The sequence below is a fragment of the uncultured Ellagibacter sp. genome, assembly GCF_934636505.1.
In the GTDB taxonomy this organism is placed as follows: domain Bacteria; phylum Actinomycetota; class Coriobacteriia; order Coriobacteriales; family Eggerthellaceae; genus Ellagibacter.
This window is the reverse complement of record NZ_CAKUAL010000003.1, coordinates 1-57671: the sequence shown is the minus strand read 5'-3', so window position 1 is coordinate 57671 and position 57671 is coordinate 1. Positions and strand designations below refer to the sequence as shown.

Genomic DNA, 57671 nt, shown 5'->3' with positions numbered 1-57671 from the left:
GGTGAAAAAGCTCGAGGGCGACCTTGCGAAGAACGGCGACGAGCTCGAGCGTATGTACGTGGGCTCGCTGCGCCGCGCTGTAGAGGGCGATGTGGACAACGGCACTATCATGTCCGGCCAGATCGCAGTCGTGGTGCATGAGCGCAAGAGCGCGAAAGAAGTCATTTCCGAGCTTATGAGCGAGGCGGAAGCGCTCGGCGGGTGCACCCTCCAGCAGATGGCGGACGCGAATGCCGAGCGCCATCGCTTGGGCTTGTAGTCACGGTGGAGGAAGGTATCGATCGCATGAACCCCGTATTCCTATTCTCCGGCCAAGGGTCGCAAAAGCCCGGCATGGGCGTCGACCTGATGAGCGTCCCCGAGGTGGCTTCGTCGTTCGAGTGCGCTTCTGACGTGCTCGGTTACGACCTCGCCGACCTGGTGGCAACGGCTTCCCCCGAAAAGCTCAACGACACGCGCTACGCGCAGCCTGCGCTTTGCGTGCTCTCGGTCGGCATAGCTCGCGCCCTCATGGCTCGCGGCGTGGTGCCGGCAGCCGTGCTCGGCTTCTCGCTCGGTCAGGTGTCCGCGCTCGCCGTCTCCGGCATGCTCTCCGAAGAGGAAACCTACCGCTTCGTGAAGGCGCGTGCCGAATTCATGGCCGAGGCCGCAAGCGCCCATATGGGCGCCATGAGCGCGCTGCTCAAGGCCGACGACGAAGCCGTCCGCGCCGTGTGCGAGTCGTGCGCTCAGGGCGACGTGCTCGTGCCTGCGAACTATAACAGCCCAGGTCAGATTGTCATCTCGGGCACGCCTGATGCCGTTGCGCGCGCAGAAGAGGCGTGGGCCGCCGAGGGCAGACGTTTCGCGCGTCTTGCCACATCGGGCGCCTTCCACAGCCCGCTTATGGCCGACGCGGCCGAAAAGCTCGCCGAGTACCTGGCGGGAGTCGAGTTCAGCGAGCCTGCCATCCCTCTTATCTGCAATGTCGATGCGTCGCCGCTTTCCGCCGCCTGTGCCCGCGAGCATCTCGCGGAGCACCTTACGCACCCGGTCCGCTTCCAGCAAAGCGTCGAGGCGCTTGAGGAGCAGGGCCACACAACGTTTTGGGAAGTCGGTTTCGGCGGCGTTCTCGAGAACCTCGTCAAGCGAATCGACCGCAAGGCATCTCGGACCTGCGTGCAGGATCTGGCGAGCTTTGACGCAGCGCTCGAATCGCTTGAGTCCGACGCAAGCTAAAACACCCGTCCATTAGTTGGGAAGTGAGCAAAACCCATGACTGAACAGGTTAAACCCGAGCGCAAAGGAGCGCTCGTCACCGGATCGAGCCGCGGCATCGGCCGCGCGATCGCGCTTTCGCTCGCCGAGGCGGGCATGAACGTGTGCGTGAACTGCTCGAGCGAGAGAAGTCTTCCTGCCGCGCAGGAGCTCGCCGCGCAGATTTCGGCCACCTACGGCGTGAAGTCGCTCGCCCTTGTGGCGAACGTCGCGTCGGCCGAAGAGGCGCAGACGCTCGTGGAATCCGCGCACGCCGCTTTCGGGCGGCTCGACGTCCTCGTGAACAACGCGGGCATCACGCGTGACGGGCTCGTGGCGCGCATGAAGGAAGAAGACTTCGACGCGGTGATCGACGTGAACCTGAAGGGCACGTTCAACTGCTGCAAGGCCGTCGCGAAGATCATGATGAAACAACGCTCGGGCCGCATCGTCAACATGTCGAGCGTCGTGGGCGTGGCGGGCAACGCCGGGCAGGCGAACTACGCGGCGTCGAAGGCGGGCGTTATCGGTATCACGAAGTCACTTTCCCGCGAGCTTGCGGCGCGCAACGTCACGGTGAACGCCGTGGCGCCCGGGTTCATCGAGACCGACATGACCGACGCGCTTTCCGACAAGCAGCGCGAGGCGATTTCCTCGCGCATCGCATGCGGGCGCCTCGGCAGGCCCGAGGACGTGGCGAGTCTAGTGAAATTCCTGGCCAGTGACGAGGCTGGCTACATTACCGGTCAGGTTATCTGCATCGACGGAGGTATGGCGCTATGAGCGAGGCAACCGTGAACACCAAGCGACCCGACGGATCGAACCGCGTCGTGATTACCGGCATGGGCGCGATCACGCCCGCGGGCGTCGGCGTGGAGGCGCTGTGGAAGGCGGTCATGGGCCGCGAGTGCTGTATCCGCCCCATCGAGCGCTTCGACACGACCGACTACGAGGTCCACAATGCCGGCGAGATCCGCGGCTTCGACGCCACCGAGCACGGCCTCACGAAGAAGGAGTCGCGCCGCTTCGAGCGCTTCGTGCAGTACGCGATCGTTGCCTCCGACGAAGCTATCGCGCAGGCAGGCCTTTCCATGGAGGACGAGGACCCCTCGCGCGTGTCCGTCGTCTTCGGTAGCGGCATCGGCGGGATCGACGAGCTCGAGAGCGGCTTCAAGACGCTGTTCGAGAAGGGGCCTAAGCGTGTGAGCCCGCTGTTCGTGCCCACGATGATCGGCAATATCGCCGCAGGCAACCTGGCGATTCGCTACGGTATGAAGGGCGAGTGCATCAACGTCGTCACCGCGTGCGCGACGGGCGCCCACTGCATCGGGCAGGCCGTGCGCGACATCCGCCACGGCTACACCGACGTGGCGCTTGCGGGCGGCGCGGAGGAAAGCGTGAACCCCATCTGCATCGCGGGCTTCGCGAACCTCGGCGCTCTTTCGCGCGAGGAGGACCCCCTGCGCGCTTCCCGTCCGTTCGACCTCAACCGCGAGGGCTTCGTCGCCGGCGAGGGCGCGGGCGCGGTTATCCTGGAGTCGCTCGAGCACGCCCTGGCGCGCGGCGCGAAGCCCTTAGCGGAAATCACCGGCTTCGGCTCGACGGGCGACGCCTACCACATGACAGCCCCCGATCCAGAGGGGGAAGGTGTGGTCCGCGCGATGCGCATCGCGCTTGAGGAAGGCGGGTTTACCGCTGCTGACCTGGGACATTTCAACGCGCACGGCACAGGCACGCATGCCAACGAACTCACCGAGTCCAAGGCGCTGCGCGCGCTGTGCGGCGAAGAGGCGGGCACGAAGGTTCCCGTGTGCTCGGTCAAGGGCACGACGGGCCATACGCTCGGCGCGGCAGGCGCGGTCGAGGCGATCGTCACGGCGCTTTCCGTCGCGAACGATTGCGTGCCGCCGACGGCCGGCTTCGAAACGTCCGACCCGGAGGCTCCCGCCAACGTGCTTACCGAGCCCCTTGAGAACTACAAGCAGAAGGTGGCGCTGTCGAACTCGCTCGGCTTCGGCGGGCACAATGCCTGCCTGGCGATCTCGCCGTACGAGGTTGCGGCGGAATAGGGGCGCTCGCTGCTCGCGCATTTGCGAACCGCGAGCAGCGCTGCCTCGAGCTTGCGGCCCGCGCTTGCGAAAGAGAAAGGTTCTTCTTGATGGATATTCAGTTCCCTTGCGGTCGCGAGGACATCGAGCGGGTGCTCCCGCATCGCGACCCCTTCGTGTGGATGACGCGCGTGGTGGAATGCACGCCGGGCACCTCGATCACGGCCGAGCTCGACGTCGACCCCGACCTGCCGCTGTTTCGCGGCCACTTCCCGACGCACCCGGTGCTGCCGGGCGTCATCATCATGGAGGCGCTCGCGCAAGCCGCCTCGTTCTGCGCGCTCGTCGATCGCGCGGACGAAGGCGTGCTCGGCTTCTTCGCGGGCATCGACAAGGCGAAGTTTCGCAACCAGGTGCTGCCGGGCGACGTGCTCACCCTTTCGGCGACGATCGTGAAGTCTTCGAGCCGCATGGTCGTGGCCGACGTCGAGGCGCGCGTCGGGGATAAGGTGTGCGCCACGGCGACGCAGAAGTACGTGCTCGCACGTTCCGAGGAATAGCTCGATTTCCAGGGAAAACAGGTAGTCAAAGAGGGTTGGCATGAAGATCGCAAAGCAAGGGTATGTGACGTTTAACGCAGACGGGGCGTTCGCTCCCACAGCCTTGACGTCGGAGCAGGGGAAGGCGGCGGCGCCTGAGGCGGGCGTGGCGTATCGCCTCTCGCGGATTGCCGAGGAGGCGGCGGCCGAGGGCGCGCTCGCTCCGAACGCCGTCGACGCGGCCGATTCGTCGGGGTACAACGTCGTTCCCTCGGGCGACGCGAGTGCGTACTCCCCGGTCGACGCTAAGGAAGACGAAGATGCCCGCCCTCGCGTGCTGCTCATGTCGCGCGGCCGCATGGCCAGGCAATATGTGCAGGCTGCCATCGACGCTGGCTTCTCGGTGTGGCTGCCTTATACCACCGACAAGCGCTTCGAGCCTTATCTGCGCCAGGCGGCGGGCACGGTGTGCCTGGGCGAGAAGTACTCCGACGCCCTGTTCTGCAACGCCCATGCCGTGCTCGATGCGGCCAAGGAATGCGGCGCGGGCACGTTGCTCCTGTGCGATGAGTCGCAGCCGCTCGGCGAGGTCGACGGCTTCCTTTCGCGTGCTATCTCGCGCGGCGTGAACGTCTTCCGCCCGCTGAAGAACGACACCCCGGCGCTCGGCTGGGTGCTGTGCACCACGGAGAAGGCGGCGCCTGCGGTCGACAAGTGGCGCGCGTGCCCCCATTGCGGGCTGAAATTCGCCGAGGAAAGCCTCGCCGCCTCGCACTACGTGTGCCCGACGTGCGGCGGCTATTTCCGCATGACCTCCGACGAGCGCATCGCCGACCTGCTCGACTCCGGCAGCTTCGAGGAATGGGACGCCCATATGCCCGAACCCGACCCGCTCGAGTTCCCGGGTTACACCGAGAAGCTGGCGGCGCTGCGTGAGAAAACGGGCCTTGACGAGGGCATCCGCACCGGTGCAGGCCGTATTGCCGGCATCCGCACGGCGTTCGCGGTCATGGAATCCACCTTCCTCATGGGGTCGATGGGCACGGCCGTCGGCGAGAAGATGGCGCGCCTTGTGCGCCGTGCGGCCGACGAGGGACTGCCCGTTGTGGCGTTCACCGCCTCGGGCGGCGCGCGCATGCAGGAGGGCTTGGCGTCGCTCATGCAGATGGCGAAGGTATCCTGCGCGCTTTCGCGTCTGGCCGAGCGCGGCCTGCCCTACATCTCGGTCATCACCGACCCGACGACGGGCGGCGTCACCGCGTCGTTCGCCATGCAGGGCGACATCATCCTCGCGGAGCCCCATGCGCTCATTGGCTTCGCGGGTCAGCGCGTGATTCGCGACACCATCAAGCAAGAGCTTCCCAAAGGCTTCCAGACCGCCGAGTTCGCGCTCGCGCACGGGCTCATCGACGCCGTCGTGTCGCGCTCTGATCTGCGTGCGACGCTCGCGCAGCTGCTCGCGCTCCATTACGCGACGCACGTGCAGGGCGAGCCGGTCGCGGGCGAGGAGCGCATGATCGTCACGTACGATTCGGTGAAGTCGAACCTCGAGCACGGCACCGACACCTACAACAAGGTGACGTACGGTCTGCTCCCCGTCGACGAGGGGCTGCTGCGCGACGATGGGGAAGACGACTCGCTTTCCCTGTCGCTCGCCGAGACCGTCTTCGGGTGGTTCGGGGGCAAGACGAAGCAGCTCGAGCGCGAGGCCGACCGCCGCCGCGCCGCCGCCGACGCGCATGCGGGCAACATCTCGGACGAGAAGATCGCCACGTGCGCGCCCACCGCGGGAGCGCCTGCCGCCGAGCCCGCTGCCGATGCGCAGGCCGCTTCGGGCGCGCAAACCTCGAGCGCATGGGAAAGCGTGCAGCTCGCGCGCAATGTGCACAGGCCCACGTCGCGCTACTACATCGATCGTATCGTCGACGGGTTCATCGAGCTCCACGGCGATCGCGGGTTCGGCGACGACGGTGCGATCGTCGCGGGCGTCGGCTGGATCGGCAACCAGGCGGTCACGGTGATCGCCGAGGAAAAGGGCTGCGACTTGAAGGATCGCATCAAGCGCAATTTCGGTTGCCCGCAGCCGGAGGGGTACCGCAAGAGCCTGCGCCTCATGCGCGAGGCCGAGAAGTTCGGGCGCCCCATCGTGTGCTTCGTCGACACGCAGGGCGCGTTCTGCGGCATGGAGGCCGAGGAGCGCGGGCAGGGAAACGCCATCGCCGACAACCTGCTCGCCATGGCGGGCATGAAGGTTCCTATCGTAAGCGTGCTTCTGGGCGAGGGCGGCTCGGGCGGTGCGCTCGCGCTCGCCGTTGCGAACCGCGTCGCCATGCAGGAGCATGCGGTGTACTCCGTGCTGTCGCCCGAGGGCTTCGCGTCCATCTTGTGGAAGGACCGCACGCGTGCCCCCGAGGCCGCTGCCGTCATGAAGATGAGCGCCGCCGAGGCGCACGGCATGGGCATCGTCGACGACGTGCTCTCCGAAGGGCCCGCCCCTGCGCACGAGAACCCTGATGCGGCAGTCGACGTGGTGCGCGACTACGTGCGCCGCGAGCTTGCCGAGCTGGCAACCGTTCCTGCCGATGACCTGGTAGAACAACGCCGCGCTCGCTTCGAGGCGTTCTAAGGCGCGTAAAGACTCGCCGGCGTCGCGCTAGCTCCACTCCGCGATGTTGACCATTCTGTCGACCCTCCATTCGAGCGCGGCTTCGATGGAGGGAAGCCTCGATGCAAGCGCTTCGTTTTTTGACAGGATGCCGAGGGCCTCATCAACGAACCCTTCTAGCTTGCTTCTGCTGAACCAGCTCATGTCTTGAACGAGAAGCATCTGCTTCGCGGGGCTTGCGTAGAACTGCTTGCTTTCGAAACTGTGCTCGCCGGCGACAAGCTGCGACGTTGGGATATTGCACCAAAGAGACGAGCCGGAGTCGAATATCGGCGCCGGGCGGCATTCGAGGGTCTCCACGTTCCTGATGATTCCAAAATTGCGATGATGCCGGTCGTGATTGGCGATAACGTCGTCGCACACGATCATGCGGTCGAGAGAGCTCACCGCCCCGGAGGCCCCAAGCGCTTCGCAGCACGCGAGGTAGTGCTCGTAATCGTTTAAACGAGCATCGCGTTCGAGGTGTCGTTCAACGTAAAGAGCGGGGACGAACTCTTCCTCGTCGGTTAGGAAGTTCGCGCAGCGGCTCAACGCGGTCGCTCCCTCTCCCTCGATACCGTATGGGACGTAGTCGCCGCGTTTGAGGAGGCGCCTGTGCAGCGCGGTCGCCACCACTTCATTGTATGGCTCCTGACCATATTGCGTGCCGCCCTTCAGAAGGAGTCGCTTTCCGTTGCGGCAAACCCAGCGTTTTTCCAGATTTCCATCGGAAGTGTTGTCGGGCTTTGCTGCGGTGGTCTTGCCATCGACGACGAACTCGGCTGTGATGAGCGAAACCTGGTTGAAGTCATTGTTGAAGAAGTTGACGTCTTCCCATGCAAGTGCCGAGCCGATTGGGCGAATCCAATAGTGATCGGACAAGGAAAGCCCGAGGTTTCGTTGGATGAGCTCTTGGGGGAGCGCGACCCCTGCCTCGTTAAGGAGCGCGTCCAGCCGATGCCTCGTTTGGGGAATTCCCCTTCCTCGCCACCAGGAATTGAAGTTAGCGAGCATGTTGCCGGTGTCGTTGAGCAGACCGATTGGAGCGCGCGCCTCGTCGACGTCGGAGCTCATATAGGTGAACTCTTTGCGTCGACTGTCGTAAATGACCTGCGCGATCTCGTGCCCCCTGTTCATGAGCGCGAATTCGGTTTCGCTTTTCCCTCGGCCTCGCGCCGGCCGGCCGCCTTTTTTGCTGACGGTGCCGATTCTCTCCTTGATGGAATCTTCGCTGATGAGCCAAACACCTGACACCTTTTGCGCTTCGATGGCGCCATCGCGGACGAGCGCTTGAACCCTTCGATTGCTAACGCCGAGCAGTTGTGCGGCTTGATGCGTCGTGAGCATGGCGCCTCCTTGAATCCAGCTTTGAATTTGGGAACATTCTAACAAAACTGTTCGCTAAAACGAATAGTTAAAACAATTTTCAAACATTAAAAACCATACGCTCAAACGAATAGGTTTTTTGTTCCAATTTTGAAGGGGGACCTTTTCGCCGATGGATAGCTCTCCGTTCAGTCGGTTATCATGACGCGATTTGTTCCTGAAGCGGGAAAGCGTGTTGTGGTCGCCTTCCTCGCACTTGTAAATGCGGCACAGAACAGTCTTGTAGTTCGAACCGAAGCCCGACAAAGTTTGCGCATTCTTCGGCATGCCTGGATTGAAAAGCCATGCGGGTGGTCCCACGCCTGCTCAACCATTGCGCCGTCAACCGACCGCGCATCTTTCCTTTTTGGAAACGGCGCTTCCATATGCGAAACGCCGTTTCGCGCTCTGCTGAATAAACTGAGAAACGCGTTTACGGTGCCGTGCAGCAAGAGGGGCTGCTGATTGCACCGTGAAGACGGGGCTTGAAGCGAGTGCGCGGATTTCGACATACTGCACGCGCATCTGAACGGGGGAAAGATGGACTCTTCTATTGCGACGTATCTTGTGGTTGCGGCGTTCGTTGTGATTCTCAGCATCAGCTACATCCGCTTCAAAAAACGCGAAGAGGACGGCATTTTACAGCAGCCGAATACCGATATCAAGCAAACCATGTCCGAAGTGAGGGATTATTTCGGGCTCGATCCCAAACAGGGGAAGAAAAGCGCAATCGATGCGTTTGACCTGGCTCCGATGCAGATTCTCACTGAGATGTCGGGCCAGTCAGGCAATAGGAAGCCAGCTAGATCAAAAAGGGGGAGGAAAAGGTGATGGGATCGAGCATTCTCTAGTAAGGAAATCAAAACTCATAATCGATTACGAAAGGGGAGAAGAATGAGCAACGAAAAAGCCGCCAAGAAACCGGCGGCGAAAAAAGGGTTTACCAAGCGCCTTATCGGCCTGATCCTCGGCATCATTGCGCTCGCGGTGTGCGCATTCGTGCCGGCTACTGCTGATTTGTCCCATGAGGCGATCATGTCCCTTGGCATTCTTTTGCTTGCGATCATCTTCTGGATTTGCGATACGTTGCCCGCGGGCGTGACTGGCCTTCTAGGTGCTATCCTTCTGTGCGTTTTGGGCGTTGTTCCCAAATTCGCCGATGCGTGGAGCGGTTTCACGTCTGCCACGGTTTGGTTCATCTTCGGCGTGTTCGTGATGACCGCTATCATGATTAAGACGTCCCTTGGACGCCGTTTGGTTACCGCTCTTGTGTCGAAGGCGGGAACGAAGGCGAAGTCGGTCGTCCTGGCGTACATGATCGCGACCGCCATTGTGTCCATGTTCATGACCGACACCGGTGCCGTCGCAGTCGGCATGGCGCTCGCCCTGCCGTTCTTGAAGGCAATCAATGCCAAGGAAAACAAGCCCAACCTCGGCCGCTGCCTTGCCATGGGCATTGCGTTCGCCGCTATTATCGGCGGTTTCATCACTCCGTTTGGTCATTCGCTCAACATCCTGTGCGCTGGCCTTCTGACCTCCACTTACGGTTTGAGCATCGGGTTCTTCGAGTGGTTCGTCCCCGGCCTTATCATCGCGGTCGTCATGATTCCGGTGCTGTGGATTATCCTGTGCAAGGTGTTTCCGCCTGAGTCGCTGACCGAAGAAGAGGCGGCTCTCATCGCGAAGAAGGATGACGAGCCCATGAGCGCGCTCGACATCAAGTCGCTTATCTACATGATCGTGCTGGTCGTTGGCTTCATTGCCGGCAACTGGGTGCCGATCCTCACCAACGTCAACGTGATCATCGTCATGCTCGCCATCGCGTTCGTTCCCGGTATCGATATCCTCAATTGGAAGGAATTCGAGTCTGCAGAAGGCTGGGGCGTCATCCTCATGGTCGGCGGCGTTATGTGCATGGCGAACGCCTGTGCATCGACTGGTGTTGCAGCTTACCTGGTGAACCTCTTCCTTTCCAGCGGAATCCTTGGCATGAACACGCTGGTCGCGCTCATCATCATCATGGCCGTCGCGTACGTCATCCATACCTTCGTGCCGGCAGCGCCTGCACTGTGCGCGCTGTTCGTGCCGCCGGTCATGGGCTTCTGCGTTGCGGCAGGCGTCTCGCCCGCAATCTTTGCGATGCTCATGGCTTCGGTCACGGCAGGCAGCTTCCTCATGCCGTTCAGCCCCCCGATGATGGTTTCCTACAGCGAGGGCTACTACACGACGACGGAGCTCACTCGCGCTGGATGGCTTTGCTCGGTCATCTACGTTCTCGTGGAAGTGCTGGTCATCTACTTCATCGGCGGCTTCATGCTCCCGCTTGCAGCTTAGTTAATGGCTCGATTCGATTCGAAAGCTTTTCAATGAGATTGTTGGAGTAGCCCAGCCGAGACGGCCGCAGTCACTGAAACTGCGGCCGTTTTTCTGAAACGTTATGAAAACGGATCGAGGGAGTGTTTTCATGCACTATAAAATCACGAACATCGAATACGGCATCGGCCCTTGGGGAAGCGAATTTATCTACGGTATGGTGGGAAACCCTCGCCCAGGTCAATCCGAGCAGAACGTACATTCGGTGACTCTCGTGCAGGGAGGCGGCCATAACATCCTCGTCGATACCGGCGTCGATACCGAAGACCTGGTGAAGAAGCAGTTGTGGGACGAACTGATCACGACGTGCCATGGGGTGGTGTGGGCTTTGGAGCAAGTGGATCTGACGCCCGAGGATATCGACATCGTCATCTTGACTCATGCCCATATCGACCACATCAGCGGCGTATGCCGGTTCCCGAACGCCCGGATTTACATCCAGCAGAAGGAATTCGAGTCGTGGGAGCGCATGGTCGGCGAACCCGAGTACGCGCAAGCCGTTCTTCCCGCTGCATTCGCGAGCGATTATCCGCCGATGCGGGCGATGGTCGACGAGGGGAGGCTCGTGCTGCTCAACGGGGACGTCGTCAACTTTTTGCCGGGAATCGACTTGCGTGTTTTCAACGACTGCCATTCCGTTGCCGAGCAGGTTGTGGTTGTGAAGGAAAGCCCGCGCGAGGCAGGAACGCAGACGAAGCCCGTTGTCGTCCATAACGAACAGGGCATTCGCGTTGTGTCAGGGGCTCTGGGGGCGGCGACCTCCGATACGTTCAAGAAGTACGTCATTGCGGGCGATATCGCCGTGCGGCCCGCAAATCTTGTGGGAATGGGCGAATGGAAGGGTTATCTTGCCCCGATTCTCGGTCGGTCGGGTTCGATGATCAAGGTTTTCGAGGCTTACGCATGGATTCTCGATCAGATCGAAGGCGATATGACGAGGCTCGTTCTTACTCACGATTGTACAATGAAGGACCGATTCGAAAGCCGCGAGACGGAAGACGGCCTGTTCGTCCATTACGTTTACTAGCGCTTTGGGGATAGTGCAGCGGATGCGTTTTGCTTGAGGGGGCAAAGCAATGAACATCGATTACTTGAAGGAATTTATCGATCTTTCTGAGACGTTCAGTTTCAGCGCGACGGCGCGTCGCTTCTATGTGAGCTCATCGGTTCTGAGCAAGCATATTTCCGCAATGGAAAAAGAACTTGCGGTGAAGCTTTTAAGGCGCGACAGCCATGGCGTTGAGCTGACGGCGTGCGGTGAGGTGTTCCTTGAAGAAGCGAGGGAAATCGTCAACTGCTGGGATCGTGCGGTCACGCGTCTCGAGATGGCTTCGAAGTCGTACAGAAGAGTTGTTCGCGTGGGATATCTTCGCAATGCGGCGCATCCGTTTATCGCCATGTTCTTGAAACGGTTGGCGAGGTGCAATCCCGATATCAAGGCGATTCCGATCTGCATGGAATACGGCGAGCTGTTCGACGCGATAGGCACGCGCAAGGTCGATTTCTCGTTCGGTCTCGATCCGAGTTTCGGCGATACCGCTCGCTGTGGTTCGATGCCGATGTACAAAGATCGGTTCGATGTGATCGTGGGCTCGAAGCATCCTTTGGCGGAGAAGAAGGGCGAGGGAATCCTCGTCGAGGATCTTAAACCCTTTCACTTGCTTCTCCCGAGCTCCGACAGGTATCCGGGGATGAGCGAGTATATTGCCAGCCTGCTTCCAGCGGACCATGAGGGAGAAATCGGACATTACGGAGACGTCGACTCGCTTTACTTGGGTGTCGAGCTTCAAAATGCCGTCGGTTTCTCTTCGGAGCACAATATGCCGATGTTCGGCGAACGCATCGATTTCATTCGAATCAATGACGAGAACACGGAATATTACGTAAGCGCGATTTGGAATAGGGATACCGAAGCTGAAGTCGTCGATCCGTGCATCGATGCTGCCCGGTACTGCACCGAGCGGCTGCAGGAGAAGGGCTATGTCATTTAGGCGTTCGAGGTAAGCGGGAATTCTTACCGATCGCATATGCGCGGGCGTCGTTTCCATTTTGGAAAGTACCTTTCCTTTAACGACGAACGCGCGCTTCGTGCGGTATCTATACTGATTACCAGGGACGGTGAAGCAGCGGGTATGACCTGCCGCTTCGATGGAGGATTCGAGAGGAGAATAGCATGGCAGAATTCAAAGACGTGTCCCATGAGCGTCATGCGGGGGAGAAGATCGGCAGGCCCGACAAGTACGAGTACGTCGAACACGAAAAGCCTTGGCGTTACCAAGAAGGCGAGTACACGGTCACACGCGGCAGCGCGTGGTCGGGTCCTGGATGCCATCTTGGGTGTGGTCTGCTTCTGTATACCGACAAGGACGGCAAGCTTGTAAAGGTTGAAGGCGACCCCGAAAACCCGTTCAACAAGGGACGTTTGTGCGTGCGCTGCCTCGACTTGATGGAATCCGCCTACAACGAGAATCGCGTCGTGTACCCCATGAAGCGCGACCCGAAGAATCGCGGCAAGGACAAGTGGGAGCGCATCAGTTGGGACGAAGCGTACGACCTTATCGCAGAGAAGTTTCTCGCATACAAAGAGGAATTCGGTGCTCAGTCCGTGCTCTTCTTCAAGGGCACCGGCCGCGATATCGCTCCGTGGATCAGCCATCTTGCCTGGTCGTTCGGCAGCCCTAACGTCGTGTTCGCGCTTTCCGGCTGCGCGTGCTTCGTACCTCGCATTGCGAGTTCTATGTGCACGTCGGGATCTTTCTGGGTTGGCGACTACTCGCAGCAGTTCACCAAGCGCTATGACGATCCTCGTTGGAAGGTTCCCGAGTGCATCGTGCTTTGGGGCAACAACCCGATCGTTTCCAATTCCGATGGCTTGTACGGACACTGGGTCGTTGACTGTATGAAGCGCGGCTCGAAGATCATTTCCGTCGACCCGAAGATGACATGGCTCGGTACGAAGGCCGAAATTTTCCTGCCGCTGCGTCCCGGCACCGACGCCGCGCTTGCCATGGGCATCCTGCACGTCATGATTGAGGAAGAAATCTACGACAAGGAATTCGTCGATTGCTGGTGCTATGGCTTCGATCAGCTGAAAGAGGCATGCGAGCCCTACACTGCCGAGAAGACCGCCGAGATCTGCTGGGTAAAACCCGAGAAGATCGTCGAGGCGGCTCGCATGATCGCGAACGCAGACGGCGCCATCATGCAGTGGGGCGTTTCGACCGACATGTCGAAGGAAGCTGTTCCGTCCTGCCAGGCACTTTCCGCCATCTTCCAGATCACGGGCAACGTCGACAACCCGGGCGGCATGATCGCTCCTCCGTCGATTCTTCCGTACTATGCCGGTTGGGGTGGCGAGAACCTTTCCGACGAGCAGAAGGAAAAGCGTCTCGGCATCCATAAGTACCCGCTTTACCGTTACGGTTTCAAGAATGCGTCGACCGATGTGACGATTGAATGCTTGGAAACCGGCAAGGACGAGCTCGGTAACGATTACCCGCTGAAGGCTGCCTGGATGCAGACCACCAACCCGCTCGTGAATTCCTCGCCTGACACGCGCCGTACGTACAACGCGCTGAAGAAGCTCGAGTTCATCGTGTCCGTCGACATGTACATGACCCCGACCGTTCAGGCGCTGGCCGATGTCTTCCTGCCGGCTTGCACGTTCGCCGAGCGCAACGGCATCCGCATCGGCGACGGCGTGCAGCGCGGCGAGACCATCAACAAGGCGATCCAGGTCGGCGAAGCGAAATCCGACATGGTGATCAACCTCGAGATCGGCAAGCGCATCTGCCCCGAGTTCTACCCGTGGGACACCGAGGAAGAGATGTTCTCTCACATTCTCGAGGGCATGGACATGTCCTTCGAGGAGCTGCGTGAGGCGGCTCCGACTTACCTCGACTTCGAGTACTACAAGTACAAGAAGGGCTTGCTGCGCTCCGACGGCCAGGTTGGATTCCAGACGGCAACGGGTCGTATCGAGTTGTGGTCGAGCTATTTCAACAAGATCGGCATCCAGTGTGTGCCGTCGTTCGACGAACCGTCGCCCGGCCCGATTGCCGACCCGGAGCTCTACAAGGAATACCCGATTGTGCTCACCACGGGTGCGCGCAACTGGTCGCTGTTCCATTCCGAACATCGTCAGGTCCCGAAGCTGCGCGCTATGCGCCCCGATCCGATCGTCCAGATGAATCCGAAGACCGCTGCCGAATGCGGTGTTCGCGAAGGCGACTGGGTGTGGGTCGAGAACCAGCGCGGCCGCGCGAAGCGTCGCGTCGAGCTCACCGAGGCGCTCGATCCTCGTTACGCATCGACTGACCATGGTTGGTGGATGCCTGAGCAGGAAGGCTGGGAAGACGGAGGTTATTCCGGCATGCTCGATTACAACATCAACCAGCTGTTGGCCTACGATCCGGGTCGTTCGGGCTTCGGTTCGAACTACAAGACTGTTCTGTGCCGCATTTACAAGTGCGAGGAAGGCGACCACAACACGCTTTCCAATCCGCTTGGTTACGAAGAGAAGGCGGGGGAATAAACCATGGCTAAAGGTATTCTGGTCGACTACGAGTGGTGCTCTGGCTGCCATACCTGCGAGATGGCGTGCACGGTGGAGCTTTCGCATAGGGGTTTCCCCGAAGGACATTGCGGTGTAAAGCTGCACGAAGAGGGCGTTTATCAGATCGGTGAGGACAAGTGGACCGACATCAACATGCCGATCTTCACTGACCTGTGCGATCAGTGCGCCGAGCGCATGGCCCAAGGCGAGGCCGAGCCGACGTGCGTGAAGCACTGCCAGGCACATGTGCTGAAGTACGGCGACATCGCGGATTTGGCGAAGGATCTGGCCGAAAAGCCGAAGCAGGTCCTGTACTGCCTGGAAAAGTAACGGTTGATTGACTCGCGGGGCCGCGAGCGCCTATGTGGCGGTCCTGCGGGAAGCCTTGCGCCGTCGTGCGCGTAGGCTCGGCGAAAAGAGAAGGAGATAGGCCATGTGCGCGGTTTGCGTTTCATGCGGAAAATGCGAAGGGAAGCCTATCCCCCTTCTCGTTCGCGGGACGTGTCCTGTTTGCGGGACCAACAACGGCGAGGGGGCGGCCGTCTGCTCGAAGTGCGGTGCGGCGCTTCCTAAGCCGCCCGGCGGCCCGGCTGCGGGCCTTGACGAAAAGCCATCTCGCTGAACAAATCTCGGCGGATGCCGGCATGTCGTGCGACAGCGTTCCCTCCCGTTGTCGCACGGCGCGCGAGAGCACGCCGATCTCCACACGCCCGAGCCCTGTCCCCGGGGCTTGCGGGTTTGCGTAACGCTGTTGTTTACGCCCGGATTCCCCGTACGGCTTTGTCGTGCGGGGGATTGTCGCGTTGGCGCCGGCATCGATCGACTTGTCGCAGGGCGCTGGATTCATGATGCAGGAGCGAACGGCGTGCACCGCTTGCCCTTTTTCGGGGTGCCGCCTTCGGCTCGCTTGCTTGCTACACGAACGCCCTCGCGATGCGCTCGATTCCGCGTTTCACAACAGGATCGTCCAGCTTGTCGATGAGCTTGCGGTAGATGCGCTCGCGGATCCAGGGCTCGGTGGAAAGCGCGATGGCGTCTTCGGTGGGCACCCATTTCACGCCACTGTTCTCATCAGGCTTTATACGGATTGGCTCCTCGGGGGAGGCCACGGCGAGATATGTCACGTTCAAATGCAGATGCGACCCGACGTACTTCCCGCGCTTCTCGTGTCCGTCGACGGTGAGCACTTCAAGAGAGTAGATGTTCCCCGCCGGGAGCGTCACCATGCGCGCGTGCGACACGCCCGTTTCCTCCTGAAGCTCGCGCAGCGCGACAGCAGCAAGGTCGCGCTCGCCGTCGGCGTGGCCCCCAATCCACGACCACGAGCCGTAGATGTTGTGGAATACGAGCAGCGTTTGCGCGCAATCGGGGCTCACGACCCAGATCGAACACGCCATATGCGCGAGCGCCTCGCGGGAAAACGCGTTCTCGCACGTGCCGAGCACTGAGAGAATCACCTGCTTGTCGACTTCTTCCTGCTCGTTTGCAGGCTCGTATGCCGCGATGTCGTCTTCGATCGCCATGTTGTCCCTGCCTTTCCCTCCGCCTGATTGTAGCGCCGCTGTGCCCCTTCGCGCGCCTGACTTTTCCCTCGCGCCCGCGCGCTGCCTGAGTGCGCTCGTCTTCGCGGGGCGCCGCTGCCCATTCGCCAGCGCTCGCCGTCCTTCTCTGCTAGGGCCACCAGCTCCGCTCGTGCGCCCGTCGCCTCAAACGGCGGGGGCGTGCGTTTACGCTTGCATCGCCGTGCTACACTAGCGTTTACGAAAAAAGGAGTCATGTGATTTCGGAACGCGAAATAGCTGCCAATTGCAATTCACGCACGTTTGCCCGCGCCGAGCGGATAGCCGCGAACGATCGCAACATCTTGACGAAGCGCGTGCGCTATGAGGTGGGGGAGACAGTACTGTCTGCCCAGGTCGCAAGCTCAAGCGGATGGGACGACCACTATCGTGCGTCCGTCTATCTGTCGCCTGACGAGGAAACGGTCGAGGATTGGTCGTGCACCTGCCCCGCGGTGGTGGAATACGACGGGCTGTGCAAACACTGCGCAGCGCTCGCGCTCTCCTTCTCCCGCGCGCCTGAGAAGTTCATGGGTTACACGCCGAAGCGCCACGTGGCGACATCGGCCTGCATCACCGAGCTCATGCGCCGTGGCGAGCAGTTCGCCGACGACAGCGACATGGAAGGCTCGATCGACCTCGAGTGCACGCTCACGTACGGCTACCGTCTGTGGTCGGCAAGCTTCAAGGTGGCAAGCCCCACGTCCTCCTACGTTATGAAGAGCATCTCCGACTTCGTGTCGCGCATGCGTGCAGGCGAGCGATTCTCCTATGGGAAGAAGCTCGCTTTCACGCACGCACCGGCGCTCCTTACCGAGCGCGGCCGTCGCGTGGCGGAGTTCCTCGACCGCGCCGTCTCCCTGCGCGAACGGAGCGCGCAGACCACCCGCTGGGGCATCGCCTTGGCGCCCGATGTCGGTCGCGATATCAGCCTCTCGGAAGCGGAGGTCGTCGAGCTGCTCGACGCGCTCGACGGGGGGCCGTTCACCATTCGCGGCACCGATATCGGCACGCGCTCGGTCACTGAGGCACACATCGTTCACGCAGATCCCGAGGTCAGGGTGTCGCTCGAGAAATCCAACGAGGACGGTTACTGCATCGAGCGCGGCTCCGACGTTGTGCTTGCCGCGCAGGGCCGCCGTATGTACCTGTGGATGGGCAACGTCGTGTACCGCTGCTCGCCGGAGCTTGCTCGCTGCGCCGACTTCTTGCGCATGGTCTACGAGGGCTCCGATGTGCGCCTGTTCATCTCGAAGGAGGACATGCCTCTTTTCTGCTCCGCCGTGTTACCCCAGGTGGAGAAGGCGCTGCACATGGACATACCGCCTGAGGTGGAGCGCTTCCGCCCCGTGCCCGGCGAAATCTCCTTCTACTTCGACAAGGTCCGCGCGGGCGTTCGCGTGGAGGCGGTTGCGACCTACGGCGACTTCCGCTACGTTTTGGCGGGCGAAGACGCCCATCTCGTCGATGCTTCGCGCGCGCCCGCGCCCGTCGCGCGCGCCCGCGCTGCCGCAGCCGCGCGCGGGATTGCCCTTCACCGCGACGGCTCGGTGCACGAAGATCCGGGTCCCCTGCGCGATGCCCGCCTCGAGGCGCGGGCGACGACGCTTGTCGAGCGCTACTTCGGCCTGGGGGACCCGATCATCCCGAACGCCGACGACGATGCGGTGGGCAACTTGCTCTTCGGCGGCCTGCCCGAGTTCCGTGCGCTCGGCGAGGTCTTCACCACGCCCGCCTTCGACCGCCTCATCCGCGACGGCAAGCCGCGCATCTCCATGGGGGTGTCGCTTGCGGGCAACCTGATCGACCTGACGGTGAGCGCGGACGATTTGGAATCCGAAGAGCTCGCCGCGCTGCTGTCGAGCTACCGCAAGCGCAAGCACTACCACAAGCTCAAGGGCGGCGCGTACCTTTCGCTTGAGGACATGGACTTGGCCGAGCTCGATCGCATTGCGTCTGACCTGGGAATCTCTTTGAAGGAACTCGCGAGCGGCAAGGTCGAGCTGCCGAGCTATCGCGCGTTTTACCTCGACGAGGAGAAAGACCTCGACCGCGACCGCTCCTTTAAAAGCTACGTGGACAATTTCCGCTCGGTCGACGAGCAAAGCTACACGCCGCCCGCCCAGCTCTCAAGCGTGCTGCGCCCCTATCAGGAAGAAGGCTTCCGCTGGCTTTCCGCTCGCTGCGATGCGGGGTTCGGCGGCATCCTCGCCGATGAGATGGGCCTGGGCAAGTCGCTGCAGCTCATCTCGCTTCTGCTCGCCCGCTGCGACGAGGCGCGCCGCGTGGGGCCGAGCCTTATCGTGTGTCCGGCGTCGCTCGTGTACAACTGGCTGCAGGAATTCGCCCGCTTCGCGCCCGAGCTCACGGTTCGCGCCGTCGCGGGCCCGAAAGCCGAGCGCCGCCGTATCAGGGCGCTCTCGCTTCCCGCGCCCGACGGCTCTGCCGCCACCGACCCGTGCGACGTGCTTGTGACCTCCTACGACTTGCTTCGCATCGACATCCATGACTGGGTGGGGGAGCGCTTCTTCCTGTGCGCGCTCGACGAGGCGCAATACGTGAAGAACCCGGCGGCGCTCGTCACGCGCGCGGTGAAGCGCGTCGAGGCGGAGCATCGTTTCGCGCTCACGGGCACTCCGATGGAGAACCGTCTCTCGGAGCTCTGGAGCATCTTCGATTTCCTGATGCCGGGGCTGCTTGGCCCCTATGCGCGCTTCCGCGAGCGCTTCGAGTTGCCGATCGTCGGCGGCGACGAGGACGTCGCGCGCAGGTTGCAGGCGCTCGTGGGTCCGTTCATGCTGCGACGCCTGAAGACGCAGGTGCTCTCCGACTTGCCCGAGAAGCTCGAAAGCGTAGTGTACGCGCCCATGACCGGCGAGCAGCTGAAGCTGTATTCCGCACATGAGCAGCGCCTTCGTGAGGAACTTACGCGCCAGAAGAACGACAAGGCTGCCAAGGACGGCGGGCGCAAGAGCGGCATGTCGGATGCGGAGTTCAACAAGAGCAAGGTGCAGATCTTGGCCGAGCTCACGCGCCTGCGCCAGCTGTGCTGCGACCCGCGCCTGCTCTACGAGAACTACAAGGGACCTGCGGCGAAGCTCGACGCGATTTGCGATCTGGTAGATTCAGCGATGGGCGGCGGCGAGAAGGCGCTCGTGTTCTCCCAGTTCACAAGCTTCTTGTCTCTTATTGCCGACAAGCTCGACGCGGCGGGCGTGCGCTACTTCATGATCACGGGCGCCACGCCTAAAGAGGAGCGGCTTGAGCTGGTGAACCGCTTCAACGCCGACGACACGCCCGTGTTCCTGATTTCACTCAAGGCGGGCGGCACGGGGCTCAACCTCACGGGCGCGTCGGTCGTCATCCACGCCGACCCCTGGTGGAACGCGGCGGCGCAGGATCAGGCGACCGACCGCGCGCACCGCATCGGGCAGACGCACGTGGTGAGCGTCGAGCGCGTAATCGCGAAGGGGACGATCGAGGAGCGCATCCTCGCACTTCAGGAGGCGAAAAGCGACTTGGCCGACCAGGTCGTCGGCGCGTCTGGTGTGTCGCTCGCCTCGCTTTCCCGCGACGATTTGGTCGACCTGCTGAGCCCGGTGGAATAGAAGTGGCCGAGGGGCGCTGGCCTCGCTAATCCCGCCAGCCGGGCTACATTCGGGATAGGCGGCTGAAGTCGGCGGTCTCGTCGATTACGGTGATGCCCGCGTCGCGGAATGTGGCCGCGGCGATGCCCCATCCAGGCACGAGCGTGCCCGAAAACGTGCCGTCGTAGACTTCCCCCGATCCGCATGAGGGACTCTTCGCCTTGAGGATGGCCAGCTCACAGCCTGCTTCCTTTGCGCGCGCAAGCTCGGTCTGCGCGCCGAGGGCGTAGGTGGCCGTGCGATCGGCTCCGCTCGCGTCGAGAATTGTCCAAGAATCCTCGTCCGCCGTGCTTGCTTCGCGTTCGCACGAGGTAAAGCTCCCGTACCCGCGTCCCGCCTCGCCCAGGCATTCCTTCTTCTCGCGATTGGTTTCGCTTACGAGGAAGCTCGGCGTGCTGCTGTCCGCCGTGCGCGCTTTCCCGCTCTTCATCCATGGAGCCCGTACTATTTCGCAGGGGGTGCGCGGCGTGGGAAGGCCGCCCGCCACTTCGGGGCAGACGGGCACAAGCTCGTGCCCGAGTGTGGTGAGCTCAGACACGCGCGCGCACGGTTTCGAGCATCCGTCGTAACGGCACGCCTCGCCCAAAAGGCACGCGCTCACAGCGATTCTCATGCAAACCTCCCCACGTACAGAAACACGGGCCGCCGAGCCCGAGGGATCCCGAAGAGCCCCAGGGTCTCAGGTACGCCGAGGGCCCAGGGTCCCAGGGCCCCGATGGCCACCAAGACCCCAAGACCCCAAGCGACCCGCCGCCCCACTTCTTCTCGAAGCCAAGTATATCCCTTCAACCGCCAGCCCCCTCGCGCCCTTTACGCGTTAACGGGAAAGAGCTTGCCGTTCACCATGACATACACGTTTTCGTCCGTCGCGAAGTGCGAGGGAATCGCATAAGCGAACGTGCAGGTTACATGGCTTCTCGCTGGCGCGGTGTAGAGCGTGCCAACGTAATCGTCGGCTCGTGACGGCGCCGCTACCTCTTCGACGAGCTCGTATGACGTGCGCGAGATGCGAGACACGTTGCCCTCATCGTCGATCACTACGAGGGTTGCAAGGTTTTCGCATCCTCCGACGAAGTCTTCGTCGGCGTCGCCGGTGTTCTCGACATCGATTGTGATCGTTGCGAAGGTGAACCCGTCCGTGGCAAGTGATCCGTCTTCGTTAAAGGCTATGCCGAACCGCGATTGGAGCCATTTGTCCGCATAGGCAGAGTCGCCGCCGAATCCTTGCAGGTAGAAGAACTCGTTTTTCGTGCGTCCGAGCGGCGGTGTGTCGCCGAACGTCACCTCAGGTGCGTGAATCACGGTCGAACCGCAATCGATAAGGTTAGCCTGATAATTGCCGTGTTCATCGGTCGAAGTCGCGATATTCTGGGCGGCAACGGTGTCATCGGGTCCCAGCACATCCAGCTCACTCGCGTTTATGCCTAAAGGCTCGGTTTCATCGACGATGTCTTCGTTCTCGTCAACGCCGTTTGGCATAAGTGCGCTTGCGAACTCGTTTGCTTGCGTGCTGGCGTTGGGGAACGAATCGTTCGTATCCGAAACGACCTCTCCGAACACCGATGCGATCGAGTACGTTCCATCGCCGTTGGCAAGTGGGGTGACCATGCGCGTCTCGGGATCTGCGTCCTTGACTTCGCGGCTTGTCATCTCGGACGTCATGTTGAAATAGGTCGGGTTGTCGGCATAGCGAGGTTCTACGCGAAACATCGCTTCGTGCAAGGTGATGACCTGGGTTGATGTGCTTCCGTCTTCGAAAGTGGCCGTTACGGTGAGCGTGGCGCCGTCGAAAAGCGATAAGGGGTCACCCTCGGCATCCGGGTTGAACAGGCCAAAGCACGTCGTGCCGTCTTCGATGCCGGGCGCGTCTGCAAGTGCGAGGTCGATTACCGATCCGTAACGCTTTAATAGGGCGGCTTGGATTTCCTGGTCGCTTCGCGGCTCCTCGCCGTTCAGGTCTCCGCCTTCCTCGGCGTCCCACTTCACGACGACAGCCGAGTCGCAGCTCGAAAGCGTGCTGTCGAGCCCTCGAAAGCGGTCGCTCCAATCGACGGCGCGATTGAAGGCGATTGGGTCGCTGGTCTGGGAAATCGTCGTGACGTCTTGTCGGTACAGCTCGCCCGCCGATATGCTCGCCTGCACACGGGAGATGCCCTCGCCTTCTACGGTGAACGTGCATCCGGTGAAGTACCCTTCGGCTTCGCCGGCTTGCGTCCATTGGGAGTGCGTGCGGTCGAAGACAATCCGCCCGTCTTCGGAAGGGAGAATGGTTTCGCCATCGCTCGCCCAGGCGCGAACGGTGAAGCCGTGAGCGGCTGTCTGCGTTGCTGACTGCGGCGAAGGGACGGCTCCTCCCGCTGCCGCGACAGCGTATCCGACGCCGCCGACGATTAACGCTCCTGCCACGAAGCAGGCGGCAATTGCATATGGCTTGTATGGCTTGTGGAATCGTGTCTTGCGTGTCGAGTGCGTGGTCTGCTCCTTCGCGCGGGCGAGCGTCGCGGCGACGAGTTCCTCGCTGGGCTCTATGCTTTTCATGAGTTCGGCGTAGCGGGTGAAAAAGTCGTGTTCGTTCATTGCGTGTCCTCCAGTTCGATGCGCAGTGCTTTGCGGGCACGATGTAGGTGGGAGCGTACGGTGGCGGGTGCGTCCCCGATGATTCCGGCGATCTCGGTTGTTGAGTATCCCTCGTAGTAGAACAAGTGCACCACGGCTCGTTGTTTCGGCGACAGCGCCGCAAGTGCACATTCGAGCATTACGTCTTGCGCTGCCGTTCCGCTTTCCGATTCAAATTGCTGCAGCGAGTCTGATGCTGCCTTGGCTTCTGCAGCGGGGCTTTCGAGCGGTTCAGCCAAACGATTTTCTCGTTGTCGCAGGATGTCGTTCGAGCAGTTGATTGCCACGCGAATGAGCCATGCCTTTTCGTGATCGGCGTCGGTGAAGGTGCCGCTGTGAAGGTGTCGTTTTAAGAATGTGTTCTGGAAAACATCGCTTGCGTCGTGCGCGTTGCCGCAATACGCGAGCGCAATGCGGTAGACCATGGCACCCCAAGCCTCGATCGTCTGCTCAAGGGTATTGTTCACTGTCCTTTTCAATCGTCTCCTTCCCCTGCTTCCTTGATGATAGCTGCATAGGGTCCACGGCTTTATATTGTTTCGCTTGCGACCGGTCTCACCTCTAACACGTTTCGGGCCAGCGATATGTTGCACTGGGAAAGAATCTTGCTTGAACTCTCCATATCTCCCGTATTCCCCAAAGGCTACAATGGAGGGCGACACAAAACGGCGCCTGAGCGAGGCGCCCTGTAGAAAGGCAGAGCATGTTCGACGGAATGAAGAGCCCTGGCCGCAACGACGAGTGCTGGTGCGGCAGCGGGAAGAAATACAAAAAATGCCACCTCAACCTGGACGAGCGTTTGCAGGAGCTCTATGAGCAGGGCGAAGAGGTGCCCCATCGTTCGCTTCTGAAGACCGCCGCCGACATCGAGGGCATCAAGAAGTCGGCAGCCATCAACATCGGCGTGCTCGATTACGTGGCCGAGCACATCAAAGCAGGCGTCAGCACCGCCGAAATCGACAAGTGGATCTACGACTACACCGTCGAGCACGGTGGTACGCCGGCAGACCTCAACTTCGAGGGGTACCCCAACAGCGTGTGCACATCCATCAACGAGGTGGTCTGCCACGGCATTCCCTCCGAGGAAGACGTGCTCAAAGAGGGAGACATCGTGAACGTGGACTGCTCCACGATTCTCGATGGCTACTTCTCCGACTCCTCGCGCATGTTCATGATCGGCGAGGTCGATGAGGAAAAGCAGAAGCTCGTTCGCGTTACGAAGGAGGCGCTCGAGGCGGGTCTGGCCGCGGTAAAGCCGTGGGGGCACCTGGGCGATGTGGGCGCCGCGGTCTCCGCGCATGCGCATGCGAACGGCTTCTCGGTTGTCGAGGAGTTCGGCGGGCACGGCATCGGGCTTGAGTTCCACGAGGACCCGTTCGTGAGCCACGTTGCCGAAGCGGGGACGGGCCCGGTGCTCGTGCCAGGCATGTGCTTCACCATTGAGCCGATGATCAACGCGGGGGAGCACGAGATCGACATGTCCGACCCTAACGGCTGGACGATCCGCACGGCAGACGGCAAGCCTTCGGCGCAGTGGGAAGTGCAGCTTGTGGTGACCGACGACGGCTACGAGCTTCTGTCGTGGTAAAACGCCAGGTAGCAACCGTTATTTTGTGAAAGGCAAAATATTTAGAAATTTATCTTGCACTGCAGGTAGTTTTGCCCTAATATATCAACTTGCGCCACGGTGGGTGTGGCCTAGTTGGTTAGGGCGCCAGATTGTGGCTCTGGAGGTCGAGGGTTCGAATCCCTTCACCCACCCCAGCGCGCGCAGTATCTTTGACATATGCACTTTTGGACCGTTAGCTTAGTTGGTAGAGCAGGGGACTCTTAATCCCAAGGTCCGGGGTTCGAGTCCCCGACGGTCCACCATCTCGAAATCAAGCCCCAGCAATGGGGCTTTTTCTTTGCCGTTATGTCGCGGCTCTTGAAGGGAACGTTGGTTGCGGCGGGTGGAGCAATCGGGGTCTTTCTTCCGCCTCCCTTTCCTTCTCTCCATCGCCATCCTTCGAACCTTTCTTCCCCTGCGCGCGGATGGGCGAAGGGCGACGACAGGCATCGCCACCCCTCCGCTCCTCTCTTCCCGGGAGCTTGTACAAAAATGACGATAAGTTGCGAAGAAACTGTGTGCAATTACCCAAATAGTATAAAAATGAGGAATTACTCGGTTCGAATCTCGCTTGCATGCGACAAATTCGGGACAGATTAGCCGAATTACTAGCTAACTTCACCATTCCTTCACAACTTATCGTCGATTTTGTACACGACCTTGCTCGGGGCCCTTTTGCGCGTCGCCGTGTATAAGGAATCGAGCGAAATGGGGGACTGAAGGGCGGCACGAGAATGGACTGGAACTCGCCGGGCGGCAAAAAGGCGCGCGCCCGGGACTTGCCGCCACACCAGCGGGCATACGGGCGGGAAGGGAAACCCCTTCCCAGTTGCCCGGGACTCGCCGAGCAATCTTGCCTTTGCTATATCGCTCATTCCTGCGAGCACAGAAACCAGGTACCATGAAATCCGTACGCGCAAGCAAGAAGGAGGAGCCCATGGAAGCCGGCGAAAAGCGCTATCTCGAATTGCTTTCCCGATCGTTTCCCACCATTGCTGAGGCATCTGCTGAGGTCATCAACTTGTCGGCGATCTTGAATCTCCCTAAATCGACGGAATTCTTCGCCTCTGACATCCATGGCGAGTTCGAAGCCTTCTCGCATATCCTGCGCAACGGCTCAGGCTCGATTCGCCTGAAAGTCGACGACGTGTTCGGCGACACGCTCACCGACGCCGAGAAGCGCGCGCTCGCCACGCTTATCTATTACCCGCGCGAGAAAGCGAAGCTTGCACTATCGCAGGTGGAAGACGAGTACGCATGGTACGCCGTCACGGTACCGCGCCTCGTCGCGGTCTGCAAGCGCGCCGCGCGCAAGTACACGCACTCCAAAATCCGCCGCGCCGTGCCAAGCGAGTTCGCCTACATCGTCGAAGAGCTTCTGACCGAAGATCGCCATGGCGTCGACAAGGAAGCCTACTATAGCGCCATCATCGATGCGGCGGTGCGCACGGGCCGTGGCATCGCGCTCATCGAAGCGCTCTCGACCATGATCCAGCGTCTCGCGGTAGATCAGCTGCACATCATCGGTGACATTTACGACCGCGGCCCTGCGCCGCACACCATCATGGACGCGCTCATGGCGTACCATTCCGTGGACATCCAATGGGGAAACCATGACATCGTGTGGATGGGCGCTTCGCTCGGGCAGCGTGGCTGCATCGCGCATGTGGTGCGCAACTGCGCCCGCTACGGCAACCTCTCCATCTTGGAAGACGCCTACGGCATCAACATCCTGCCGCTCGCCACGTTCGCGCTCGACGCCTACGCCGACGACCCGTGCGTCGGCTTTGCGCTCAAGGGCAATCCCAATCTTCCTCCCTCCGAGCTCGAGATGAACGTGAAGATTCAAAAGGCGATGGCAATCATTCAGTTCAAGGTAGAAGGCCAGCTCATCGACGAGAACCCGGCTTTCGGCCTCGACGACCGCAAGCTTTTGGACAAGATCGACTACGCGCGTGGCACGGTGATGCTCGACGGCACCGAATACGAGCTCACCGACAAGGTGTTCCCGACCATCGACCCGAAGGACCCCTACGCCCTCACGCCCGCCGAGCAAGACGTGATGGAGCGCCTCGTCTCCGCCTTCACCGGATGCGAGAAGCTCCGTCGCCATATGCAGTTCTTCCTGGAGGCGGGAAGCCTGTACAAGGTTCACAACGGCAATCTGCTTTTCCACGCCTGCGTGCCGCTCAATGCTGACGGCTCTCTCAAAGAAGTCGACGTTTGCGGCAAGACGTACAAGGGCCGTGCGCTCTACGACGTGATGGAGCGCCACGTACGCGCTGCGTTCTTCAGCCGTGACGAGGAAGAGCGCCGCCGCGGGCGCGACATGCTGTGGTATCTGTGGCTCGGGCAGGGCAGCCCGTTGTTCGCAAAGAGCAAGATGGCCACCTTCGAGCTTTATCTCATTGCTGACAAGGCCGCCCGCAAGGAAGTAAAGAACCCCTTCTATACCTTGATCGACGACGAGGCCGTGGTCGCGAACATCTTCCGCGATTTCGGGCTTGACCCCGAAACCTCCCACATCATCTGCGGGCATGTTCCCGTGAAGGTGAAGGACGGCGAAGACCCTGTGAAATGCGGCGGCAAGGTCATAATGATCGACGGCGGGTTCTCGAAGGCCTACCAGCCGACCACGGGAATTGCCGGCTATACGCTCATCTCTAACTCTTACGGGTTCATCCTGGCAGCACATGAGCCTTTGGAATCGGCTCAAGCCGCGATAGAGAAGGAGATCGATATCCACTCGTCCCGACATATGGTGGAGCAGGTGAAGAAGCGCACGCTCATGGGGGACACCGACGAGGGGCAGCAGATGAAACGCGAGATCGCAGATCTTGAGCGGCTGCTCAAGGCGTATCGCACGGGAGAGATACCAAGACAAGAGCAAAAAGGTGAATGAAACCGCTATGTGCCATATAACTGAAAGCTACCTCGACAACGCGGCGACCACGCCTACGCGTTCCGAGGTCATCGAGCGCATGAACGAGGTGATGCGCGACGCATGGGGAAACCCCTCGTCGGTTCATGCCGTGGGAATGCGCGCGAAGGAAGTCCTCGAGGAGAGCCGTGCTGTTATTGCAGGTGCGCTCGGGGTCGATTCTGGCGAGGTGTACTTTACTTCGGGGGCTACCGAATCGAACAACCTTGCCGTCCGAGGCGTGTGCTCGGCGCGACGCGACAACCCTGTCAAGATCATCACCTCGACGCTCGAGCATGCGTCGGTCACGCGAAGCGTGCGCGGCATGCGACGCGAAGAGGACTGGCCAGTCACCTACATCGATGCCATCGATGGCAGGCTTGACCTGGGGCAACTGCGCAATGCGCTCACGGAAAGCCCCACGTCGCTCATCACCATCATGAACGTGCAGAACGAAGTGGGCTACCTCTTCCCCTCGGCGGAGATCGGCCGCATGCGGGACGAGCTTGCCCCCGACGCGCTTTACCACGTCGATGCCACCCAAGCGTTCGGCAAGCTCTCCCCGAAACCGCGCGAGTGGCACGCCGAGCTGGCATCCGTCGCCTCGCACAAGATCGGCGGGCCGCGCGGTATCGGTGCGCTGTATGTGCGTGATGGCGTCAAGCTGCACACGAACGCATTCGGCGGCGGGCAGGAGCGCGGGCTTCGCTCAGGTACGGAGCCGGTATTCCTTGCTGCGGGTTTCGCGCGCGCCGTCGAGCTGGCGCAGGCCGAGCATGAGGAAACCCTCGCACATGTGCGCGCACTGAACGCGCAGATCCGCGCCGAGCTCGCGCGCCTTATTCCCACAGCCATCGTGAACTCGCCCGAGGACGCGTCCCCTTTCATCGTGAGCGTGAGCGTGCCCGGGCTGCGCAACGCGAAGTCGGTCGCGTACCTCAGCGATCGCGGCGTTTACGTGTCGCGCGCATCGGCATGCGAGTCGAACCACGAGCACGTGGCTGCCGGTACCTGGCGCAAGAAGCATCCGCTCTCGCTCCAGGCGGCGGGCATCCCGCTTTCGCAGGGTAACACGACGCTGCGCGTGAGCTTCTCGGGCGAGACAACGCCTGACGATGTCGCGCGCTTTGCGGCAATGCTCGCGGAATGCAATGCAGAGCTTGGGAGCCGTAAATAACAGGCGACCCCCTTTGCGTTCGGCGAAAAGCAGACTGCTGTACTTGACGAAAGGCGTGCGGGACTTTTTGCTATAGTATCTCGCAATACGTTCCCGTATTTCCATTTCCACCGATAGGGGAGAGCATGAAGAAGTTCCTGGGAGAGTTCAAAGAGTTCATCAACCGCGGCAACGTGATGGATCTGGCGGTCGCTGTCATCATCGGCGGCGCGTTCACGGCCATCGTGACGGCGCTCACTACCAACATCATTAATCCGTTCATCTCATTTATCGCAGGCGGCACTCCGGGCGAGCTCTCGGGGCTGGTGGTGCCGGGTACCGAAATTGACTTCGGCGCCTTCATCTCGGCGGTCATCAACTTCCTCATCGTGGCGTTCATCGTGTTTTTGCTGGTGAAGGCCGTCAACAAGGCGCAGGAGGCTGCCGATAAGCTCGCGGGCAAGGAAAAGGAAGAAGAAAAGAAGCCGCCCGTGTGCCCCTTCTGCCTGGAGGAAGTGAAGGAGGGCGCGACGCGCTGCCCGCACTGCACCGGCGCCTTCGACGAGCCCGCGAAGGGCAAATAGCCTGATAGCGCGCCCGTAATCGAGGTGACTGTCACTAAAAATGCGGCCGCATCTTCAAAAGAGAAGGTGCGGCCGCGTTCGTTTTGCAAGCCAGTCTACAGGTCAAGCTGCTCGATGACGCCTTTGAGCACCTCGGCGGATGCGCGCAGGCGTGCCTGCTCGTCATCGGAGAAAGGCGCGGGAACCTTGTATTCGATACCTTCGGCTCCAACAACGGCGGGCATCGAAAGCGCGATGTCGGAAATGCCGTATTCGCCTTCCATCAGGTTCGATACGGGAAGAATGGGCTTCTCGTCGCGCACGATGGCCTCACAGATGCGCTTCACGGACATGGCGATGCCGTAATAGGTGGCGTGCTTCTTCTCGATGATCTCGTACGCCGAGTTTTTCACGTCGTTCTCGATTTTTGCCATGGTCTCGGCGCTGTGCTCGCGCCCGCGCAGGCGGCTGAAGACATCAATCGGGATGCCCGAGACGTTCGCAAGGCTCCAGATGGCGATCTCGGAGTCGCCGTGTTCGCCGACGATGCGCGCGTGGACATTGCGCGGGTCGACTCCGAGATGCTCGCCGAGCACATACTTGAAGCGCGCGGTGTCGAGCACCGTTCCCGACCCGATGACACGGTTCGCCGGCAGCCCTGAGAGTTTGAGCGCTACGTAAGTGAGGATATCGACCGGGTTCGACACGACGACAAGGATGCCGTCGAACCCGCTATGCGTGATTTGCGGCACGATCGACTTGAAGATGCTCACGTTCTTGCTGACCAGGTCGAGACGTGTCTCGCCGGGCTTTTGGTTTGCGCCCGCTGTGATGATCACGATGCCGGCGTCGGCGATGTCGGCATAGTCGCCCGCGTAGATGTTCGCCGGCGATGCGAGCGGCATGCCGTGCGCGATGTCGAGCGCCTCGCCCTCGGCGCGGTCGCGGTCGACATCGATCAGCACCATCTCAGAGAACAGCCCGCTTTGCATCAGCGCGAACGCGGATGCGGATCCTACGAACCCGCATCCCACGATGCCAACTTTACGGAAATTGACGGGGCGTGTACCCGTTTCGATGCCGTTTGCCATGAGCCGTTCTCCTTCGTTGATTTTCGTTTTGCTATTGTGCCACAAAACGACTGACTGCCTAGGGTTGCTCGGCGCAAAACCCATCTAGAGTTCGACGGGCACCCATTCCTCATGGTTGCAAATCCAAGCTTGCGGTTCCTCCACGCTGAAGAACGTGAGCGTGGGGTCGTTCGGCCCGTCGTAGGTCTCGCCAAGCCCGCTCAAATGCGCGAAGCCAGCGTAGCGGATGTCGTCGTTGACCGTGTCCTCAAGCCCCGCGCGCCCGCGGAGGATAAGCCAGCCATGCCCCGGCCACCAGGCCGTTGCCTCGAACTTCGGATTAGTGACGAGTTCACCCCACACGTCCTTGGTTGTCGCGGTGCAAAACCAGATCTTGCCGTCTTGCTCGGCGGCGAAGCTGAAGGGACGCACGTGCGGCTGGTCGTCCACGCTCGTGGCGAGATACCACGCGGGCACGGCGCTTAAGTACTGCAGAATCTTTTCGTTTCCGGTCATGGGGTTCCTTTCAAAACGGTAGGGTACGAAATAATCTGCGGGATGGATGCATGTCCTTCCCCGCAGCCTTACAACAGGACGTTCGCCGCGATCACGCACGCTAGAAGGACGACGACGAGCGCGCAGGCAACGCCGTCGCGAGGGGCGAAGCTTAGCGGATGGAGCCTCGTGCGCCCTTCCTTGCCGTGGTAGCAGCGCGCCTCCATGGCCGCTGAAAGTGTCTCGGCGTGACGGAAAACGCTGGTGAACAAGGGGGTCATGAGCGACGAGAGCATCTGCACGCCGCGCAGGGGACTCGTTTTCAGCCCCGCGCCGCGCGCGAGCTGCGCTTCGCGAATGCTCGAGAACTCGGTTGCGAACTGCGGCATGAAGCGCAGGGCGATGCCCATGATCATGCCGATCTCGTGCGCCGGTACGCCGATGCGCGCGAAGGGGGACAGCAGCCGCTCAAAGGCCTCCGTCAAGTCGAGCGTCATCGTGGTCAGCGTGACGAGGCTCATCCCCGCCATCATGAGCAAAAGCCGGCAGGCGATCAAAAGGCAAGTGAAGACACCCTGCTCGCTTACGCGGATGAACGCCCATTCGAAGTAGACAGGGCCGCCCTGCACGACGAACAGGTTCATGATCGACGCGATCACGACGATGAACATGAGCGGCGCGAGCGAGCGCAAAGCCTTCCTTGCGGGAATGCGGGCGAGGGCGTAGGCTCCCACCACGAACAGCGCCACGGGAATAAGCGCAAGAAAGGACCTCGCGTTCAGGGTGATCACGATGAACGCGCACCCGAGCAAAAGCTTCGCGCGCGCGTCGAGCTTGTGAACGGGGCTTGTTCCTGGTACATAGCTTCCGAAAGAGAATCCGCGCATCATATGATACCTCGCAGATAGGCGACGATCGAGTCTTCGGAGGCGAGCCCCTCATGCGGCATAGGGAGTCCTCCCTCGCGCAAAAGGTTCGCGAAATGCTCGGGCGAGGTGGTTGCAAGCCCAACGGCGGTCAGCTCGTCAGCGCGAGAGAATACCTCGGCAGGCGTTCCCTCTATGAGGAGCTTTCCCTCGCTCATGACCGCAACACGGTCGCAGAGATTCGCGAGGTCGTCCATATTGTGGGACACCATAACCACGGTGATCCCCTCTTTGTGCAGGTAAGACACCATGTCAAGGAACGATTTTCGCGCTTTCGGGTCGAGCCCTGCGGCGGGCTCGTCGAGCACGAGCACCTCAGGCTCCATGGCGAGCACGCCCGCGAACGCCACGCGGCGCTGTTGGCCGCCCGAGAGCTCGAAGGGGCTGCGCGCGGCGATTTCCTCGGGGTCAAGCCCTACGGTGCGCAGGGAGCGCTCGACCCGCGCATTGACCTCTTCCTCTGAAAGGCCCAGGTTGCGCGGCCCGAAGGCGACGTCTTCTGCCACAGTTGCCGCGAAAAGCTGGTTTTCCGGGTATTGGAACACCACGCCGACGCGCCCGCGCACGTCGTTGGCGGCGCCCTTTTCCGCAATGTCGCTCCCGAAGGCGACGACGCGGCCGCTTGTGGGGTGCAGAATGCCGTTCATGTGCTGGATGAGGGTGGACTTGCCCGAGCCGGTATGCCCTGCAATGCCTAAGAACTCGCCTTTGCGCACCTTGAGGGAAACGTTGTCGAGCGCCCAGAGCGCCTCGGGGGAGTTTCCCCATTTCGCCTGTTTAGGGGCAGGTTTTTTGCCTGCTTTGCGCTGTCGGCGCGCCTCGGCGGCGTCGTAGGTGAACGATACGTTTTTCAGCCAGATGAGCACATCGCCGTCTGTGGGCTCTGCGGGAGAAGCGGGGAACTTCGCGCAGTCGGTCGCTCCTGCGGCTGCGTCCGCTTTGGGTGCAAAAGGCGATGCGGGCGCCTTCTCAGTGAGCGTTTTTGCTCCCGATGAGTCTTGGGGCGCTGCATTCTCGTGCGCACTGCTTGCGGCAGCTGCGTGCGAGGTGAAAACAGAAAACACGCTTTCTGCGAGAGCCTCTTCGGTTACGGCGGCGGCCACGGGGACGCCAGCTCGACGCAGCGCCTGGGAAAGTTCGGCTGCGAATGGAACCTCCAAGTTGAGGGCGGAAAGTGCATCGACATCGACAAGCACTTCCTGCGGCGTGCTGACGCGCGCCACCTTCCCCCCGTCGAGAACGATGACGCGGTCGGCGAGGGCGGCCTCCTCCATGAAGTGGGTGATCATGACGACGGTCATGCCTTGATCGTTAAGCGAGCGCACGACGCGCATGAGGCCCTTGCGGCCCCGGGGGTCGAGCATCGCGGAGGCCTCGTCCAAGATGAGGATCTCCGGGTTCATCGCAAGGGCACCCGCGATGGCGACGCGCTGCTTCTGCCCGCCGGAAAGCGCGTGCGTCTCGTGCTTCTCAAACCCCGAAAGACCGACGTCTTCGAGGCGTTGGGCCACGCGTTGTCGCAGCTCAGCGGTGGGGACGCCGAGGTTTTCGGGCCCGAAGGCCACGTCGTCTTCCACAAGGGAGGCGACCAGCTGGTCGTCCGGGTTTTGAAAGACCATGCCGGAGCTCTGGCGAATCGCATAGGTGTGCTGGCGCTCGGAGGTGTCCATGCCGCAAACCTCCACCCGCCCCTTATCGGGAACGAGCAGCGCGTTCAGATGCTTCGCAAGCGTCGATTTCCCCGATCCGTTGCCGCCGAGGATGCACACGAACTCGCCGCGCTCGACCTGCGCGCTTGCGCCCGAGAGCGCGAACGCCTTGCCGTCGTAGGTGAACGAGACGTCGCGCACGCAGATGATGGGCGCCTCGGCGGACGCGGGGGCGGAATTTCCGGCGTGGTCTTCGAGCAGAGGCTTCCCAGTCATGGCTTAGCGGCCTTTCACCTGGTTTTTCTTCGGAGTGATGAGGTTCGAGATCGCCTTGTACACGATGAGCGTCAGAAGCGAGTTCAGCACGGTTTTGATGAGGTTGAAGGGCACGACGGCGGGAAGCAAAAGCGGCATGATGACGTCAACACTGCCATACCAGAACGCCACGCCGATCGTGAGGTTCGTGATGATGGCGCCGACGGTCGCGCATACGACGCCCACGATGAGGCCGAGAACGGCGCCTTTCAGGGTGTGCATCTTCTTGTAGATGAGCGCCGCGGGGACGACGAAGAACAGCGTCGCGCAGATGTTCATGAGCGAGCCGACCCATTCGCCCAGGATAAGGCCGTGAATCACCGCCGCGATCGCGCCGACGACAAAGCCTGCGCCCGGGCCGAAGGCGAAGCCGCAGACCATCGCGGGCATAAGCGAGGGGTCGTAGGTGAGGAAGGGCGCGGCCGGCAGAAGGGGAATCTGGATGAAGGAGAACAGCGCGGCGATGGCGCACATGAGCGCCATGGTGACGAGCTGGCGCGTGCTCCAGCGGTTCGTGTTCTTAAGTTCGACCTGCTTGGTTGCTTGTGTGGCTGACATGACAGCCTCCTTTTCGCAAGGTGGGTTTCTGCGGGTCCGCTTCTCACCCTGCACAAAAAAGCGGGCCCGTATGAATTCCTTTGCATACGGGCCCGCGAATACGCATCAACGACACGCCCGGCAATTGCCGCGGCGCGCTGCGATTCTCTGCCTCTTCCATCCGGACTGTAACCGTTGGTCCCGGATTCTCACCGGATCAGCCAAGCGAACGAAGCGCGGTGGGCACCTCATCTGCTCGGGTCGCGGACTTCCAGCTTGACATGCTGCCTTCTGGTTACCGCCAGTGGGGAATCTCACCCCGCCCTGAAACAGAATTCATCTAGCCCGTATTGTATGCGCGAAGGCGACAGGCTTCAACCTCTCTGCGGAAAGTTTTTGGAAGAAGGAGGTGATAGGGTGATTTGAGACTGGCGGCCCGCATGTCCCGTGTCGCGAAAACGGGTCACTCAAGGAAAAGGCGCCCCCTTCCCAACCTTAACTTAGACGAAACGCGCGGGAAACATGCATCGAGTATCTTTGGGGTGTCGACGCGGGAGGCCGCGCGGAAAGCGTCTGCGTGAAGCCTCGTGCTAGCGGCAAGACGCAAGATCATGCAGCCCCGACAAGGCGCAGCGCCGTGCAATTACGGCGAAGCGCAACGCCGCGCGACGATGAACACCCTAAGGCGGCTCTGCGCTACGATGCCCCCAACCCACGTACCGCACCCGCCATTTTCTTTTGCTGTGCAGTTGCTGCACAGAAACGGGGCCTTTTCGCGCATTTTTGATATCGAAGGCTCTCAGCCATACATAAGAGCGTTGCCGCCGTGCTCACTCGCACGGGTCATTTTTACCCCCAAGAACTGCCAGAAAAATGGTGGTTTTCATCAAGTGGTGCCGCAATCTCCGTGCTATTTCGGGAAACAACGTATAGGGTGATAGAATAACCCCAGGTCAAAAAAACATCCATTATTGGAGGTTTTTTGTCAGTGGGACTCTTTAACGCAATAATGATGAAGAGTGCCCAATTCCTGGCATGTCTCCCTGCTCTGAACGTCACAGGCGTGTTGTCGTCGCCGCTCCCGGTGGTTTCTTCGTTGGAAGGCGCAGGCCCCTCCCCGCCGTCGGCAAGTTTTATGCACGTTGCCGATATTGCGACCTTGCGTCCCCAGGCATGCTCTACATTGTTAAGGCTGTGTAAAATGCGGTCTGCATAAGGCGGCGCCTTGTGATTGACACGCACGGGACCAAGACGAACTCCCGAAAGGGCGTTCAACAACATAGACGGGGTTGCACGTGGCGCTTACGTTCGTAGATTTTCTTACCCAGGCGATGGCTCAGCCCATCCTGTTCGTGATTTTGATCCTCGTCATCGGCGTGACCGCCGTTTCCGGCGCCACCGACGCGCCGAACGCCATCGCGACGGTCGTTTCCACGCGCTGCCTCAAGCCGAATACCGCGATCGCCCTCGCTGCTGTGTTCAACTTCGTCGGCCTGGTCGGCATGACGTTTATCTCCACCGCCGTCGCGAAGACGATGTTTGGGATGGTCGACTTCTCGGGAGACACGAACGCCGCGCTTTTAGCCCTGGTCGCAGCTATGATAGGCGCCATCGCGTGGGGCGTCATCTGCTGGATTTTCGGCATCCCGTGCTCGAAGTCGCACTCCCTCATCGCCGGCATCACCGGCGGCGCCATCGCGCTCAACGGCTGGGCGGGCGTGGTTCCCGCCGAGTGGGCGAAGGTCATCTACGGTATGGTGTTTTCCCTGGTTGCAGGCTTTATTTTGGGCTGGTTGTTCACCAAGGTCATCGAAGCGCTCTTCCGCAGCGTGAACCGCATCTACGCGAACCGCCTGTTCGTCATCATCCAGGATTTGTGCGCCATCGCGCTGTCGTTTCTCCACGGCGCGCAAGACGGCCAGAAGTTCATGTCCATCGCCATGCTCGGCGTGGCCTTGTCCTTCGGCAGCTCGACGCCCGATTCAAGCGGCTTCCCGATGTGGATCATGATCGTGTGCTCGGCGGCCATCTCGCTCGGCACCGTCGTCGGCGGCAAGCGCATCATCAAATCCGTCGGTATGGATATGGTGAAGCTCGAGAAGTACCAGGGCGTCGCCGCGAACTTCTCGACCACGTTCACGCTTCTGTTCGCGAGCCTGACGGGCATGCCCGTCTCCACGAGCCACTGCAACACGTCCGCCATCATGGGCGTGGGCGCTTCGAAATCGATCAAGCGCGTGAACTGGAGTATCGCGAAGAACATGCTGCTCGCCTGGATCATCACGTTCCCTGCATGCGGTGTTATCGGCTTCGTTCTGGCGAAGCTTTTCATGATGCTCGCGTAGGCACATGCCCGTCTTGGGCTTGCCTGTGGCATCACGTGTCCCATTTTCGGGTCTAATTTCGATCTCTCTGCATAGTTAAGGGGTCCTGCGCCGAAGCGATATTGTGCTCGCGTGCACTGGCGCTAGGTTCGAGCGGTTGCGTCCCCCCCTTCGGGCGCAACCGCTTTTTCATTATGTGGCGTTAATTTTCCCGTTACACGGCGGCGTTGGAACGCGCCGCCTGCTTCTGCTTGCGCGCGGCGATCTTCGCGCGCTCCTTGGCGTAGGTGCGCTTCCTTGCGAAAAGGTAGAGTGCGATCATCGTGGTGCCGGTGACGATCCAAGTCACAGGGTAGATGTTCAGCAGCGCCTCGAAGCTGCCGAGCAGCGGGAACAGCGTGAACACATAGATGACGCGCAGCACGCACGACCCGATGATGACGACGACTGTCGGAAGGATTGACCATCCCATGCCGCGCAGCGCGCCTGCCGTTATCTCGTAGGTGCTGGGGAGGCATTCGAGTAGCTCGACGTGCCATAGCCTCGTGGTCGCGAAAACGAGGGCACCCGCCTCGGTGGTGAAGATGCTCAGGCCCGTGTTTCCCAGGCTGACGAGCGCAACCGACACCACAAAGGAGAGCCCGAGGGAGAGGCCCATCGACCAGGCGACGATTTTGTCGCAGCGCGAAAGGTTCCCCGCCGCGAAGTTCTGCCCTACGAAGGTGATGGCGGCCTGGGAAAATGCGTTGATGATGAAGTAAGTGTAGTACTCGAAATTGAGCGCAGCGGTCGATCCCGCGATTGCGTCGGTGCCGAAGCTGTTGATCGATGTTTGGATGATGATGTTCGATACCGCGAACACGACGCCCTGCAAACCCGAGGGCACGCCGATGTAGAGAATCTGGTGCAAGGCCCGCTGATCGACGCGAAGCTCCCGCACGTTCAGGCGGAAGTCTTCCTCTTCGTGCATGAGCATCACGATTACGATCGCCGCGGCGAGTGCGTAGGCGGCAACGGTGGCGGCGGCGATTCCCGCGGCGCCCAGGTGAAGGACTGACACGGCGAATATGTCGAGCACGGCGTTCGCCACCGCGGAGATGGCGAGCGCATAGAGCGGACGCCGCGTGTCGCCCTTTGCGCGCAGGATTGCCGAGCCGAAATTGAACACGAGGAAAAAGGCGACGCCGGCGAAATAGATTCGCAGGTAGCTAACCGATTCGGCGCGCGCTTCGTCGGGGATCCCCACGCTGTCTACGAGGAAGCCTGCGATGGCGATGCCGATCACGGTTACCAACACGGCGGAGACAATCGCGATCACCGCGGTGGTGTGCACGGCGGCGCGGATTTTCGAGCGGTCGCCTTGCCCGATCCGTATGGCGATCGTTGCGTTCGTGCCGATCGAGACTCCTACGAAAAAGCTGATGAACAGCGCGACCAAGGGCGATACGCCGCCGATTGCGGCGAGCTCGGTGGAGCCGAGGAGGCGTCCGGCGACGATGGCGTCGGTTGAGTTGAACAGCTGCTGGAAGATGCTCGAGAAGGCCAGCGGAATGGCGAAGAGGAAAAGCTTGCCCACAAGCGGCCCATGCAGCATGTCGATGCTGTTGCGGTTCGCCTTCTTCTCCACAGTGTTTTGCGACGACATTCGAAATCCCCCAGATACCTCAATCGCTTGATAGTGGCGCGCTCGCGCATTCGCATTTTCGCGCCCGCGCGCAGTCGCCGAATTTCCTTTCTACCGCGCTGTGGGAGGTTGCGCAAGGGAGAAGTAGTGTGAAGTTAAGCGAGCGGTACCTTTATGCTCGCGGGGATGATGACGTCGTAGCGCACGGCCTTGCCGGCGAGCGAATGGCTCGGCTTCACGCCCGCGAGATGCGGGCCTTTCGCGGGGCGCTTCACGATCACTTTGCGCGGGGCGGCGGAAATGGCTGCGGCAAGGAGCGCCCCTTCGTTTTGGCAGGGCGCCTCAAGATGGTGGATGAGCTGGAACTTCTTCTTCACGGCGGCGCTCTTGCGGCGCTCGGGGAACATGGGGTCCAGATAGATCACGTCGGGCGTGTCCCCAAGATGGCCCATCGCCTCGATGCTGTCTTCCTCGAAGAGCTCCATGCGCCGCGCGATGTCGGCGAGCTTGGGGTCTGCCTGCGCGCGGGCGAGCGCGTCGCGCACGAGGGCTGCGATGGTGGGGTCCGACTCGTACATGTTCACGCGAAACCCAGCTGCGGCCAGGAGAAACGAGTCCTCGCCAAGCCCCGCTGTGGCATCGATCGCCCACGGCTCGGCGCAGCCGCGAACCTTTGCCGAGCGGACGAGGAGCTCGCCTGCAAGGCGGTCTTTCCGAATGCGGGGAAGCAACTGCGAGAAGTCGCCGCGAAGCTCCATCCCGTCGCCGACGAGGGCGAGCCCGCGCCCGTCGCGCCGAAGCGACGTGGCGCAGGCTTCATCGCTTCCCGTTGATTCGATTTGTTGGTTGAATTTCCTCATGGGATAGCATTCTAGCGTGTTTTTCCCGATATTGCGCTACCCGCGAGCGATGTGGCGGGGGTACCACTTTTGGAACCACGCGGTGAAGACGCCCATCAGCGCGGGGAGGACCGAGTTGATCGCGCCGACGAGGCTGGCCGCGTCCGTCTGCATGATGAAGTACGTCCAGACGGGCGTGATCAGGTAGAGTATTCCCCACGCGGCGGTCAGGATGCGGTTCGTTCTCATGAAGATCGGGTTGCGCAGCGCTGCGTCGCCGTTGTAGCTGTTCTTGGAGTAATGCGCGGTCAGCGGTACCTTCGTGAAGCAGGAGAGCGTCCAGATCAGCCCGAACAGAAGATACGACGCGGGAATCACCAGGATGGGAGGGGCGCCCGCCAAAAGCGCGACGGAACACGCGCCAACCCCTAGGGCCGAGATCTGGTCGTAGAGGGTGACCTTCGTTCGATGCATCAATACGGGCAGCAGCACGCATACCGCCATGCTGACAAGGCTGCCCCAGAAGCTGTCGATGGAGGCTGCGACCCAAAAGACGATCCAGGGGATGAGGAGCAGCATCATGTTGGTTTTCGGCTCGGGCTCGTTCTTGCCGCACGTGCCCGCTCCCGCCGCGCCCGCGCGCGCCGAGTCCGAGCCCGCCATGTCGCCCGAGCCCGCGGCCCCGAAATACTCATCCCAGTGCATCATCAGGTCGAAATCGCCCTCGACCGAGTACAAATGCCTCATGAGCGCCTCGTCGCCGGCAATCTCGCCGCTGGCGATCGAGCGCCAAACGCTCAAGGGGGTGTTGATCTGCGTGGTGCAATCCGCGGCGAAGCCCTCGGCAGGTTTCTCCTCCACATGGCTTCCGCGCTCGCCAAGGACGATGCGGTAGGTCTTGCCGATGTCGGTGTAGTTCATGTCGAGCACGACGTCGCGCCCCGGCCACGCCTGCCTGCGATAGAGGGCTGCCATCTGGCGCGTGAACACCAGGCTGGGATCTTCCTTCTCGCCCGACTTGCCGACTCCCCAGCTCGCGTCCGCCATCGCCTCGAAGACGTCGCGCGGGAACAGGTTCTGGTCAAGCTTGCTGCGGGTCTCCTCGCGTATGCTCCCGCGCGCGAACTCCTCCCCGGCCTTTCTGACCCAGGAAAGGTACTCGTCGGTGCGCTCCGCCAGCTCGTTCACGCGGAATAGCTCGCCCTGCCCGCAGAAGAGCGCGGTGTAGCCGTCTTTCCCGCAAAGCCGGTCGAACAGGTCGGTTACGCCGCCGTAGTTTCCCTTCGCAGTGTAGAAACCGCAGGTCGAGATTACGATCGTGCGCGTGCCGCTCATGTCGTAGCGCGACGGGTGCCCGCCGTTTTCCGCCTCCGCGCTCATGAAGGGGAGCGACATGGGAAGCTGCCGGTCGATCAGGTTCTTCAGCGGACCAGGCAACCCGAAGTAGTACAGCGGAAAACTCCAGATTACGACGTCGGCCCACAAAATCTTCTCGATGACCCCCTGCATGTCGTCGCGGATGCAGCATTTCCCCGGCGTCTTGCTCCAGCAGGAGAAGCATCCCCGGCAGGGCTTGATGTCGAGCGCGGCGACGCTCAGGGTCTCGATTGCGGGTGCCTGCCCGTGGGCATTTTCTTCTTGAGCGGCTATGCCCTGCAGAAAAGCGCTGGTCAGGCGCCAGGTATTGCTTCTCTCGCCCTTGGGGCTGCCGTTGATTGCAAGGATTCTCATTTCGCGCTCCTCAGTTCGGCGGCGCAGTGCTCGGCCCAGTCGATGTGCATTTGCAGGCTTCTTCTGCCGAAGCCGGTGGTCATCTTCCAGTACGGGCTTCGGTCCTCAAGGCCAAGCTCGCCTTCGAAATAGTAGATGATATACCACAAACGGAATATGGGAAGAGGCCGCCAGGTAAATGTTGCGTAAGGTCGAAGCTGGGCCGCGCATTTTCAAAGGGGGGTCCTGCCAGAAATCGGGCAGTTTTCATCATATCGGGGAGGCGGGGCTTGGGGGAAGGGGAGGTCCATCGATGGGCATGTCTCGCTGACCTGGCATTATGCTTCTGCGCCGCCTGCACTCGCTTGCCGCAGGGATCGGACAGCGCTTAGCGAGCGACCTTCGGTGATGAAAACCACCCGATTTCTGGCAGGTCGGGGTCGTTTTCGCGACATGACCCCTGTTTTTGGCGGCCCGAGCCCCATTCCGTGGAAGACGGCGCGGCACGTTAGCGCTAGAATGGAACAATTGACCCGAGGCCCAGGGCAAACCTCCAAGCCTAAGCCTTGGCCCCCAAGCACAACCACAAGCACAAGCCTTGGCGCGACGTCCAAAGCCCCAACCCCAAGTCCCGCCCGAGGCCAAAGGGAAAACGAAACCAGAGGAGAGACGCGTGGCACAGGACTTCTTCGACCTGCTTTACAACGGCTATACCGGCGAGTACCAGCTTATGAGCTCGCTGTACCGCAACGGCCTCGATGCGTTGCGCCCGCCCGCCGACATGGGGATCGATGTGGTGTCGCTCAACCTCAAGCAGCAGCTCGAGCATCCTGGCACGGCTCCCGAGACGTTCTTTTTCCAGGTGAAAACGGCGGTGACGAACGTGAGCGAGGCTGCCGACCGCCCCGGCGCGATCGCGACGGTGGAGTTCAAGCTCAAGCAAAGCGAAGTGGACCTGCTCGCCTGCTCGCGCGACCGCGCACTGTTCTGCTACGTCTACAACTACGAGGCCGATTCGCTCACGGACGCGTTCGAGGCGCCGTTTATCTGCTTCTGGCTCGACGGTACTCTCCTCGAGAAGGTCCGCAGCGGCGGCGCGTTCTTTCGCAAAGAGGGCGAGCCTAAGCTGACGCTCGCCTGCCAGCTGCGCAAACCGAAGCACGAATACGGCCACTGGCACGCCGTGGTGGTGGACGAGAAGGGCAGCAAGGTCGAGGGCGGCTACCTCGGCGTTGTCGGCGGCTCAGGATACCCGGCAGACGACGAGGCGGATCACTACAGCGTGGTCGGCTATCTCAAGTACGCGCGCAGCTGCTCGGATGCCGCCGAGAAGTCGGATTCCCCGATGCAGTAGCAGGGGAAAATTGCCCAGTTCGTGGGCTTCTTGGGCGAAACGGGCCCGTGTGCTGCGCAAGGTGCTAGCATGGTGGGCAGGATTCGACGACGAAGGCGCCCGCGCGGCGCCTTTTTTCAGGAGAGGAGGCCGCAAGGATATGTCGACGGGTGCGATCAAGCGACACTACGAGAAGGTGATCGCGGCATGTTGCTTCCTCATCCTGTTCACGAACGTCGGCCTGCCCTCCACCTCGTTTTCCGTGTTCCAGCCTTATCTGGTCAATCTGCCTGGCGTTGGCAACACCGGCGGCTCGATCATCATCTCGGTGCGCACGTTCATGTCGCTGCTCGGCATGCTCGTGGTCGGGCGCTATTACGACCTTCTCAACTGCCGCGTCGGCGCGTTTCTCGCCTCGCTGTGCGTCTGCGCGGGCTTCTTCCTCTACTCGCAGAACACGGGAAGCTTCATCGGGCTGTGCGCAGGCTCGGTGTTCACGGGGCTCGGCTACGGCTTGGGCGGCATGATCGCCTCGACGATGCTGATCAATCGCTGGTTCCGCTCGAGCGTCGCCACGGTGGCGGGTGTCGCGGCGGTCGGGTCGGGGGTGGCTGCCGTCATCTTGCCGAACGTGGCGGTTGCGCTCATCGGCACGTACTCGCTTTCCGCGGCGTTTCTCTTCGAGTCGGGCCTTGCGCTTGTCCTCGGGGTGCTCGTCTTCCTGTTTCTGCGCAACTATCCGCGCGACCTGGGGCTTGAGCCTTACGAGGCGCCCGAGGGGAAGAAGGCGGGCAAGCCTGGTCGCACCCGTGCCGCTCGCCGCAACCGCAATGTCCCCGCGAAGCTCGCGCCGCTCGTGCTGGTCGCGATGACGTTCGTCGGCTGTATCTCCGTTGGCGGCACAAGCTATCTGGCCGTGCTGTTCACTTCGGAGGGCTTCTCCGCCGAGGGAGCGGCGGCGCTCGTGGCGCTGTGCGGCGGCTGCCTTACGGTCGCTAAGCTCGCAAGCGGGGTCGTGTTCGACCGCGTCGGGACGAAGCGCGGCTCGATGTTCTTCTTCGCCCTGTTCATCGGCGGCACGCTGTTGCTCTGCCTGTCGGATATGGGGAACGTGGGGCTTGCGGGCGTTGGTGTGTTCCTCTACGGGCTCGGGCTTTCCCTCGGCACGGTGGGCATATCCGTCTGGTCGATCGAGCTTGCGCCGCGCGGCCGCGAGGCCAAGACGATCAAGAACTTCCAGCTCTGCTATGCGCTCGGCGGATTCATCTTCACGTTCCTGCCGGGCTTTTTGGCAGAAGCGTTCGGAACCTATCTCATCACGTATGTGATTCTGCTCGCGATGATCGCGTTTGCTGCCATGGTCGTCGTGGGTGTGTACCTTTTGGGAGACCGCCGGGTTTCTGATAGCATACGTTCGTGATACGCAACGATTCCATGGCAAGGAGCGGCAATGACCGACGACCCGATCACCTCATCTGACGCGCAGCAGGCGCCGGCATTCTCTTCGGGCGCGCGGCCTGCACCCATCACCGACGAGCAGCTCCGCGAGATGATGCGCGATGAGGAACCTTCGTTTTTCGAGCGCAACTCGGGGCGCGTGGTGACGCTTGCGCTGATCGCGGTGAACGTGGTGTGTTTCGTGGCGGAGATGCTCATCTCGGGCACGGGCCAGGACATCTCGATCCTCACGTTGGTCCAGATGGGGGCCATGTACGCGCCGATGGTGCAAGGCCCTGCCGACCTGTACCGCTTCGTTGCGCCCATGTTTCTGCACATGGACCTCATGCACCTTCTGTTCAATATGGTCGCGCTCTACAGCGTGGGCGAGCTTTTGGAACGCGTGCTCGGGCGCGGAAACTTCCTTTTGCTCTACTTCGTCGCGGGCATCACGGGCAACGTCGTCTCCTATGCGGTCGACATGGCGCAAGGCGGCGGGCACTCCGTTTCCGCAGGTGCGTCGACGAGCGTGTTCGGCCTGTTCGTAGCCGTGGCGCTTCTGTGCGTCCTCGTTCGCGGCAACCGCGCGGTCTTTCGCGACTTCTCGAAGAGCATGCTCTCGATCATCGCGGTGAACGTTATCTATACGCTGCTCGTGCCGAACATCTCGATCAGCGGCCACCTGGGCGGTGCTATCGGCGGCGCGATCGCGATGCTCCTCCTCCCTGCGGCGAGCCTTCGCACCCCGCGCCCGGTCCGCATCATCGTGGCCGTGTTGTGGGTGGTGGCTGTCGCTGCCGTTCTCGTCTGGGGCGGCGTTTTCTAGAAAGCAATCGATAGGAATGCGGCGTGCCGTGTGGAATGAGCCGCTTTCTGCAGGGTGCGCTCCCGCTGTCGCTTGCGTTGCGCCCACGCTTGCCAAGCGCGACGAATCAGTCTGCTTCGCCGAGTGCTTCGGCGCCGCACACCTCCGCTCTGCCCGATGCGCTATTGCGGCGCGATTTTGAACGCGATCGAGTACTGGTTCGCCAACGGTGCCGTGCGGCTGAAGAACACGCGCCCGTCGATCGGCGAGCGCAACGTGTCGCGCACGCACCCGTCGAACGTGTCGCGCACCTCGGCGAGCGCCTGACCTCGTACGACGCAGTCCCCAGGCCCGACGAGCGGGACGAACAGCCCGCCCGCCCGCTCGCTGCGCACGTTGGAAAGCGAGCTCTCCTCGATGCGCGCTGGTTCGATCGTGTCAGTTTTCGCGCAGGTAAAAGCTTGCGAGCTGGATGCCGTAATCGTAGCTGGAAACCGCTTCGAAGATGCCTGCCGCGATAGAAGGTTACGAATTTGTTTCGGCGTGCGCGCCGACTGGTGGGATAGTTTGGCGCCTACGAGCGAGAGGTTGTGTCGGGGCATGTGATGGTTTGGCGCCTATGAGTTGGGCGTCGTGGCTGCAGGAGCGCTTCGAGAGCTTGCTTGGCGCCTGCGGGTTGTTGCCTTACTGCTATGCGCGAAGGGATTCGAACGCGCCTTCGATGAGGGTTTCGCCTGCGGGGCCCATTGCGTGGGCGAGGGCTGCGAGCTCGTTTAAGGTGAGCGTGCCGGGGTGGCGCTCTACTTGGGCGTATTCCGATATCGGCAAATCGATAGCGTCCGCACATTGCTGTGCCGTTAGCCCTGATGTCTCGCGTGCGCGCGTGAGCCAGTTTTTCACGCCGCCTCCCTTCCCGTGAATATGGCGCTATTAAGTTTAACGGGTAACAAGGCCTCGTCAATCGAGGGAATATGCAGGTTTGGTAGCATTGTCGAGTCAATGGGAGGTGCGCGTGGGCGATACGACGGACAATGCGATCGGCAACAACATCAGGGCGGTGCGCGTTGATGCGGGGTTGACCCAAGTCGAGTTTGCGGAACGCCTTCAGGTTTCCCAAACCACGGTTTCGTCGTGGGAGACGGGCAGTTCGCAACCTCGTCGCAGCAACCTCTTCATCCTGCTCAGCGAATTTCCTGGCCTCACCCTTGAGGATATCAACAGCGAGAAGAACGGTTTTGCTCGCCGGTCTCTTCGCCGCTCGAGCGATTCGCAATCTGAGCAAGCGCCATTGCTCGGGCGCGTGGCTGCGGGAGCTCCGCGCGACGCGTTCCCTATCGAGGAATACGTCGCTGTGCCGCATTCGCTGCACGAGCGTTACCCGAACGCGTTTTTCCTGCGCGTGTCTGGCGAATCGATGAACCGCGTGCTGCCGAATGGCTGCCTGGCGCTCGTTGTGCCCGAGTCCGAGGTGGTCAATGGGCACGTGTATGTGTTCGGGACGGAGAGCGGCGACTTCACGGTGAAGCGTGCAAGCGTCACCGAAGACCGCATAACGCTCATGCCCGATTCCTACCTTCCCGGATACGAGCCGATCGAGTTCACCCGAAGCGGAGAGCGCCCCCTCCCGCGCGCGATCGGGCGGGTGGTGTGGTTCACCATGCCGGAGAGATTCCGCGTCTAGCTTTTGCGGCCGGCGTGTCGGGGTTTGCGCGTTCTTTCCTGTAATCCCAGTTCAAAGGCACACGAAATCAAGCAGCCGAACCACGTGTCGCCGATCATTCCCGCAAAGGTGCGGCGGGTGCGTCTTGGCGGGGCAGGTACGTCTGGACGGGGCAGGCGCGTCTTCGCCGCCGCTGCGAAAACGGCCGCATGGCATCGGTTGTCTGGAAATCGCCCGGTCCCGTTCCTCTCTTGTCTCGAAATCGACTCGTCGTGGACAAAAAATCACCGATATGTGAGGAGTTGCACTAGGGAAACTTTATGTTGAACTTTCTGACCTGGGAAAATGCGTGAGGTGAGTTCGCGTATCCTCTCCTTCGCCTTCGAATGGCTCACATATCGACGATTTCTGTCCACGACTTCGCGAATTCGGGAAAGAAGCTCAGGAATGGGGAATCAAGCTTGATGTGGGGGCGCGGTGGAAGTGGGCGCACTGCGCGGCATCGCGCTTATACTTGGGGCATGGCTAACAACGATCAGGGATACGATCCGTTCGAGCCGGGCCATTCCACGCCCGAGTTCGAGCAGTTCGCGCGAGAAAATCAAAAATATCGGAAGGCGAGTCACGCTCGGGGTGGCGCGGGTGAACAAAAGCGCATGCCATCGTCGGGTGCGCGCTCGCGCTCGGCTGCTGCGGGCGGTGCAGGGTTGCGAGCAGCGGGTTCTCGCAATGCGAACTCGCGTGCGGCCAGCTCCCGAAGCGGCTCGGGCAAGCACGCTTCGCGCGGCGCAGACAAGACGCTATCGCAGGCGCGCGTCGCCGGCGGCCACAAAGCGGCAGGTCGAACGGCTGCCTCCACGCAGAAGGCCCCCTCGCGCTCGTCGCGGTTCGCATCCCCGCAGCCGCCCCAGCAAACACCCGAGCCCCAGCCGGTGTTCGCCCGTGCGCACAGCAAGGCGCACAACGTCGTAGGCGTTCTCGTCTGTGTGCTGCTGGCGATCGCGCTCGAGGTGTTCGGCTACAACTTCCAGTTCTTCTACTCGATGACCTATCCCGATGCGGGGAGCTACCTCGTCAACGGGGCGCAGCCTTCGCAAGTGGGCACGATCACGCTCGATTCCTCGTCGAGCTCCTTTGAGATCACGGGGCTCAACTCCACGGTGCGCTCCATTCATTTCTCACCGGTGCTCTCCGATGCCGCAGGTGCTGCGAAGGCGACCGACAGCAAGATCCAGGTCGTCATCTCGCTCGCCGACGAGGGCAACGCGAACTACTACGCGAACCCGGCCGTGTCGGTCGACCCCGCCGACCCCGCGACTACCTACATCTCGCTCGACCCCGCCGGCAAGTGCCATTCCATCAAGGTGAACATGACGAACCTCGCGGACATCGGCGCAGTTCAGGTGTCGGGCATCTCGCTCAATCAGAAGGTTCCGTTCGACTTCGACCCGCTGCGCGCGGGCTCGGTGCTGGCCATCCTGCTCGTGCTCTTCGCGCTGCGCCCCGCGTCGGGCCTCTACAGCCGCGTTCGCGACTCGCGCCTGACGAGCCACCGTATCCTTATCGTCGCGCTCGTCGCCGTGCAGTGCGTGGTCGTGCTTGCGCTCGTGCTCTCCAACTCGCACTATGTGTCCTTGACGCAGACGCCGTCCTACGAGAACCAGTTCCAGTACCAAAAGCTCGCCGTTGCGCTCACTCAGGGGCATCTGTACTTGAACGACGTGCCCTCCGACGCGCTGCAGGCGATGGCGAACCCCTACGATACGCAGGCACGTGCGGCGCAGGGCGTGCCCTATCTTTGGGACCATGCGTACTTCCACGGGAAGTATTACGTTTACTTCGGCATCCTGCCGTGCCTTGTGTTCTACGTGCCGTGGCTGCTCGTGACGCACACGGGCTTTCCGACGTGGCTCGGCATCGCCATCTGCGACTGCGTCTATGCGGCGGGGCTTATGTACCTGCTCTCGGCGGTGTGCCGTCGTTGGTTCCCGCGCACGTCGATCGGGGTGCTTGTGGTGCTCGATGTGATGCTGTTCGTCGCGGGCGGCGGCATCATCCTCGCGCGCACGCCGTCGATGTACTTCATGCCCGAGGCGATGTCGCTCGCACTCGTCTCGTGGGGCCTGGGGCTGTGGGTCTCGGGCACCTCGCGCGGCTATATCGAGCGGGGGAAGATCGTGCTCGGCGCGCTGCTCATCGCGCTCACCATGGCCTCTCGCCCGCAGATGGTGCTCTCCGCGGTGTTCGGGCTCGTCCTTTTCTGGCCGTTTTTGCGCGACTCGAAGGGCGATCGCGGGGCCAGGCGGGACGTCATGGGCGCCTTCAAGGTGGCGATGGTGCCGTTTGTGCTGGTCGCCGTCGCGGTGTTGGCTTACAACGCCGCGCGATTCGGCTCTCCGTTCGACTTCGGCGCGAACTACAACCTCACCACGAACGATATGACCCATCGAGGGTTCCACCTCGACCGCATTCCGTTCGGGCTCTACGCATACCTCTTCCAGCCGCCCGTGTTCGGTAGCCAGTTCCCGTTCCTGCGGCAGGCCTACCTCGACCCTGCGTACCAGGGCATCACCATCTACGAGCCCATGTTCGGCGGCTACTTCTTCCTGTATCCGATGACGCTTGCCGTTTTGGGCATCGTCATCGGGCGTGTGCGCGCGCAGCTTAAGGAGCAGCGACTTTTGCCGCTGTTCGTGGCGCTTGTGTGCGTGGCCTTCGCGCTGTGCATCTTCGATTTGCAGGGCGCGGGCATCCTCATGCGCTATGTGTGCGATTTCGGGTTGTTCTTCGCGCTGGCAGGCGCGATTGTGTTCCTTGCGCTTCTGCAGGTCAAGAGCGAAAAGCGCCTCACAAAAGACTGGACGACGCAATTCTCTGCCGTAGGCTCGCGCGGGGCTGTTGCGGCGGCGGGCGAGGGCGCCGAAACCGTGTCGGTGTACCGTATCTCGCTGTACTTCATGTTCGCGACGCTTGTGCTCATGGTAATCATGAACGTCATGCTCTGGAATGTTTTCGGCATGTATTAATGCTGGTGCGAGGCGCCGTCTGACGCGGCTGCAGTGTGGGCAGAAGGCCCATCGGCCTGCTTGCGATAGCGCCTCCCGGGCGCTTCGCCGAATCCATTGCGGGCTGCCTTGCGGAAGTTCTGGCGCTCGCAGATCGCGTCGCTCGGCGGCAGGTGACCCGCCCCCGCTCAGTTTCGCCACTTCGCATGTTTTCCCTTGCTATACCCCTAGAGGGTATATAATGCCGACCATAAGATACCTCCAGGGGGTATGTGGAAGGAAGGGAAGGTTGCGATGGCCAAAGCAAACGGCAAGCGCTCGGTAGAGGATGCGGACAAGGTCTCGGCTGATGGCGAGCCCGCTGCCGAGCACATCGACGCTCCGGTTGGCGCCTCGTGCGACCGCGCTCCAGCTGCCGCCAAGTGCGACGATGTTGCCGGCGGCGCTTCTTCGTCCGCGTCTTCTCGTTCGGGCGTCGGGCACGCCGCCTGCGAAAGCAAGGGCGCGCGTGCGCAAAACTGCTGCTGCCACCATAAGGCAACGCCGCGCTCCGAGGAGTTCCAGCGCGACCTGCAAAAGCGCCTCAACCGGGCAATCGGCCAGCTCAACGGCGTGAAAGCCATGATTGACGACAACCGCTACTGCGGGGACGTCCTAACACAGCTCGCCGCCGCGGAGTCCGCCGTGCATTCCATTTCCGCCATCCTTTTGCAAAACCACCTGGAGACCTGCGTCGTCGAGCAAATCGAGGCGGGCAACACCGCCATCATCGACGAGGCGATGCAGCTCATCAAGAAGTTTGCGAGGTAGAAGATGACGCAAAAGCAAACCTTCGACGTTTCGGGCATGACGTGCGCCGCCTGCTCCGCCCGCGTCGAGAAGACGACCTCGGGCGTCGCTGGCGTTGAGCACGCTGTGGTGAACCTGCTGAAGAACTCGATGGAGGTGGAATACGACGGCAATCCCGCCACGCTCACTGCGATCAGCGCGGCGGTCGAGAAGGCGGGCTACGGAGCGGTGCCCCGAGTCGAGGTTGGCGCAGCCGCAGGTGCCTCGAGCAGTCCTGTCGCCCCCTCCGCCGCGCGGGAAAACGCCGCCGCAAAGGAGGCGGCGCACGTGCGCATGCGGCTCATCGTGTCGTTCGTGTTCACCATTCCCTTGTTCTACTTATCCATGGGCCACATGTTCGGCTGGCCCCTGCCCGAGTTCTTCCTGGGTCACGAGAACATGCTCACGTTCGCGTTTACCCAGTTCCTACTCTTGTTGCCCGTGATTTTCGCGAACTTCAAGTTCTTCCGCGTGGGCTTCAAGACGCTCTTCCATGGCTCGCCGAACATGGACTCGCTTATCGCGCTGGGGTCGACGGCCTCGACGGTCTACGGCATTGTAGCGATCTACCGCATCGGCTGGGGGATGGGCCGCGGCGACATCGATTTCGCGCACATGGCCGCGATGGATTTGTACTTCGAGTCGGCGGCGATGATCCTCACGCTGATCACGCTGGGCAAGTACTTCGAGGCGCGCGCGAAGGGGAAGACCACCGACGCGATCGCGCAGCTTATGGATCTCTCTCCGAAAACGGCGATTCGCCGCAACGTCGACGGTGCCGAGGAAGAAGTCCCTGCGGAGCAGGTGCGACCGGGGGATATCCTCATCGTTCGCGCCGGCGCGAGCGTGCCTGTTGACGGAGTGGTGATCGAAGGCGGGGGCACGGTCGACGAATCCGTCATCACTGGCGAGAGCGTACCGGTGGAAAAGGGCGTGGGGTCTGCGGTTACGGGTGCGACGGTGAACCGCACGGGATGGTTTGCCATGCGCGCCGAGCGCGTGGGCGTCGACACCGTGCTCGCAGGGATCGTGCGCATGGTCGATGAGGCAACAAGCTCTAAGGCTCCTATCGAAAAGCTCGCCGACAAGATTTCGGGCGTGTTCGTGCCCGTGGTCATCGCGATCGCGCTTCTCACATTCGTCATCTGGATGTTCGTTGGTGCGGGCGTGGCGACCGCTCTTTCCCACGCGATCAGCGTGCTCGTCATCTCGTGTCCTTGTGCTTTGGGCCTTGCCACCCCGACCGCCATCATGGTGGGGACGGGCCGCGGTGCTGCGAACGGCATCCTCGTGAAGTCGGCAGAGGCGCTGCAGACCGCGCACGGCGTGAAGACGGTCGTGCTCGACAAGACGGGGACCATCACGAAAGGCGCGCCCGAGGTGTGCGAGGTGCTGGTGGCCGAAGGAGGCTTCACCGGAGCCCCGAGCGCTGCAGATGGCTTCGGAGGCGCCCAGTCGCTCAGCAGTCCTGGCTCGCACGAACAGTCCACTGGACTGTTCGGCTCGTGCGGAACTCGCTTTGTGAGCGCAACCGAAGCCATCGACGAGCCGAAATGCAATGATGCGGCAGCCGCATTCCTTTCCCTTGCATACTCCCTCGAGAAGCGTTCGGAGCACCCGCTTGCGCAGGCAATCGTGGCGTACGCCGAGGCTCGCGGCGTCGCAGCTCAGGAAGTCGAGGCTTTCGAGCAAGTCCCTGGCGGCGGACTTCGCGGCCAGGTTGCGGGGCGTGCGTGCCTCGCCGGTAACGCGCGGCTCATGGGGGAGGGCTGCATCGACATCGCAGGGGCGGAAGGAGAGGCGCAGCGCCTTGCCGACGAGGGCAAGACGGTGCTCTTCTTCGCAGTCGACGGTGCGCTCGCAGGCCTTATCGCGCTGGCCGACGAGCCCAAGCCCCGAAGCGCTGCGGCGCTCGCCGAGCTCTCGCGCATGGGCATCCGCACCGTCATGCTCACGGGCGACAACGAGCGCACGGCGCACGCTATCCAGAAGCGCGTCGGTGCCGACGACGTCATCGCCGGCGTGCTGCCTCAGGGCAAGGAAGAAGTTATACGCGACCTGCAGAAACAGGGGACGGTCGCCATGGTAGGCGACGGTGTGAACGACGCTCCCGCCCTCGCGCGCGCCGATGTCGGCATCGCAATCGGCGCGGGCACCGACATCGCCATCGACAGCGCCGACATCGTGCTCATGAAAAGCGACCTGGCAGATGTGCCTGCGGCGATCTCGCTTTCGCGCGCGACCATGCGCAATATCAAGCAGAACCTGTTCTGGGCGCTCATTTACAATGTGATCTGCATCCCCGTGGCGGCGGGCGCGCTCTCGTTTGCGGGCGTAACTTTGAACCCCATGATCGCCGCGGCGGCAATGTCGTGCAGCTCGGTGTGCGTGGTGTCGAACGCGCTTCGCCTGCGCGGATGGATGCCTGTGGCGTTCGGCGGGGCAGCATCGGCGCTGGAACCCGAGGCTGCACCCGATGCCGCGCCCGAGGCTACGCTCGCAAGAGAGGCGGGTGTGCCCACGATGGATGGGCCCTCTGCGGAAGACGGCGATGGTTCGCCTGTTTCCGCTGGTCATAGTGAAGAAGTGCAAACCGTGAAACCGAAGGAGATCGTCATGGAAAAGAAGCTGTCCGTCGAAGGAATGATGTGCCAGCATTGCGTCGCCCACGTGAAGAAGGCGCTTGAGGGCGTCGAGGGTGTGGAAGAGGCCGTGGTCGACCTTGACTCCAACAGCGCGACGGCGAAGCTCTCTGCCGACGTGGCCGACCAGGTGCTTGTCGACGCTATCGTCGATGCGGGATACGAAGCGAAGGTCGTCGAGTAGCAAGACGCCTCCTTCGTGGTCAAAAGAAAGAGTTGTGCGCTGCTGTTGGCTCGCTAAAGTGACATTCACTCTGTAGTTACACCCCACATTACCCAAATCTGGGGTGTAACTTTGCCGAGTAACAGCTTTCTTGCGCTTGAAGGAAACAAGCGGGCGCGCACAACTCGCTCAGTTGACCACAAACTTGCCCTACTGCTCCACAAGACGTCGCGAGCACCTATCCATGGTGCGATTTCGAGGGCAAGCCCCGCCCCCGCCCCCCCCTAATTTGCCGAAGCCCACCGGAAGGAACAAACCCATGGCTAAGACAGCCGAACCGAACACAACCCCCGCACCCGATGGGCGCCCGCTCGTTGCGCGAACGTCCCCTCTCGAGGATCGATGGGGAAGGCTCTCCATCGTCTTCGGCCAGGACGGCGTCGAGCTTCTTGCTGGCAAGAAAGTGCTCCTCTTCGGTTTGGGCGGTGTCGGCTCGAACTGCCTTGAGCCCCTCGCGCGCGGCGGTATCGGATCGTTTGTGCTGGTCGATTGCGACGTTGTGCAGCCCTCGAACGTGAACCGCCAGGCGGTTGCTTGGGAGAGCACTATCGGTCGACGCAAGACTGACGTCGCGCGCGAGATGGTGCGCGCGATCAACCCCGAAGCTCAGGTGGAAACGGTCGACGAATTCGTCCTGACCGAGAACCTGCCTGCCTTCCTCGATGCGCACGGCGACGTCGACTTCGTGATCGACGCAATTGACACGGTCTCCGCGAAAATCGCCCTCGCGAAGCTGTGCGAGGATCGAGGCCTTCCTCTCGTGTGCTCAGCGGGCGCAGCAGATCGCCTCTTCCCCGAGCGCCTTTCGCTTGCGAACATCTACGACACGCACGATTGCGGACTTTGCCGCATCTTGCGCAAAGAGGCACGCAAGCTCGGCATTAAGCGCTGGACCATCCTGTATTCCGATGAGCCTTCGGCGCGCGAGCTTTTGGGCACCCCGCGCCTGCCCGAGCCCGAGCAAGTGCCAGGTGAGCGCCGCCGGAAGCTTCCGCTCGGCACCACCTCGTGGATGCCTCCCATCATGGGGCAGATGATCGCGGGCTACGTTATCTGCTCGCTCCTCGGCTTGGAAAACGGCGGGCGATCGTTGTGATGGAGGGGATCCCGCTCATCGACATGCACTGCCACCTGGACTTTGCAGGTAATGCGGCGGAACTTGCCGCTGCATACGCCGCATGCGGCGGCGCGCTATCGGGAACCTGCGATCCGCGCGATTTCGAGCGCGTGCGCTCCAAACTCGCCCCCTACGCCCCGCGTGTGCGGGTTGGCTTGGGGCTTCATCCGTGGTGGGTCGCTGACGGCACCTGCGGGGAAGGGGAAGTCGCGCTGTTCGAGCGCTTGGCTCCTGGTGCGTCTCTGATCTCGGAGGTGGGGCTCGACTTCCAGCCGCGGCGAGCGGAGACGCGCGATGCGCAGATCGCGGCGTTCGAGCGCGTCTGCGTTGCCTCGGCGCGCCCGCTTGGGGAAGGGGAGGCGGCGGGGCGGCCCGCCGCAGGCTTGTCTCAGCAGTCCGTCGTGAGCTCACGCGGCGAAACGGGGCGGCCTGGTAATGCTCGGCACGCCACGCGCTCATCAGCGGAATTCCCGCGGCGCATCATGTCGATCCACTCCTCGAGGGCAGCGATGTGCACGCTCGATGTGCTCGAACGCACGGGATGCCTCGATGCCTGCACTTGCATTTTCCACTGGTTCTCGGGCTCGCAAGAGGAGCTGACCCGCGCAGTTGCGTCGGGATGCCTCTTCTCGGTGAACGAGCGCATGCTCAAAACGAAACGTGGCCGCGCCTATGCGCGCGCTATTCCCGAGGGTCGCCTGCTCATTGAGACCGACTTCCCGAGCAAGCCTACCCCTATGACGATTCCCCAAGACGTCTCCCCGCGCCTCGAGCGCACGATGTCGTTACTTGCTGAAGCGCGCGGCGCCGACGAGCGCTCGTTGGCTGCAACCATTGCCGCTACAAGCGAACGGCTTCTTCTTTCGTAGAGAGGCAACCGGAGGCTCAAAAGTTTTCCACGGTTGATTTAACGAGGAGGCCATGGTAATTTTCTCATGATTTGTTAGTTATATCGAACAGCAAGTAGGTACAACGTGTGAACGAACAGACTGCCCAAATTGAGCAAAATATCCCAATTGAGCAGGTAAAACAAGTAAAATCACGCTTGCGCTACTGCCTGTGGGCGGCAGGAGGTTTCCTCTTCTTCGTCCTGGGAATGTTGGGTGTGGTGCTGCCTATTCTGCCCACAACGCCGTTCATCCTGGTGGCCGCCTTCTGTTTCGCGCGCAGCTCCAATCGTCTCAACAGCTGGTTTAAAGGTACAAAGGTCTACAAGATGGTGCTCGAGGGCTATATGACCAAGCGCTCCATGACGCTGCAGGCGAAGCTCACCATCCTCGTGCCCGTCACCGCGCTTTTGGCTGTGAGTTTTGCCATGATGAGCAACGTTCCCGTTGGTCGTGCAATTGTTGCCGCCGTGTGGGTGGGGTATATCGTCTATTTCGGTTTCGTCGTGAAAACCGAGCGCTAACCAGGGCGTTTGCACCTGGCAATTGAGGGATTCGCGCTGCGTCGGCCGCTCTCGGGCGCCGCTTCCCGCCCCGCGTTCTCCGTGCTGTGGACGGCTTCGGCGCGGCCCGCGCTCGCCCCTTCTGGTTCGCCCCTTGCGGAGCCTCGGCGCCCCTTACAGCCTCTGTGCTCGGCTCATCACCCGTCGCCTTTTTCCTCCTTCTGCGGGCGTCGCGTCCCATTGCGCCTGCGCTCCTGTACTATAGGGCGGTTTGGTGATTCGATGGGGAAGGGAAGCGGCCGCGTGAGGCGAATGGGCAAAAGCGATCGTTCCACGATGGTGGGCTTTCTTGCGCTCGTGTTCTGGAGCATGATGTTCGGCTTCGTGCGCCTGACCTCGCAGGGTTTCGGCGTTCTGCTTGGCGGTGCGCTCATCTACACGCTTGGCGCGATCTCGCTGTTCATCGTTTTGCGCCCATCGCGGCCGAGCGCTTATCCCTTGAAGTACTTCCTGGTCAGCGGCGGGCTTTTCGTGTTCTACGAGGCCGCCATAAGCGCCTCGATCGGCCTTGCCGCCTCGTCCACGCAAACAGTCGAGCTCAGCATGGTGAACTATTTGTGGCCCTCACTTACCGTTCTTTTGAACTCCACGGCGATGCGCGGCGCGCGCGGATTCGCCCGTGCTCTGCCGGGTGCTGCGGTTGCGACGGTGGGCGTAATGCTCGCTATCGGGGGAGATGCCGGCCTTGACGCGGGTGTCGTCGCGGCGGATATCTCCTCGAATCCGCTTCCGTTCGCCCTGACGCTCGCGGCGGCGCTTGCCTGGGCGTCCTATTCCGTCGTCACGCCGCGCATCACGAACGGCAAGGATGCCACGCCCTATTTCATGATCGGCGTCGCGGCGGTGTTCTGGGCGATGTTCGCCACCTCGGGCGCGCCTGTTCTCCAAAGCATGCCGTCGATCGGGTCGATCCTGGCGCTTCTTGCCGCGACAGGCTCGATCGCCGCAGGGTACGCGTGCTGGAACCACGGACTGCGTTCGGCAACGTGTCGCGCATGGCGCTTGCATCGTATGCGGCGCCCTTCCTCTCGGTGGTGGCAAGCTCGATCATCTTGGGGCTCGCGCTGCCTGGGCTTTTCTGGGCAGGCGTCGCCTTCGTCGTTGCGGGTTCGTTGTTGAACCTGCTCATGGGCAAACGCACAGAGAGCCGCGGAGATAATTAAATCGGGAAGGGAAGGCTTGAGGAGCTCGCCCGATAGAAGGGCGTCTCCAAGCCTTCCGACTCAACTAACAGAAGCGCGCTGCCTAGCCCGCTCGCCCGCCTGGCAGATGCGCGCCGCTGAGTCTTCTGCGTCCTTACAGCTCGTTTTCTCACCGTTTGTCCGCTTTAATTCTGGTTTCGCGCGATTTTGCCGCTTTGCGCTGGTCTTTCGCTCGTTCTTCCCATACCATCAAGGTCGATTTGACTTTATCTTTACGGAGGAATCCCCATGCATCCTTGCGCCGATGTCGAAGCGCTTGCCTTCGCCCAATCCGAACCTGCAGGAACCCGCACCGCCGCGCTCGTTCGTGATGCCGCCGCGTCCGCCGAGTGCGCCATCATCGAGTGGCGCCGGCTGTTTCATCAGCATCCTGAGGTTTCGGGGCAGGAATCGCATACGCAGGAGATGCTCTGCGGCGAGCTCGATCGCCTGGGGGTGGAATATCGTCGCCTCGATAACAACGGTATCATCGCGACGGTTCGCGGGGAGGCCCCCGGGGCCTACGATGCCGCCGGCATTCCTGCGCGCCGCGTGGCCCTTCGCGCCGACATCGATGCGCTTCCTGTGACCGAGGACACGGGCGTGCCGTTCGCTTCCAAGAACGAGGGCGTCATGCATGCGTGCGGCCACGATGCGCACATGGCCATGATGCTCGGTGCGATCCGCATTCTTCTCGAGACGAAATCGCAGCTCAAAGGCGAGGTTCGTATCTTGTTCCAGCCTGCTGAGGAAATCTCGATAGGCGCGCTCTCCATGATCGACGCCGGCGCGCTCGACGGTGTCGACGCCATCTACGGCGCACACATCTGGAGCGAGGTCGACGCGGGCACGGTGTCGTGCGCGCCGGGGCAGCGCATGGCCAACACCGACTGGTTCCACATCGACATCGAGGGTGTCTCCGCGCACGGTTCCATGCCGCACAAGGGCGTCGACGCCGTCGTCGTGGGGGCGGAGATGGTGAACGGGCTGCAGGTGCTCGTCAGCCGCGACGTGTCGCCGTTCGACCCGGTCGTGGTAACTGTGGGCGAGTTCCACGGTGGCGAGGCGCGCAACATCATGGCTGGCCACGCCTATCTTTCGGGAACGGTGCGCACCTGGACCGACAAGCTGCGCCGCGAGGTCCCCGATCGTCTTGAGCGTATCGTGAGCAAGATAGGGCACGCTTTCGGGGCCAAGGTGAAGTTCACGTTCGAGGAGGGCAATGCGGGCCTCTCGAACGACCCGGTGTGCGCGGAGGTTGCGCGGTGTGCAGTCGTGGACATGCTGGGGAAGCCCGCAGTGTCGGACTACCGCGGCACGCTCTCGGGTGAGGATTTCAGCGAGTACTTAAACATCGTGCCTGGCGTGTTCTGCTTCGTTGGAACGCGAAATCCCGAGGTAGGGGCTTCGCACCCGCAGCACAGCTGTCATTTCACCATCGACGAGAGCGTGCTCGCGAAGGGCAGCATGGTCGCCGCCCAATGGGCCTGCCGCATGCTGGCAGCGGAATAGCGCAGGTCTTGCCCTTTGCGATTCCGATGGCGTTCGGACAGGTTCGTCCCGAACGCCATCAAGACTTCCGCGATTGTTTCTCTATTTCTCCCCTTCGACCAGGTCAAGCAGCTCCTCGCGATTCTTCACGCCGAGTTTCTTGTAGACGTTGTACGTGTG

The 57671-nt window shown here is 61.7% G+C and carries 45 protein-coding genes, 2 tRNA genes, 1 pseudogene and 1 riboswitch (1 of these 49 running past the window's edge); of the genes and pseudogenes, 33 read left to right on the top strand and 15 right to left on the bottom strand.

Translation table 11 applies throughout. From position 1 onward, the window contains the following. From Q0G18_RS00820 to accD, 6 genes are all read left to right on the top strand, one after another. Nucleotides 1-259: the end of a nitronate monooxygenase gene (locus tag Q0G18_RS00820; protein WP_297148588.1), read on the top strand. The gene continues 722 nt to the left of window position 1, outside the view; the window shows 259 of its 981 coding nt (coding positions 723-981); the start codon falls outside the window, past its left edge; its stop codon occupies nucleotides 257-259. A 26-nt stretch (nucleotides 260-285) separates the two neighbouring features. Further along, complete coding sequence (gene fabD / locus Q0G18_RS00815; RefSeq protein WP_297148586.1) at nucleotides 286-1218, top strand: ACP S-malonyltransferase; 933 nt, start codon at nucleotides 286-288, stop codon at nucleotides 1216-1218. A 36-nt stretch (nucleotides 1219-1254) separates the two neighbouring features. Then, entirely contained in the window at nucleotides 1255-2019 is a 765-nt protein-coding gene (fabG, locus tag Q0G18_RS00810; RefSeq protein WP_297148585.1) for a 3-oxoacyl-[acyl-carrier-protein] reductase, read from the top strand. Next, nucleotides 2016-3305, top strand: coding sequence for a beta-ketoacyl-ACP synthase II (fabF, locus tag Q0G18_RS00805; RefSeq protein WP_297148582.1), 1290 nt, complete (start codon nucleotides 2016-2018; stop codon nucleotides 3303-3305). Before fabG ends, fabF begins: the two co-directional genes overlap by 4 nt. A gap of 89 nt (nucleotides 3306-3394) precedes the next feature. Beyond that, nucleotides 3395-3844, top strand: coding sequence for a 3-hydroxyacyl-ACP dehydratase FabZ (gene fabZ, locus Q0G18_RS00800; protein ID WP_297148579.1), 450 nt, complete (start codon nucleotides 3395-3397; stop codon nucleotides 3842-3844). Nucleotides 3845-3884: 40 nt separating this feature from the next. Then, on the top strand, nucleotides 3885-6449 hold the full coding sequence (gene accD, locus Q0G18_RS00795) for an acetyl-CoA carboxylase, carboxyltransferase subunit beta (protein ID WP_297148578.1): 2565 nt from the start codon (nucleotides 3885-3887) through the stop codon (nucleotides 6447-6449). A gap of 27 nt (nucleotides 6450-6476) precedes the next feature. On the opposite strand, the gene Q0G18_RS00790 is transcribed toward accD, so the two are convergent. Then, the gene (locus tag Q0G18_RS00790) at nucleotides 6477-7814 is read right to left on the bottom strand and encodes a DNA-binding protein (protein ID WP_297148576.1); all 1338 of its coding nucleotides are present in this window, start codon (nucleotides 7812-7814) and stop codon (nucleotides 6477-6479) included. Nucleotides 7815-8372: 558 nt separating this feature from the next. Here Q0G18_RS00790 and Q0G18_RS00785 point away from each other — a divergent pair. From Q0G18_RS00785 to Q0G18_RS09470, 7 genes are all read left to right on the top strand, one after another. Continuing rightward, on the top strand, nucleotides 8373-8663 hold the full coding sequence (locus Q0G18_RS00785; RefSeq protein ID WP_297148573.1) for a hypothetical protein: 291 nt from the start codon (nucleotides 8373-8375) through the stop codon (nucleotides 8661-8663). A 63-nt stretch (nucleotides 8664-8726) separates the two neighbouring features. Beyond that, nucleotides 8727-10166, top strand: a complete 1440-nt coding sequence (locus Q0G18_RS00780; protein WP_297148571.1) for a DASS family sodium-coupled anion symporter — start codon at nucleotides 8727-8729, stop codon at nucleotides 10164-10166. A 130-nt stretch (nucleotides 10167-10296) separates the two neighbouring features. After that, nucleotides 10297-11232: an MBL fold metallo-hydrolase gene (locus tag Q0G18_RS00775; protein WP_297148569.1), complete on the top strand. Its 936-nt coding sequence runs from the start codon at nucleotides 10297-10299 to the stop codon at nucleotides 11230-11232. Between the two features lie 49 nt (nucleotides 11233-11281). Further along, entirely contained in the window at nucleotides 11282-12196 is a 915-nt protein-coding gene (locus Q0G18_RS00770) for a LysR family transcriptional regulator (RefSeq protein ID WP_297148567.1), read from the top strand. Between the two features lie 182 nt (nucleotides 12197-12378). Next, entirely contained in the window at nucleotides 12379-14739 is a 2361-nt protein-coding gene (locus Q0G18_RS00765; protein WP_297148564.1) for a molybdopterin-dependent oxidoreductase, read from the top strand. Nucleotides 14740-14742: 3 nt separating this feature from the next. Next, a complete protein-coding gene (locus Q0G18_RS00760; RefSeq protein WP_297148561.1) occupies nucleotides 14743-15090 on the top strand; it encodes an oxidoreductase in 348 nt (115 codons plus the stop codon). A gap of 103 nt (nucleotides 15091-15193) precedes the next feature. Further along, nucleotides 15194-15382: a zinc-ribbon domain-containing protein gene (locus Q0G18_RS09470; protein WP_366768820.1), complete on the top strand. Its 189-nt coding sequence runs from the start codon at nucleotides 15194-15196 to the stop codon at nucleotides 15380-15382. Nucleotides 15383-15674: 292 nt separating this feature from the next. Here the strand turns inward: Q0G18_RS09470 and Q0G18_RS00755 are convergent, their stop codons facing one another. Beyond that, nucleotides 15675-16283: an NUDIX hydrolase gene (locus tag Q0G18_RS00755; RefSeq protein WP_297148559.1), complete on the bottom strand. Its 609-nt coding sequence runs from the start codon at nucleotides 16281-16283 to the stop codon at nucleotides 15675-15677. A 254-nt stretch (nucleotides 16284-16537) separates the two neighbouring features. Between Q0G18_RS00755 and Q0G18_RS00750 the strand changes: the two genes are divergently transcribed. Further along, nucleotides 16538-19927, top strand: a complete 3390-nt coding sequence (locus Q0G18_RS00750) for an SNF2 helicase associated domain-containing protein (RefSeq protein WP_297148556.1) — start codon at nucleotides 16538-16540, stop codon at nucleotides 19925-19927. Between the two features lie 43 nt (nucleotides 19928-19970). Here Q0G18_RS00750 and Q0G18_RS00745 read toward each other — a convergent pair whose 3' ends face one another. From Q0G18_RS00745 to Q0G18_RS00735, 3 genes are all read right to left on the bottom strand, one after another. Then, nucleotides 19971-20579, bottom strand: coding sequence for a DUF523 domain-containing protein (locus Q0G18_RS00745; protein WP_297148552.1), 609 nt, complete (start codon nucleotides 20577-20579; stop codon nucleotides 19971-19973). Between the two features lie 197 nt (nucleotides 20580-20776). After that, nucleotides 20777-22543: a hypothetical protein gene (locus Q0G18_RS00740; RefSeq protein ID WP_297148550.1), complete on the bottom strand. Its 1767-nt coding sequence runs from the start codon at nucleotides 22541-22543 to the stop codon at nucleotides 20777-20779. Continuing rightward, a complete protein-coding gene (locus Q0G18_RS00735) occupies nucleotides 22540-23061 on the bottom strand; it encodes an RNA polymerase sigma factor (RefSeq protein WP_297148548.1) in 522 nt (173 codons plus the stop codon). Before Q0G18_RS00735 ends, Q0G18_RS00740 begins: the two co-directional genes overlap by 4 nt. A gap of 224 nt (nucleotides 23062-23285) precedes the next feature. On the opposite strand from Q0G18_RS00735, the gene Q0G18_RS00730 reads away from it, so the two are divergent. The 6 genes from Q0G18_RS00730 (at nucleotide 23286) to mscL (ending at nucleotide 28851) form a co-directional block, all read left to right on the top strand. Then, nucleotides 23286-24170 carry a methionyl aminopeptidase gene (locus tag Q0G18_RS00730; RefSeq protein ID WP_297148546.1) on the top strand — a complete coding sequence of 295 codons (885 nt, stop codon included), beginning with the start codon at nucleotides 23286-23288 and terminating at the stop codon, nucleotides 24168-24170. 99 nt (nucleotides 24171-24269) lie between these two features. Further along, nucleotides 24270-24346, top strand: a tRNA-His gene (locus Q0G18_RS00725). A 32-nt stretch (nucleotides 24347-24378) separates the two neighbouring features. After that, nucleotides 24379-24454 (top strand) — tRNA-Lys (locus Q0G18_RS00720). Nucleotides 24455-25128: 674 nt separating this feature from the next. Then, complete coding sequence (locus tag Q0G18_RS00715; RefSeq protein ID WP_297148544.1) at nucleotides 25129-27093, top strand: fructose-1,6-bisphosphatase; 1965 nt, start codon at nucleotides 25129-25131, stop codon at nucleotides 27091-27093. 7 nt (nucleotides 27094-27100) lie between these two features. Beyond that, nucleotides 27101-28288, top strand: coding sequence for a cysteine desulfurase family protein (locus tag Q0G18_RS00710; protein ID WP_297148542.1), 1188 nt, complete (start codon nucleotides 27101-27103; stop codon nucleotides 28286-28288). Between the two features lie 125 nt (nucleotides 28289-28413). Further along, on the top strand, nucleotides 28414-28851 hold the full coding sequence (gene mscL / locus Q0G18_RS00705; RefSeq protein WP_297148541.1) for a large conductance mechanosensitive channel protein MscL: 438 nt from the start codon (nucleotides 28414-28416) through the stop codon (nucleotides 28849-28851). 95 nt (nucleotides 28852-28946) lie between these two features. On the opposite strand, the gene Q0G18_RS00700 is transcribed toward mscL, so the two are convergent. From Q0G18_RS00700 to Q0G18_RS00680, 5 genes are all read right to left on the bottom strand, one after another. Then, a complete protein-coding gene (locus Q0G18_RS00700) occupies nucleotides 28947-29921 on the bottom strand; it encodes an L-lactate dehydrogenase (RefSeq protein ID WP_297148539.1) in 975 nt (324 codons plus the stop codon). An 84-nt stretch (nucleotides 29922-30005) separates the two neighbouring features. Continuing rightward, complete coding sequence (locus Q0G18_RS00695) at nucleotides 30006-30416, bottom strand: pyridoxamine 5'-phosphate oxidase family protein (RefSeq protein ID WP_297148538.1); 411 nt, start codon at nucleotides 30414-30416, stop codon at nucleotides 30006-30008. Nucleotides 30417-30484: 68 nt separating this feature from the next. Further along, nucleotides 30485-31285: an energy-coupling factor transporter transmembrane protein EcfT gene (locus Q0G18_RS00690; protein ID WP_297148536.1), complete on the bottom strand. Its 801-nt coding sequence runs from the start codon at nucleotides 31283-31285 to the stop codon at nucleotides 30485-30487. Continuing rightward, the gene (locus tag Q0G18_RS00685) at nucleotides 31282-33246 is read right to left on the bottom strand and encodes an energy-coupling factor transporter ATPase (protein ID WP_297148533.1); all 1965 of its coding nucleotides are present in this window, start codon (nucleotides 33244-33246) and stop codon (nucleotides 31282-31284) included. The genes Q0G18_RS00690 and Q0G18_RS00685 overlap by 4 nt, the downstream gene beginning before the upstream one ends. Nucleotides 33247-33249: 3 nt before the next feature. After that, nucleotides 33250-33843, bottom strand: coding sequence for an ECF transporter S component (locus tag Q0G18_RS00680; protein WP_297148531.1), 594 nt, complete (start codon nucleotides 33841-33843; stop codon nucleotides 33250-33252). Between the two features lie 144 nt (nucleotides 33844-33987). Beyond that, nucleotides 33988-34158, bottom strand: a riboswitch (FMN riboswitch). Between the two features lie 995 nt (nucleotides 34159-35153). On the opposite strand from Q0G18_RS00680, the gene Q0G18_RS00675 reads away from it, so the two are divergent. Continuing rightward, the gene (locus Q0G18_RS00675; protein WP_297148591.1) at nucleotides 35154-36167 is read left to right on the top strand and encodes an inorganic phosphate transporter; all 1014 of its coding nucleotides are present in this window, start codon (nucleotides 35154-35156) and stop codon (nucleotides 36165-36167) included. Between the two features lie 193 nt (nucleotides 36168-36360). Here the strand turns inward: Q0G18_RS00675 and Q0G18_RS00670 are convergent, their stop codons facing one another. From Q0G18_RS00670 to Q0G18_RS00660, 3 genes are all read right to left on the bottom strand, one after another. Next, a complete protein-coding gene (locus Q0G18_RS00670; RefSeq protein ID WP_297148529.1) occupies nucleotides 36361-37791 on the bottom strand; it encodes an MATE family efflux transporter in 1431 nt (476 codons plus the stop codon). A gap of 134 nt (nucleotides 37792-37925) precedes the next feature. Beyond that, nucleotides 37926-38630, bottom strand: a complete 705-nt coding sequence (locus Q0G18_RS00665) for a class I SAM-dependent methyltransferase (protein WP_297148527.1) — start codon at nucleotides 38628-38630, stop codon at nucleotides 37926-37928. A 36-nt stretch (nucleotides 38631-38666) separates the two neighbouring features. Then, nucleotides 38667-40340, bottom strand: a complete 1674-nt coding sequence (locus Q0G18_RS00660) for a flavodoxin family protein (protein WP_297148525.1) — start codon at nucleotides 40338-40340, stop codon at nucleotides 38667-38669. A gap of 652 nt (nucleotides 40341-40992) precedes the next feature. Here Q0G18_RS00660 and Q0G18_RS00655 point away from each other — a divergent pair. The 3 genes from Q0G18_RS00655 to Q0G18_RS00645 all read left to right on the top strand — a co-directional run bounded on the left by Q0G18_RS00655 (nucleotide 40993) and on the right by Q0G18_RS00645 (nucleotide 43915). Next, complete coding sequence (locus Q0G18_RS00655) at nucleotides 40993-41673, top strand: hypothetical protein (protein WP_297148523.1); 681 nt, start codon at nucleotides 40993-40995, stop codon at nucleotides 41671-41673. Between the two features lie 139 nt (nucleotides 41674-41812). Beyond that, a complete protein-coding gene (locus tag Q0G18_RS00650; protein WP_297148519.1) occupies nucleotides 41813-43072 on the top strand; it encodes an MFS transporter in 1260 nt (419 codons plus the stop codon). A 30-nt stretch (nucleotides 43073-43102) separates the two neighbouring features. Beyond that, on the top strand, nucleotides 43103-43915 hold the full coding sequence (locus Q0G18_RS00645; protein WP_297148517.1) for a rhomboid family intramembrane serine protease: 813 nt from the start codon (nucleotides 43103-43105) through the stop codon (nucleotides 43913-43915). A 161-nt stretch (nucleotides 43916-44076) separates the two neighbouring features. On the opposite strand, the gene Q0G18_RS00640 is transcribed toward Q0G18_RS00645, so the two are convergent. Further along, nucleotides 44077-44496: a hypothetical protein gene (locus tag Q0G18_RS00640; RefSeq protein WP_297148515.1), complete on the bottom strand. Its 420-nt coding sequence runs from the start codon at nucleotides 44494-44496 to the stop codon at nucleotides 44077-44079. A gap of 88 nt (nucleotides 44497-44584) precedes the next feature. After that, nucleotides 44585-44794 carry a helix-turn-helix transcriptional regulator gene (locus Q0G18_RS00635; RefSeq protein ID WP_297148512.1) on the bottom strand — a complete coding sequence of 70 codons (210 nt, stop codon included), beginning with the start codon at nucleotides 44792-44794 and terminating at the stop codon, nucleotides 44585-44587. Between the two features lie 112 nt (nucleotides 44795-44906). Between Q0G18_RS00635 and Q0G18_RS00630 the strand changes: the two genes are divergently transcribed. The 9 genes and pseudogenes from Q0G18_RS00630 (at nucleotide 44907) to Q0G18_RS00590 (ending at nucleotide 57512) form a co-directional block, all read left to right on the top strand. Continuing rightward, entirely contained in the window at nucleotides 44907-45575 is a 669-nt protein-coding gene (locus Q0G18_RS00630) for a LexA family transcriptional regulator (RefSeq protein WP_297148509.1), read from the top strand. Nucleotides 45576-46210: 635 nt separating this feature from the next. Beyond that, nucleotides 46211-48580, top strand: coding sequence for a hypothetical protein (locus Q0G18_RS00625; protein WP_297148507.1), 2370 nt, complete (start codon nucleotides 46211-46213; stop codon nucleotides 48578-48580). A 498-nt stretch (nucleotides 48581-49078) separates the two neighbouring features. Beyond that, a pseudogene (locus Q0G18_RS09465) lies at nucleotides 49079-49369 on the top strand (metal-sensing transcriptional repressor); the annotation flags it as partial. Between the two features lie 3 nt (nucleotides 49370-49372). Beyond that, the gene (locus Q0G18_RS00615; protein ID WP_297148504.1) at nucleotides 49373-52213 is read left to right on the top strand and encodes an HAD-IC family P-type ATPase; all 2841 of its coding nucleotides are present in this window, start codon (nucleotides 49373-49375) and stop codon (nucleotides 52211-52213) included. A gap of 298 nt (nucleotides 52214-52511) precedes the next feature. Then, nucleotides 52512-53348: a tRNA threonylcarbamoyladenosine dehydratase gene (locus Q0G18_RS00610; RefSeq protein ID WP_297148502.1), complete on the top strand. Its 837-nt coding sequence runs from the start codon at nucleotides 52512-52514 to the stop codon at nucleotides 53346-53348. Next, nucleotides 53348-54238 (top strand): TatD family hydrolase, encoded by an 891-nt coding sequence (locus tag Q0G18_RS00605; protein ID WP_366768826.1) that lies wholly within the window; start codon nucleotides 53348-53350, stop codon nucleotides 54236-54238. Before Q0G18_RS00610 ends, Q0G18_RS00605 begins: the two co-directional genes overlap by 1 nt. A gap of 107 nt (nucleotides 54239-54345) precedes the next feature. Next, nucleotides 54346-54780 (top strand): YbaN family protein, encoded by a 435-nt coding sequence (locus Q0G18_RS00600; RefSeq protein WP_297148498.1) that lies wholly within the window; start codon nucleotides 54346-54348, stop codon nucleotides 54778-54780. Nucleotides 54781-55071: 291 nt separating this feature from the next. Further along, complete coding sequence (yddG, locus tag Q0G18_RS00595) at nucleotides 55072-55938, top strand: aromatic amino acid DMT transporter YddG (protein ID WP_297148496.1); 867 nt, start codon at nucleotides 55072-55074, stop codon at nucleotides 55936-55938. Between the two features lie 311 nt (nucleotides 55939-56249). Further along, entirely contained in the window at nucleotides 56250-57512 is a 1263-nt protein-coding gene (locus tag Q0G18_RS00590; RefSeq protein ID WP_297148494.1) for an amidohydrolase, read from the top strand. Nucleotides 57513-57671: the final 159 nt, after the last annotated feature.

Coding starts and splice junctions, on each gene's coding strand:
- fabD (WP_297148586.1), top strand. CDS start 286: ATGAACCCCGTATTCCTATTCTCCGGCCAAGGGTCGCAAAAGCCCGGC.
- fabG (WP_297148585.1), top strand. CDS start 1,255: ATGACTGAACAGGTTAAACCCGAGCGCAAAGGAGCGCTCGTCACCGGA.
- fabF (WP_297148582.1), top strand. CDS start 2,016: ATGAGCGAGGCAACCGTGAACACCAAGCGACCCGACGGATCGAACCGC.
- fabZ (WP_297148579.1), top strand. CDS start 3,395: ATGGATATTCAGTTCCCTTGCGGTCGCGAGGACATCGAGCGGGTGCTC.
- accD (WP_297148578.1), top strand. CDS start 3,885: ATGAAGATCGCAAAGCAAGGGTATGTGACGTTTAACGCAGACGGGGCG.
- Q0G18_RS00790 (WP_297148576.1), bottom strand. CDS start 7,814: ATGCTCACGACGCATCAAGCCGCACAACTGCTCGGCGTTAGCAATCGA.
- Q0G18_RS00785 (WP_297148573.1), top strand. CDS start 8,373: ATGGACTCTTCTATTGCGACGTATCTTGTGGTTGCGGCGTTCGTTGTG.
- Q0G18_RS00780 (WP_297148571.1), top strand. CDS start 8,727: ATGAGCAACGAAAAAGCCGCCAAGAAACCGGCGGCGAAAAAAGGGTTT.
- Q0G18_RS00775 (WP_297148569.1), top strand. CDS start 10,297: ATGCACTATAAAATCACGAACATCGAATACGGCATCGGCCCTTGGGGA.
- Q0G18_RS00770 (WP_297148567.1), top strand. CDS start 11,282: ATGAACATCGATTACTTGAAGGAATTTATCGATCTTTCTGAGACGTTC.
- Q0G18_RS00765 (WP_297148564.1), top strand. CDS start 12,379: ATGGCAGAATTCAAAGACGTGTCCCATGAGCGTCATGCGGGGGAGAAG.
- Q0G18_RS00760 (WP_297148561.1), top strand. CDS start 14,743: ATGGCTAAAGGTATTCTGGTCGACTACGAGTGGTGCTCTGGCTGCCAT.
- Q0G18_RS09470 (WP_366768820.1), top strand. CDS start 15,194: ATGTGCGCGGTTTGCGTTTCATGCGGAAAATGCGAAGGGAAGCCTATC.
- Q0G18_RS00755 (WP_297148559.1), bottom strand. CDS start 16,283: ATGGCGATCGAAGACGACATCGCGGCATACGAGCCTGCAAACGAGCAG.
- Q0G18_RS00745 (WP_297148552.1), bottom strand. CDS start 20,579: ATGAGAATCGCTGTGAGCGCGTGCCTTTTGGGCGAGGCGTGCCGTTAC.
- Q0G18_RS00740 (WP_297148550.1), bottom strand. CDS start 22,543: ATGAACGAACACGACTTTTTCACCCGCTACGCCGAACTCATGAAAAGC.
- Q0G18_RS00730 (WP_297148546.1), top strand. CDS start 23,286: ATGTTCGACGGAATGAAGAGCCCTGGCCGCAACGACGAGTGCTGGTGC.
- Q0G18_RS00715 (WP_297148544.1), top strand. CDS start 25,129: ATGGAAGCCGGCGAAAAGCGCTATCTCGAATTGCTTTCCCGATCGTTT.
- Q0G18_RS00710 (WP_297148542.1), top strand. CDS start 27,101: ATGTGCCATATAACTGAAAGCTACCTCGACAACGCGGCGACCACGCCT.
- mscL (WP_297148541.1), top strand. CDS start 28,414: ATGAAGAAGTTCCTGGGAGAGTTCAAAGAGTTCATCAACCGCGGCAAC.
- Q0G18_RS00700 (WP_297148539.1), bottom strand. CDS start 29,921: ATGGCAAACGGCATCGAAACGGGTACACGCCCCGTCAATTTCCGTAAA.
- Q0G18_RS00695 (WP_297148538.1), bottom strand. CDS start 30,416: ATGACCGGAAACGAAAAGATTCTGCAGTACTTAAGCGCCGTGCCCGCG.
- Q0G18_RS00690 (WP_297148536.1), bottom strand. CDS start 31,285: ATGATGCGCGGATTCTCTTTCGGAAGCTATGTACCAGGAACAAGCCCC.
- Q0G18_RS00685 (WP_297148533.1), bottom strand. CDS start 33,246: ATGACTGGGAAGCCTCTGCTCGAAGACCACGCCGGAAATTCCGCCCCC.
- Q0G18_RS00680 (WP_297148531.1), bottom strand. CDS start 33,843: ATGTCAGCCACACAAGCAACCAAGCAGGTCGAACTTAAGAACACGAAC.
- Q0G18_RS00675 (WP_297148591.1), top strand. CDS start 35,154: ATGGCTCAGCCCATCCTGTTCGTGATTTTGATCCTCGTCATCGGCGTG.
- Q0G18_RS00670 (WP_297148529.1), bottom strand. CDS start 37,791: ATGTCGTCGCAAAACACTGTGGAGAAGAAGGCGAACCGCAACAGCATC.
- Q0G18_RS00665 (WP_297148527.1), bottom strand. CDS start 38,630: ATGAGGAAATTCAACCAACAAATCGAATCAACGGGAAGCGATGAAGCC.
- Q0G18_RS00660 (WP_297148525.1), bottom strand. CDS start 40,340: ATGAGAATCCTTGCAATCAACGGCAGCCCCAAGGGCGAGAGAAGCAAT.
- Q0G18_RS00650 (WP_297148519.1), top strand. CDS start 41,813: ATGTCGACGGGTGCGATCAAGCGACACTACGAGAAGGTGATCGCGGCA.
- Q0G18_RS00645 (WP_297148517.1), top strand. CDS start 43,103: ATGACCGACGACCCGATCACCTCATCTGACGCGCAGCAGGCGCCGGCA.
- Q0G18_RS00640 (WP_297148515.1), bottom strand. CDS start 44,496: ATGCCCCGACACAACCTCTCGCTCGTAGGCGCCAAACTATCCCACCAG.
- Q0G18_RS00625 (WP_297148507.1), top strand. CDS start 46,211: ATGCCATCGTCGGGTGCGCGCTCGCGCTCGGCTGCTGCGGGCGGTGCA.
- Q0G18_RS00615 (WP_297148504.1), top strand. CDS start 49,373: ATGACGCAAAAGCAAACCTTCGACGTTTCGGGCATGACGTGCGCCGCC.
- Q0G18_RS00610 (WP_297148502.1), top strand. CDS start 52,512: ATGGCTAAGACAGCCGAACCGAACACAACCCCCGCACCCGATGGGCGC.
- Q0G18_RS00605 (WP_366768826.1), top strand. CDS start 53,348: ATGGAGGGGATCCCGCTCATCGACATGCACTGCCACCTGGACTTTGCA.
- yddG (WP_297148496.1), top strand. CDS start 55,072: ATGGGCAAAAGCGATCGTTCCACGATGGTGGGCTTTCTTGCGCTCGTG.
- Q0G18_RS00590 (WP_297148494.1), top strand. CDS start 56,250: ATGCATCCTTGCGCCGATGTCGAAGCGCTTGCCTTCGCCCAATCCGAA.